Consider the following 57,671-nt stretch of genomic DNA (forward strand, 5'->3'; position numbering starts at 1 on the left):
TTGCCATCCGTTAGGTAATTGAATGAGATTCATCATATGGGTTTCTGTATTTAGGTTTGCCGCAAGTATATTTCGCCCCTAGCAATACATCAATGGTCGATTCTTGATCGCTTTCCAGATAGAATCCCCGCTCCAGAATAATGAGAGTACCCCTATGCGTGTTGTTTTAGGTCCAATGGAAGGTGTGTTAGACCATTTAATGCGAGAAATTTTGACTGAGATTAACGACTACGATCTCTGCGTCACAGAATTTGTACGTGTGGTTGACCAGCGCTTACCAGACCATGTTTTCCACCGCATTTGCCCCGAGCTTACGCAAGGTTCGCAAACTAAATCAGGGACTCCGATTCACATCCAATTGCTTGGCCAACATGCACAATGGATGGCAGAAAACGCCGTCATTGCTGCGGAGCTGGGCGCGAAAGGCGTTGATCTTAATTTTGGCTGTCCTGCAAAGCTGGTAAATAAGAGCAACGGCGGCGCCGCAATGCTTCAACACCCTGAACAAATTTACCAAGTCATTAAGTCATGTCGTGATGCAGTCGACCCCACTGTTCCTGTAACCGCCAAGATTCGCCTAGGCTGGGAAAACCCCGATGATTGCTTTGAAATTGTCGATGCTGTTGAGCAAGCGGGGGCGGCTGAACTTGCCGTTCATGCTCGCACCAAAGCGGGCGGATATAAAGCCAGTGAAATTAAGTGGGATTACATTAATGAAATACGCAAGCGCGTTTCGATTCCATTAATTGCCAATGGTGAAATCTGGAACTACGAGGATGGTCAACGCTGCATTGCCACCACTGGTGTCGATTCATTAATGGTGTGCCGAGGCGCGTTTAACGTACCGAACCTAGGCAATGTGGTCAAACATAACCAGGCACCTATGCCGTGGAGTGAAGTAGTGGAACTCTTGATCCAATACTCCACCTATGAAATGAAAGGCGACAAAGGGATGTACTACCCTAACCGCGTGAAGCAGTGGTTTGCTTACTTACGGAATCAGTACCCAGAAGCCATGGAATTATTCCGCGAGATTCGAATTCACAAAACCGCCGCGCCTATTGTGGCCGATATCAAACGCTATCGCGATGCACTTCACGTCAGTTAACCGCAATTTCCGTTAACTTTAATTTCAGTGAACAACAAGTAAAGTGCATGATGCGCGATAGCCTGTCGCTATATTTTCATCCGTTAAACAACAGTATAGATGCTTTACCCTTCACCTCTACGGTAAGGGTATCTGCGTCAATATCACATGGCGTTTTCGTCCACCAGCATCGCAAGCCTTTACAATTGGCCGCAATTTTCCAAAGTGGTAACGAAACGGTCATCGGCGTATCCGATAGGTTAAAACCACTGATTACAACGTTACCCTTAAATTCTCGCGCATAAATCAAACCGCCCGCTTCTACCCATAGCGTTACAAAACTGCCCTTTTGTAACGCCGGTAGCTGGCGTCTTGCGGCAATCAGCTTAGTAAAGTATTCAAGCCATTCATTGTTTTCCATTCTATCCCAAGGGAAACAGCGCCTGTTGTCAGGATCATGGCTCCCTTCTAACCCAACTTCTGTCCCGTAATATAGACAAGGTGCCCCCACATAAGTCATCAGTAGCTGTGCCGCGATTTTAAATCTATCCACATCGCCTTGTAATGTGGTCAACAAGCGCTCAGTATCGTGGCTGTCTAATTGGTTAAGCTGAGAAAGCTGATTCGCCCATGGTAGCTTGGCACTCGCTTCACGTAACCACGCCAAAAAATCGCGGCAATCAAGCTCAATCGGATCAAACTGAATATCTTTGCTCGCCAATAGCGCTCTAACTGGATGAGCAAAGCCATAATAGTTCATCGAGCCATCCTCTTGGTCACCTTGTAGCCAGCTCGTTGCCTCAAAAAAGTGTTCCCCAAGCATGTAAGAGTCCGGTGATACTGATTTCATCGCCTCACGAAAAGCCGTAACATAGTGCGCATTATTCGCCGCCCCTTCGCCTTCCCCTAGCATATGAATCACATCAAAGCGCCAACCATCAATCAAGTAAGGCGGCTTCAACCAATGTTTGATCACCGAATCTTCGCTCTGATAAATCGCGTCCCGAACCTGTTTATTATTGAAGTTCAGCACGGGTAAGGTATCAATACCCTTCCAACCGACGTAGCCTAAACTATCACTGCCCTCATCGTTTTGACCTTTAAAGAAATAATAATCCCGATATGGACTATTGACCGAACCATAGGCACCGTTCCTTGTTTGTGATTTATCAAACCAAGCATGCTCAGTGGAAGTATGATTAAGCACGGCATCGAGTACGATCTTCATCCCTCTTTGATGGATGTCCTCGGATAGTGTTGCAAACTGCTGGTTAGTCCCAAATTTCGGGTCAATAGAATAGTAGTCTACCGTGTCATATTTATGGTTTGAGTAAGAAGTGAAGATCGGGTTGAGGTACAGTGTTGTAATGCCTAGCGCTTGTAAATAATCTAACTTTTGTTGTACGCTTAGCTAAATCACCACCGTAAAACTCAACGGCACCAGTATTGCCATGTTGACCAACCGGTTCTCCCCACGATCGCTTCACTGATTGTCGATTTTTGCCTAAATACTGATATTCACCATCTTCAACACCAATAGACGGATCACCATTACAAAAACGTTCCGGGAATATCTGATAGAAGACCTGCTCAGACACCCATTCTGGTGGTCGGGCGACTCGATTGTATTTAAAGTGATACTCCCTACCGGGCATCCTTACTTGCACGCCACGACCATCTAACCAATACTGAGCCTGCCCTAAGATCGCTTTAAAGGTGTAATAAGTGACTGACTTATCCTGACTCAGAGGCAGTATTGCCTGCCACACTCGCAAACGCCCTTTTTTCTCTCCTGATACCATGTCAATGAGGTACTCTTCATTGTCGGGTTCATGCCTTAGCAGCACCCGCTCAAACGGTAAGTCTTCGGTGAGTAGTTCAATATGTAAACAATCAGCATGTGCAGTAACACCGTCAGTAGTCTGCGAATGATAGAGATAAGGAGTGCTCATAAGTCTCTTGTTACCAGTGATTTAGGATGACGCTATTCTAATCAACTCCGTAGACAAAAAAATCCCCCTTCAAATTGAAGAGGGATCACAGTTAGTAGGCGGAGAAGACTAGGCGTAGAGCTTAATCGCACTCACGCTCGGCTAGCTCAATAGCAGGCTATCATCCGCCAGTTCTTCGCCACGTACTTTAGAGAACATTTCCAGCAAATCTGGAACACCCATGTTAGCGCGTTGCTCACCCGACACATCAAGGACGATCTCCCCTTGATGCAGCATCACCGTTCTATCACCACACGCCAACGCATCTTTCATTGAGTGCGTTACCATCATGACCGTCAAATTAAACTCACTAATGACCTTCTTAGTGAGATCGATAATAAAAGCGGCCATACGTGGGTCCAATGCTGCGGTATGCTCATCAAGGAGTAGCAGCTTACTGTCTGATAATGTTGCCATCACAAGGCTGACCGCTTGACGCTGGCCTCCTGACAGCAAGCCGATATTATCACCAAGACGATCTTCTAAACCTAACCCTAAAATACTGATGCGCTCTTGAAACAACTTACGACGTTTCGAAGACAGGGACATACTCCAGCCACGCTTTTTACCGCGCATATACGCCAACGCCATATTCTCTTCAATAGTCAAATCAGCACAAGTCCCCGCTAAAGGATCTTGAAACACCCGGGCACATTGATTCGCCCGTTGATCCACCGTTTGTCGAGTTACGTCCATTTCATCAATCAATACTCGGCCACCTACCATGGGTGTTTCGCCTGTCACAGCGCCGAGTAACGTCGATTTACCCGCCCCGTTGGAACCGATCACAGTTAAAAACTGATGTTCAGGTACTTCTAAATTCACACTTCTTAACGCTCGGTTTTCCAAGATGGTCCCTGGGTTAAAAGTGACTTGAATATCTTCTAATCGAATCATGCTACTTTCCCCGTGTTGCCTGAATTTGAAACCACTTTATTCTCAACAGGCTTACTGACCTTTTTTGCTTTCAGGTTTCCTTTGATCTTCGGCGCTATCAGCGCAGCGGCAACTAATACCGCGGTGACCAAGTTAAGATCCGATGCTTGCAACCCGAACATGCCACTGCTTAAGGCGAACGCCACTGCGAGTCGATACAGCACTGAACCGACGATTACAGCAACAACCGCTACCCAAATTTTACGACCCGGAATAAGAGTTTGACCTAGAATCACGGCTGCCAATCCAACAACAATAGTACCGACACCCGATGTCACATCAGCAAAGCTATTGGTTTGGGCAAATAACGCCCCGGCAAAACCCACAAAGCCATTTGATAGAGCAAGACAAAAATACGTATAAAATGCCGTGCTTGCCCCCTGCGCTTTCACCATTCTAGCGTTGACGCCAGTCGCTCGCAGCCCTAAGCCAAAATCACTATTGAGTAAGCGAACAACAAACCACGCTGAAATAAGTACCAACACACCAACCACGAGCGGTCGAATGTACATCGAGTTACCCATCATCTCGAATGGGGTCAAAATGGTTTCTTCACCCAACAGCGCGATATTCGGACGGCCCATAATGCGGATATTGATAGAGAAAGCCGCTATCATCGTTAAGATAGACGCCAGTAAGTGCAAAATACCACAGCGAACAGCCAGGAATGCCGTCACCCAACCTGTTGCTGCACCTGCAAGTACCGCCATGCCTGTAGCGATCCAAGGGTTAACACCCGATACAATAGCGGTTGCTGCAACGGCCGCCCCCATAGGGAAACTGCCATCAACACTTAAATCAGGGAAATCAAGTACTCGGAATGTGAGGTAGACGCCTAAAGCGACGAGGCCATAAATCAGACCAATTTCTAGAGCACCAAAGAATGCGAAAGCAGACATAACAACTCCTTTTCTGCTTATTAAAAGGGCCAAGCATAAATGCTTGGCCCAGGTAGGAATAAAACTATTTAACGCTTGTTGCGCGATCCATTACGGTTTTAGGAATAGTAAGACCTAGTTTTTTCGCAGCTGTCGCATTGATCACCAAATCAGAACCTTTTGCGACCTTAACGTCTAACTCACCCGGCGCTTTACCATCCAGAATTTGCGCTACGTAATCAGCAGTTTGAACACCAATTTGGTAATAATCAAAGCCTAGGCTGGCAACGGCACCACGCTCAACATAAGAGGTTGCCGCACCAAATACAGGGGTCTTCGCTTGGTTTGCCGATACAATCATCCCTTCAATAGCACTCGCAACCGTGTTGTCAATAAGGGCATAGATAATGTCAGACTTTGATACGATCGCTTGAGTTGCCGTTTGTACGTCTGCACTCTTCAGCGCCGTCGCCTCAACTAACTCAATGCCATGTTTTTTGGTGCTTTCTTTTAATAATGTCATCAAGCTAACCGCATTCGCTTCGCCTGGGTTGTACACCACACCAATGGTTTTGACGTCGGGCATAATCTCTTTAATGAGCTCTACGTGTTGATCAACGGGCGATAAATCAGAAAGCCCCGTTACGTTCTTACCGGGCTGCTCAAGCTGCTTTACCAACTTTGCGCCAACCGGATCCGTTACTGCAGTAAAGACGACTGGAATATCACGAGTTGCAGAGACTAACGCCTGCGCTGTTGGCGTAGCGATTCCTACAAGTACATCTGGACGCTCACCCACAAATTGACGGGCAATTTGTACCGCTATCGCAGGATTACCTTGTGCTGTTTTATAATCAAACTCTAAGTTTTTACCTTCTTCGTAGCCGTTTGCTTTTAAGCCATCGACCAGTCCTTGTCTGGTTGCATCTAACGCTGGATGCTCAACAATCTGTGAAACAGCGACTTTCGCTGTTTTAGCCATAATGCTTGCTGAAGACAACAGCGCGACACCCGTTAAGAGCGCCGTAGTAATTAGTTTGCTTGCTTTCATCTTGACTCCTTGATTCAGCAACGTACTTCTGTGTTTGCTGTGACAACCCCTTACTCACAAGGGTGTAAAATTTGTTTTACATTCTGTTTTTAATGCAATTTAACCATTGCATTTAACTAGTATTACTACCAGTTACCTTACCAAATTGAAAGAACTTATTAACATTCAACCTCGCAAACGTGCTATGAAAACAAATTATTAAGAAATGTTTCTCTCATCCCGTACAAGCACACGTACAGCAAAGTGCGCACTCTTTATCCGTACAGCATAACCAGAGACATTTTACGCGACCCTTGCATTCGCAACCTTTCACGACTTGATAAGCCATTCCTGTGACTAATCAGTAATCACGGCTATATTTGAAACCATAAAGCTCGGAAAGGTGAGAAGCGTCATTTAAAAAAGGGGAAGACATGAAAACCAACATACTGATCATTATTGGCTTATTCGCCATGGCAGTAAGTAGCGTCTACAGTAAAGAATTTGAAAGTAGCCAATACAAAAAAGTCGCCCAGCTCTCCGGGGTGCCCTGGGGCATCGAAAGCATTTCTGCCGATCAGCTATTAATCACACTGCGTGATGGTCGTATAGTGACGCTGACTGCGAATACTGGCAAAGTTAAACCCGTGAGTGGACTTCCAACGGTATATAGCGGCGGCCAAGGCGGCTTAATGGATGTGGTTAAGAATCCACAAAAAAACAATGAGTACTTTTTTACTTACGCTAAACCTAATGCGCAAGGCGATGGCGGATCTCCTACTCTTGCCAAAGCTACCCTCGTTCAAAATTCGCTGAACGACTGGCAAGATATATTCACGAGTAATGTGGTGGTAACCACAGGTAGGCATTTCGGTAGTCGGTTAGCCATTCGAGATGACTTTGTCTTCATGACGATCGGTGACGCTGGCGTACGAAAAAACGGACAAGACACCACGACTCACGCTGCAGTACTATAATTCGTCTCAACCTCGACGGTAGCATTCCAAAGAGTAACCCCTTTATTGCTAATGATAACTTTCAACCTGAAATATACAGCTATGGGCATCGAAATCCACAAGGTATTGCCTATCATCCCAGAACCCAACAGCTTTGGGCAATTGAGCACGGCCCTCGCGGCGGAGACGAGCTCAACCTAATTGAAAAAGGTCAAAACTATGGCTGGCCAATCACCTCACACGGCAAAGAGTATTGGGGCCCTGTTAGTGTTGGAGAGGCAACAGAAAAAGAAGGCATATCAGCCCCTAAAAAAGTGTATATCCCTTCTATTGCGCCCAGCTCTTTGTATATTTATCCAAGCCAAACCTTCCCTCGCCTCGAAGGTAAATTATTGATTGGGGCACTAAAGCTCACTCACATCAACTTGTTAGATGTCAACCAAATTGGTCAAGTACTAGAAGAGCGTCGCTACTACGAAACGTTAAATGAAAGGATCCGAGACATCACGTCAGATACCCAAGGCGCTTTGTGGTTCACCACCGACTCAGGGGGCATCTATACGATCACTCGTTCTAATAATGTGAAGTAGCAGCCTACGTAGACTGAGAGGACTCATGCCAATCAATATTCAAGCAACATGTTGATTTACGCGGCAAACAAAAACAGCTTGCTACGCTAGCAAGCTGTTGGGATGGTGGCGGGCAATGACATTCATTGAACGTTAGCAGCGTTTGAGTACTACGGCGCTGGTTTTAGCGTCAATGGGTTCCCTAAAACCAACGGTCAAACGAACTGCGATCGAGTTGCCTAAACGCTTTATTCAATATAATCGCCAACTCTTTATAACGAGGCTTCGCTTTGACTGGCTCGAGTGCGTACCCGGTCTCAGTCACTTTTTGATGTAACTCTCGATACCACGAGGCCAGAGCAGGGGGAAGCTTGGTGTGTGAACGGTTTCCTAACCACCACATACCTTGTAAAGGCAGGCTAATCGCAAACAAGGCGATAACAATAGTTTGAGGCATCGCCTGAGCGTTATTAAAGACCATTTGAGTCAGCACGCTGATTGCAGCCACCGCAGGCATCACTTTTACAGCAAACTTTGTCGCCTTAATAATGCGCTGCTCTGGGAACAGAGGGGTTAACTCTTTTCTCATTGGCCAAGTATCCATGTACTTCTGACCATTTTTTAAACTCTGAGTTAAGCTTAGTCTCTCACTCATCAGCAACCTCACTAAAAAAAGTTTAACCATTCAAATAAAAACGCAAAATATTGACGAAAGTTAATATTCTTTCAAATTTATTTTGTTATCATTACGCAATATCGTTATTCTTTGCGCTACCTCAATCTCATTGTTGACTTTATTTTGGAATAAGGCAACTACGAGATGAACGTCGCAAGGACGCAAAAGTGATTTTCTTGGAAAATCGCTTATGATTATACGGCAATTGTAGAATTTTTGATCAAGGCTGAATCGTAACAATTTGTACCTTCTCAGCCTTGAGAATTTATACCCTTGATCTTGGATCAGACAAATTACAGGTAACCTTTAATGTCTAAGCTAGTTTTAGTTCTAAACTGCGGCAGTTCTTCTCTTAAGTTCGCTATCGTTGACGCAACCACTGGTGACGAGCACCTAACAGGTCTTGCTGAGTGTCTTCACCTTCCTGAAGCACGTATCAAGTGGAAACTTGATGGCAAGCACGAAGCACAACTAGGCAACGGTGCAGCTCACGAAGAAGCACTAGCGTTCATGGTAGACACTATTCTTGCTTCTAAGCCTGAGCTTAAAGCGAACCTTGGCGCGATCGGTCACCGTATCGTTCACGGCGGCGAACAGTTCACTAAATCTGCACTGATCACTGATGACGTTCTTAAAGGTATCGAAGACTCTGCAACATTTGCACCTCTTCATAACCCTGCTCACATCATCGGTATTGAAGCTGCGAAGCACAGCTTCCCTGAACTGAAAAACGTAGCGGTATTTGACACAGCATTCCACCAAACAATGCCTGAAGAAGCTTACCTATACGCACTTCCGTACAACCTATACAAAGAGCACGGTATCCGTCGTTACGGCATGCACGGTACTTCTCACCTGTTTATCGCTCGTGAAGCAGCAGAGCTACTTGGCAAGCCAACAAACGAACTAAACATCATCAACTGCCACCTTGGTAACGGCGCATCTGTATGTGCTATCAAAAATGGTGAGTCTGTAGATACTTCAATGGGTCTTACTCCACTTGAAGGTCTTGTGATGGGTACTCGTTGTGGTGACATCGATCCTGCAATCATCTTCCACCTACACGACGCACTAGGCTACTCTGTTGAGCAAATCAACAACATGCTAACTAAAGAGTCTGGTCTACAAGGTCTAACAGAAGTGACGTCTGACTGTCGTTTTGTTGAAGACAACTACGGTGAGAAAGCAGAAGCAACACGTGCAATGGACGTGTTCTGTCACCGCCTTGCAAAATACGTTGCAGGCTACACAGCGACACTAGAAGGTCGTCTAGACGCTATCGTATTTACTGGCGGCATCGGTGAAAACTCTGCACCAATCCGTGAAATGGTTCTTAACCGTCTAGGCGTATTTGGTATCGAAGTAGATGGCGACGCTAACCTGAAAGCGCGTTTCGGTGGTGAAGGTACTATCACTACTGCAAGCAGCCGCATCCCAGCTATGGTTATCTCTACTAATGAAGAGCTAGTTATTGCTGAAGATACTGCGCGCCTAGCAGGTCTTTAATTTTCAAACTGGCTAACCAATAGGTTAGCCAGTTTTCTATTGAACTCAGTCATTTCGCTGCCCATTCAACGTGCATTAATACGCTGAGCTTCATCCCCCTTCATATAGTTTGAGGTGCTCAAAGAATGTCCCGTACTATTATGCTTATCCCTACTAGCGCAGGCGTCGGCCTAACAAGCGTTAGCATGGGTCTCCTTCGCGCGATGGAGCGTAAAGGTGTTAAAGTTTCTTTTTACAAGCCTATCGCTCAACCTCGTAGCGGTGGCGATCAGCCAGATCTAACAACCACTATCGTAGCCGCCAATAGCGACATGCAAATTGGTACGCCGCTGCAAATGTCTGTCGCCGAGAACCTTATCGGTAACGACAATATGGATGAGCTACTCGAAACCGTTGTTGAACGTTATAACCAAATCAACAAAGATGCGGACGTAACGCTGATCGAAGGTCTAGTCCCAACTCGTAAGCACCCTTTTGCTAACCAAGTGAACGCGGAAATCGCGGCAACACTTGGCGCTGAAATCGTGATGGTTGCGACTCCAAGCACAGACAACCCAGTGCAGCTTAAAGAGCGTATTGAAGTAGCCTGTTCTAACTTTGGTGGCACTAAGAACAAAAACATCTCAGGCGTTATCATCAACAAGCTTAACGCACCAGTAGATGAAGCAGGTCGTACTCGCCCTGACCTATCTGAAATCTTCGATGATGCAGATACAGCGAAGCAAAACGAATTGAAAGTGATGGAAATCTTCAACACTAGTCCAATTCGTGTGCTAGGTTGCGTGCCTTGGAGCATCGATCTTATTGCGACCCGTGCTATCGACATGGCACAGCACTTAAATGCTGAAATCATCAATGAAGGTGACATTGCAACGCGTCGCGTTAAGAGCATTACGTTCTGTGCACGTTCACTACCAAACATGATTGAGCACTTTAAGCCAGGTTCACTACTTGTGACTTCCGCAGACCGTCCAGACGTTATCGTTGCAGCGGCACTGGCAGCAATGAACGGTGTTGAAATCGGCGCTATCCTACTGACTGGCGGCTATGATGTTCCAGCTGAAATCAGCGACCTAATCAAGCCTGCGCTTGATACTGGTCTACCGATCTTCAAAGCACAAGGCAACACATGGCAGACTTCTCTGAACCTTCAAAGCTTTAGCATTGAAGTACCAGCGGATGATAAAGAGCGTATCGAATTCATTAACGATCACGTTGCTTGGTCATGTAGATGGTAACTGGATTGAATCAATGACAGAAGGCACTCAAAAGTCTCGTCGTTTAAGCCCACCAGCATTCCGTTACCAACTTACTGAGTTCGCTCGTAAAGCGGGTAAGCGTATTGTACTTCCTGAAGGCGATGAGCCACGTACCGTTAAAGCTGCGGCTATCTGTGCAGAGCGTGGTATTGCACAATGTGTTCTTCTTGGTAACCCAGACGAAATACGCCGTGTTGCTGCGCAACAAGGTGTAGAGCTTGGTGCTGGCGTTGAAATTATCGATTCTGATGCGGTTCGTGAAAACTACGTCGCTCGTTTGGTTGAGCTTCGCGGCGCGAAAGGCATGACAGAAGTTGTGGCTCGTGAAAAACTTCAAGATTCTGTTTTCCTAGGCACAATGATGCTAGAAAACGACGAAGTTGACGGCCTTGTTTCTGGTGCGGTACACACGACAGCAAACACTATCGTGCCACCGTTCCAAATCATCAAAACTGCGCCTGATGCCTCTATCGTATCCTCTATCTTCTTCATGCTTCTGCCTGATCAAGTATTGGTTTACGGTGACTGTGCAATCAACCCAGATCCAACGGCTGAACAGCTTGCAGAGATTGCAATCCAGTCTGCAGATTCTGCAACGGCATTTGGTATCGAACCACGCGTTGCAATGATCTCATACTCTACTGGTGAATCTGGTAAAGGCGCAGATGTTGATAAAGTACGTGAAGCGACGAAACTTGCTCAAGCAAAACGTCCTGACCTTATCATTGACGGCCCGCTACAGTACGACGCTGCTATCATGGAAAATGTTGCCGCTTCTAAAGCGCCTAACTCTCCTGTTGCTGGTAAAGCGACGGTATTCGTATTCCCTGACCTAAATACAGGTAACACGACATACAAAGCGGTACAACGTTCTGCTGACCTTGTGTCAATTGGTCCAATGCTTCAAGGCATGCGTAAACCAGTTAATGACTTGTCACGTGGCGCGCTAGTAGACGATATCGTTTACACCATCGCTCTAACAGCAATTCAATCAAGCCAAGAGCAAGGTTAATCTTTGTTTAACGCCTGAATGACGAAAGCCTCCATATGGAGGCTTTTTTGTATCTAGTTTTATCGCTGCAGCCCATCGACTCGCCCAATCTTAACCTAACGGGTTTAGTGAATCACGATCGTGTGGCGTATCAAGATCTAAGTCAGGCCCCAACGGAACCACTTGCGTCGGGTTAATCCCCGCATGGCTGAAGTAATAGTGACGTTTAATATGATAAAAGTCCGTCGTTTCCTTAATACCTTTGACCTGATACAGCTCTTTTAAGTATCCCTGAATATTTTTATAGTCGGCAATACGCTTTTTGTTGCATTTAAAATGTCCAACGTAAACGGCATCAAAACGCACTAAGGTGGTAAACAATCGCCAATCGGCTTCCGTTATTTGTTCTCCTGCCAAGTAGCGGTGCGTCACGAGATGCTGCTCCACTTTATCTAATGCAGAAAACAACGCATGGTAAGCCTCTTCGTATGCTTCTTGTGTTGTCGCAAAGCCACAACGATAAACGCCGTTATTGATCGCGGGATACACAAACTCATTCCACTCATCAATCTGTTTTTGTAACTTCAACGGATAATAATCCTTGTCATCACCCGTGAGTTCATTGAACTCTGTGTTAAACATACGAATAATTTCAGATGATTCATTGCTAACAATGGTTTGCGTCTTTTTATCCCATAATACAGGCACGGTGACACGCCCACTGTAATCCGCTTTCGCTTGAGTATACATTTGATGTAGATGGCTATGCCCAAACAGAGGTTCTGGAAGCCCGAAAGACCAACCTTTATCTAACATATCTGGGCAAACCACGGTGACGTCGATGTGAGACTCTAGCCCTTTCAGTGCACGAAAGATTAACGTGCGGTGCGCCCAAGGGCATGCTAGAGACACATAAAGATGGTAGCGACCAGACTCTGGTTGAAAGTCTGCCTCGGGATTATTTGTGACCCAATGGCGGAAGCCTGCATCTTCACGAACGAATTTACCGCCACTGGTTTTCGTGTCATACCAAACATCATGCCATACACCATCAACTAATTTGCCCATAATCTGCTCTCTCCTTACTTTACGTTAAAGACAGTATAGAAAATGCCTTCACAAAGGTTCAGTGGGGTAAGTAAAAGAAGATGTTCAAATAAATTGAAGAAACAAAAAAAGCGCGACTCAATTTGATGTCGCGCTTAGGCCTGTCACAGGCTGAAAAGCGAGTTAGCTTGTATCATCGGTATACGATTATGCGGTATTTCTCTATACCGATAACGCTATATCACGACACTAAACAGAAACGTTCAAACACGACACGGCATGCACATCCGTTCCTTGAAGCCCCGGCTTTTGCTGTGCACATTGCTCTGTCGCTTGCGGGCAACGAGTTCTAAACACACAACCAGAAGGCGGATTGATAGGCGACGGCAAGTCCCCTTCAAGCATCTGGATCGTCTTGTTACGTTCAAGCTTAGGATCTGGAATCGGTACTGCCGACATCAGTGCTTTGGTATATGGGTGCTTAGGGTCAGCAAACAAAGCATCTGCCTCTCCTAGTTCTACTGCATTACCCAGATACATTACAAGCACGCGATCAGAGATATGCTTCACTACCGATAAATCATGCGCAATGAACACTAAGCTCAACCCTAACTCGGTCTGTAACTCCTTCAACAAGTTCACCACTTGTGCTTGTATAGATACATCAAGCGCAGAAACAGGCTCGTCACAGATGATCATTTTCGGTTTTAGAATCAGTGCTCGCGCAATACCAATACGTTGACACTGACCACCCGAAAATTCATGTGGATAACGGTTGATGACGTTAGGCAATAGCCCTACTTTCGTCATCATCTCCTTCACCTGATCTTTTACTTCTTGCTTAGATAATTCAGGGTAAAAGGTCTGCAAAGGCTCTGCGATGATGTCACCGACGGTCATTCTAGGGTTCAGTGATGCCAATGGATCTTGGAAAATCATCTGAATTTCTTTACGAGTCTCACGACGCTGGACCGCTTGCATTTTGGTGAGGTCTTGCCCTAACCACATGACTTCACCATCGGTGGCTTCGACCAATCCAATAATGGCACGAGCAAACGTAGACTTACCACAACCAGACTCGCCTACGACGCCCAAGGTTTCGCCTTCAAACAAATGAACATCAACGCCATCAACGGCTTTTAGATTCGCGCAGCTTTGACCATGGCCAAGCCGATTTTGATGCAATGCTAAAATGCACTTTCAGGTTTTTAACATCAAGAATTAACTGTTTATTATCTGTCATAGCGTTCATCGTATCCACGTCTCCCAATCAGAAAAACACGCGCGTTGGCGGTCTTGGCCAAAGCTCGTCAATATCGGTGCCTCTTTACGACAACGATCAGTGACTCGATGGCATCGCTCTTGGTAAGGACACCCAGTAGGCAAGCGTAGCAAGTTTGGTGGGTTGCCTGGAATCGTTGGTAGTACGTCACCTTCGGTATCTAAACGAGGAATAGCCTTGAGCAGACCTTCCGCGTATGGGTGAGTCGGCTGATAGAAAATCTCATCAACCGTACCGTACTCCATAGTACGTCCAGCGTACATAACCAACACTTTATCGCACGATCCTGCCACGACACCAAGATCGTGGGTGATCATAATAATGGCTGTGTTGAATTCACTTTTTAGCTCGTTCAATAGATCCATAATCTGTGCTTGTACCGTCACATCTAGCGCGGTAGTCGGTTCATCGGCAATCAACAGCTTTGGACGGCATAATAGCGCCATTGCGATCATCACACGTTGACGCATACCGCCAGAAAACTCATGGGGGTACATAGTAATACGTTTACGGGCTTCTGGGATTTTAACCGCTTCAAGCATCCGTACGGATTCTTCAAACGCTTCTGATCGTCCCATGCCTTTGTGAAGCATAAGGACTTCCATCAATTGGTCGCTTACCTTCATATAAGGGTTTAGCGACGTCATTGGGTCTTGGAAAATCATCGCGATTTGCTCTGCACGAACCTTGTTCAGTGCTTTTTCTGGCAAGTTAAGGATTTCATTACCTTCAAATTTCGCGCTGCCAGAAATAATACCGTTCTTTGCCAATAGTCCCATAATCGCAAATACCGTTTGCGATTTACCAGACCCTGACTCTCCCACAATACCTAAGGTTTCACCTTGGTTTAAAGAGAAATTCAAATCGTTTACTGCGGTCACTATCCCATCTTGGGTGGTAAATTCGACTCGCAGATCTTTGACATCTAATAAGCTCATAATACTTCCTTTCTCTAATTCTTATCGGTCTTTTGGATCAAGCGCGTCACGAAGACCATCGCCTACATAGTTGAAACAGAACAGAGTGACGACCATAAAGATGGCTGGGTAAATCAATTGCCAGATTGCCACTTCCATAGTTTGAGAGCCTTCTTGAAGAAGTGCGCCCCAACTTGTCATGGGTTCTTGTACACCTAAGCCAAGGAAAGAAAGGAAAGATTCCGTCAAAATCATGCTTGGTATAAGTAGTGTTGAGTAAACCGCAACAATACCAAGTACATTCGGAACGATGTGTTTTGTAATAATTTTCCAGTTACTTACACCGGAAACGTGTGCTGCTTCAATAAACTCTTTGCTGCGTAAGCTCAACGTTTGACCACGAACAATTCGCGCCATGTCCAGCCAAGCTATCGCACCAATCGCGACAAAGATTAAAACAATATTACGACCAAAGAAGGTCACCAGTACAATCACAAGGAACATGAAAGGTACCGCATATAAGATCTCTAGAATACGCATCATGACGCGGTCAACACGTCCGCCAATAAAGCCGGATGTCGCACCATATAGGGTACCGATAAGCACGGCTACAAATGCACCTAACACCCCTACCATCAGTGAAATACGCCCACCAATTAAGGTACGCACATAAAGATCACGGCCTAAACTGTCGGTACCAAACCAGTGCTCGGCACTTGGTGCGGCATGCATGGCATACCAATCGGTATCATCAAAGGCGTATTGAGCAAACATCGGCAAGAAAATAACCGCCAGCGTCATCAGTGTAAGAATAAACAGACTCACCATTGCCGCTTTGTTGCGCATAAAACGAATACGGGCGTCTTGCCACAAACTGCGGCCTTCAATTTCTAAATTCTCGGAAAAATTTTCAATCGCTTCCAAGTTTTCTTTTTTCGTTAACATCATTCCCGCACTCCCTTAGTAACGAATTTTCGGGTCAATCATCGCTAGCAAAATATCAACGACAGCGTTGAAAAGGATGAAGAGGAAACCAATCAAAATGGTCACGCCCATCACTAACGAGTAATCGCGGTTAAATGCGGCATTAACAAAGAGTTTGCCAATACCCGGTAAGCCGAAGATGGTTTCGACTACGACAGAACCGGTAATGATACCTACGAACGCAGGCCCCATATACGATACAACCGAGTAACAGCGCAGGTTTTAAGGCATGCTTAAGAACAATGTAACGGTAACTCAAACCCTTGGCACGGGCGGTGCGAATAAAGTTACTGTTCAGCGTTTCTATCATGCTGCCACGAGTAATACGGGCAAAGGTGGCGACATAAAGTAACGACATGGCGATAACTGGTAATACGATGTATTGCATTCCGCCATCATGCCAACCACCCGCAGGGAACAAATTCCAGTGCAATGAGAATAGATAAATCAAAGCCGGTTGCCAACACAAAGGATGGCATCACCACCCCGAGCATGGCGGTCGACATTATGGTGTAATCGAGCCAGGTATTATGCTTCAAGGCGGCGATAGTCCCGACGCTTACCCCCATAATCACAGTAAAGACAAAGGCAATAAGCCCCACTTTTGCTGACACTGGCAGCGCCACTGCAATCAGCTCATTTACGGTATAGTCTTGATATTTAAAAGAAGGGCCGAAGTCGCCTTGCAGAATATTCGTTAAGTACGTGGTGTACTGTTCGAACACTGGCTTATCAAGGCCATACTTCGCTTCAATGTTCGCCATTACTTCCGGTGGAAGTGGGCGCTCACTTGAAAAAGGGTTACCTGGCGCAAAGCGCATCAGGAAAAAAGAGACGGTAATTAATACCAACAAGGTTGGTATTGCTTCAAATATCCGTTTCATAATGAATTTAAGCATAAACTCATCCATCCAGTCTGTGACAATTTAAAATAAAAGAGACCCTGCGTGTGCTTTCGCACACACAGTGTCTTATATCGTTATATTTTTTATAGGGTGTTATTTAGCTTTGATGTAGAGATCTTTTGAGTAGATCTTATCTTCTGCGTTACCTTCAGGGTAACCACCAAGCTCAGGTGATACGAGACGAGTTGTCACGTACTGATAGATTGGTGCAATTGGCATGTCTTTCGCTAGGAGCTTCTCAGCTTCGATGTAAAGCTTCGTGCGCTCATCTTCTGAAGTTGAGCTAAGTGCTTTCTCAATCACTGCATCGTAGTCTTTGCTCTTATAGTGCTGACCTGCAGTTGTATTTGCACTTACCATTAGCGTTAAGAATGAAGAGGCTTCGTTGTAGTCACCACACCAGCCAGCACGTGCAACATCAAAGTTACCGAGTATCTTTGCTGTCTAGGTAAGATTTCCACTCTTGGTTCTCAAGTTTCGCGTTAATACCCAGCTCTTTTTTCCACATTGAAGCAATCGCTACAGCAATCTTCTTATGGTTTTCAGAGGTGTTGTACAACAGATCGAATTCTAGAGGGTTGCTCTTAGAGTAACCGGCTTCTTCTAGAAGGCGTTTTGCTTCAGCAATACGCTCTTTCTGACTCAGCTGACCGTATTCTGGAGTGACTGGATCAAAGCCCGCTGTAATTTCAGGCGTTAGGAAGTACGCTGGTTTTTGACCTTGACCTAGGATCGCTTTAGAAATGATATCGCGGTCCATGGCATAAGACATCGCTTTACGAACTCGCACATCATTAAACGGTGCTTTCTGGGCATTGAACTGGTAGTAATACGTACATAGGTTACCCTTGATGTTGACATCTTGTGGGTACTCTTTTTGTAGGCGACGGAAATGCTCGTTTGGCACTTCATAAGTGAAATCCAGTTCACCAGACAAGAAACGGTTCATTTCCGCTACTTGGTTTTCAATTGGTAGGAAGGTAACTTTCGTTAGAACCGTGTTTCCTTGGTCCCAGTATGAATCGCTCTTAACAAGCTCTAGACGCTCATTCACAACCCACTTGTTTGGTACAAATGCACCATTACCAACGAAGTTTTCAGGCTTCGTCCACTGGTCACCAAATTTTTCTACCGTTGCTTGATGGACAGGCTTCACTGTGGTGTGGCCCATCATCATTACGAAATATGGTACAGCCGTATCAAGCGTTACTTCCAATGTATGCTCGTCTAGTGCTTTAACACCCAGCTCACTCTTATCTTTTTTACCCGCTACGATATCTTTAGCATTCGCCATCTTGGTGTATTCCATATACCAAGCGTATGGTGAAGCCGTTTTAGGATCGACAGCGCGTTGAAAACTGAAGACAAAGTCATTCGCCGTTACAGGATCGCCATTTGACCATTTCGCGTCATCACGAAGATGGAATACAAACGTTTTGTTGTCTGCGGTTTCCCAAGACTTAGCAACACCAGGGATAGTTTTGCCGTTTGCATCTTGGTTAACTAGGCCTTCAAGGAGATCACGAATCACGTGAGACTCTGGAACACCCTGCGATTTATGCGGATCGAGTGTTGCAACCTCAGTACCATTACCACGTACAAGCTCTTGCTTATCGGCTAGTTTTGTACGCTAAGCAGGGAACTTCTGCGGCAAGCGAAGAAAAAGAGGTGGCAGCCACTGCCATGCTCGCGCCTAGAAGAAGGGCTTGCGTGATTTTGTTCTTATACATGCATCTAACTCCAAGTAATTTTTATTGCATCCATGACGTCTTTATACAGGGCTAGAACGGACAGCATTTTAGATTAATTTAGCTCAAAACTTGAGCACAAAAATCTAAACCCATACAAAGATTGCGGTTCACATTACCAACCTTCGAAGTAATTTGCCATTAATTTGTAACGAAAATGGCATAACACTCCTGTTTGCTCGAATAATCAGCAGATCGTTCCAGAATAAGGCGTAATTGCACAAACAATTTACTACAATGCGCTTCCTGGCCTTATGAACCTATTTATAATTCTAAAATTAGCGAAATTAATAGCGAAACATGCCAACTAATTACGATAAAATTTAACATTTCGTTTTCATTCTACCTTTTACACAGCATTATCAAATGTCAAAAAAAGCTAAATGTGACGCTTATCACAAGGTAATGGGTGTTACTTTGCGTTCCGTAGCAGTAATTCACAGTTCTGCATGAACAAGACGTTGCTATCACCCTATAACTCGTGACATAGGACGAAGAGCACACTCGTCTTTCTCAGTTAGCGTCTTGAAGATAAATTAAGCGGAATAAACGATATTGGTGATTATATTTAACAATGTAGCGCGCAGAATGCCATCATGTTTGACAAAAAAAAACCCAGCCTTTGACTACCAAAAAGACTGGGATAACTGGATTCATATGCACGGCTCAAGTGCAAATTCAGATAAGGAGATTGTTATCAAAGAAAACACATAGCTTTCTTTTTTAACAGCCTTAATGTTAAATATATTTAACATTAAGGCTAGTCCCCTTTCAGGTTACACGCAGAATGCTTAATGAACGTGCTGACCACCAAAGTAAACGGTTAAAGGATCAACATTGCTGTCCGAAGGCACCGTAGAGGCGGCTTCCAAAAATAAAGAGAATAACTCCGACTGTGAGGATATCTTTAGCTTGTTGTGTATTCGTTTACGATACACTTTAACGGTCTCCGTGCTAACTTCTAATAGTGGCGCAATCGCTTTGGTCGAGTAACCCTGCAATACAAGTTGGGTCACCTGACATTCCCTCTCACTCAAAAAGTCTTTGCCGAAGTTACTAAATATGTCATTGAGTTGGTGCCCTATCGTACGCTCTTCTACCTTACCAACTTGAAAGTGTTTACTGACCGCAGCTTGAATGAGCTCAAAGTAGTTCATCAAGCGGCATCGCTCATCGCACTCCACTGAGTCTCGCTTGCGAAGACCTAACGACAAGACAACGTTAAATTCCTCAGAGCATTTAATTAACAGCCCCACCTCTTTCTTGAGTCCTGTTTGCTTATAGACTTGCTGATAGTAGTCACTGGTATAAAACTCATCAGGGGCAATATCTTCAAGTCGATACACGCCATCTGTCGTTCCGGCGCGAATGAGCTGGTAAAATGGGTCAAGTACAAGCGTATTGAGCAGCTCTTTATTCTTCACTTCATCAATGAAATAGTCTGAGTCGTTGTAAATCATCACGGGCGATTTGCCCTGACTAAACCCCATCACCACCAAGCTTTCGTAATCAATTATATTCGTAGCAAGTTGTGATAACTCAGACAGAAACTGTGTCTCTCCAATGGCTTTTATTACGCCAGGGTACTTGTCACAGAACACTTGCCAACCTTCCATAGGTAAGGACATAGACACTCCTTTCGTCATTGCCGCATTTGTATTAAGGATGTATCACGAATAACCATTCACCTCAATTCACGCGCTTTCAATCTATTCGTAAACCCTACAACGTCGCGTATGAACTATTAGTTTGTCGGCCGATAACTCGTAAACTAACCGCTGATGTCACTCCGCTGCCTGCTGGATTACATATGAATGTAAGTAGATATTTCAACCATATTGGCAAATATAATTAACACCAAAAAGTAGCAATGCCCTTTTTTGACTGGACTCATCACAGTTTTGCATCACATTTTGTATGAACAACCGCCGTATAGCCCCGCCGAATAATACCAAAACGCTTCACCTCCAAATCCCGTACCCAATTTGGGGTACAGACTAAGCAATGCAACAATGTACATAATATTTAACAAATCAATAACAAAACAGGCGTACTATGCAGGGACAGATGATCAACAGCCAACTGACTATCACGGAAATCATGCGACATGCTGAAAGAGTGAATAGTGGTACCGAAGTCGTATCCATAACCCATGATAATCCCATCCATCGCTACACGTTAAAAGAGGCATTTAAGCGAGTGAGGCAACTCGCCAACGCTTTGCAAGACTTAGGCATTAAACAAGGGGATAGAGTTGCAACGCTCGCATGGAATGACTATCGACATCTTGAGCTTTATTACGCCGTATCATGTTCAGGGGCAGTGTTACATACCGTCAACCCTCGCCTGTTTCCGGAACAAATCGAGTACATCGTTAACCACGCAGAAGATTCCGTCGTTTTCTTTGACCCCTTCTTTCTGCCACTCATTGAACAGCTTAAAGAAAAACTACCGACCGTGACTCGGTTCATCGCACTTACCGACTCGCAACACCTGCCAACCAACAATATCGAAGACCTGATCGACTATGAGACGTTAATCCAAGATAAAAGCTCGCAGTTTACATGGCCTGACATCAAAGAAGACCAAGCAAGCTCACTGTGTTATACCTCAGGGACAACAGGCAATCCAAAAGGCGTATTATATAGCCACCGTTCTACCGTTTTACATTCAATGGGTAGTGCACTCCCGGATGCTTTTTCCCTCTCATTAGACGAAACCGTTATGCCTATCGTGCCCATGTTTCATGTAAACGGATGGGGGCTTGCTTATAGCGCGCCTATGACCAGGCACTAAACTTGTTCTCCCTGGACCTAAAATGGCAGACGGTGAAACGCTCACTCACCTCATTAATGAGGAAGGCGTGACCATGACCGCTGGCGTACCCGTGATTTGGCTGACACTACTAGAACATTTAAAAAAGACCGATACTCAAGTGCCTAGCTTAAACCGAATTGTTGTCGGAGGCTCCGCTTGTCCCGAGCTTCTCATTGCGGAATTTGATGAACTGTTTAATGTCTCTGTTCATCATGCCTGGGGAATGACAGAAATGAGCCCTCTTGGCACATTCAATCAACTGACCCCAAGTATCAAAGCACAAGGACAAGCACAGCAAATGGCCACTAAGCTAAAACAAGGTCGAATCGTCTTTGGTGTGGATATCCGTATTGAAGATTGGGAGGGCAATGAACTTGATTGGACAGGCAACCAATTCGGTTCGGTAAAAGTACGAGGCCCTTGGGTCGCCTCGGGATACTACAAGCAAGGTGAGCAACTAGACAGTAATGGCTACTTCGATACCGGAGATGTCGCCAGCATAGATAAAAATGGCTATATGATGATCACCGATCGTTCAAAAGACGTGATTAAATCGGGCGGGGAATGGATAAGTTCAATTGAACTAGAAAACATTGCCGTTGGTCATCCCGATGTGAAAGAAGCCGCGGTCATTGGTGTATCCGATCCTAAATGGGGCGAGCGTCCGCTGCTTATTGTCGTGACCCATCAAGTTGAAGTCACTCAGCAAGAGCTATTGGACTACTTTGACGGCAAAGTAGCCAAGCTTTGCATACCCGATGCTGTTGTGTTCGTCAAAGATCTGCCTCATACCGCAACGGGTAAACTCAGTAAAAAAGACTTAAGAACACAATTTGCCCATTACGCACTTAACTAATTTTTCGCTCTGTTACGTATCGTCCGGCAAATACGAAACCGTGCTGTAAATACGAAGCCACTTTGTAAGTGTGAAACCATATTGTAAATACTAAGCGAGACCGTTAGGTCTCACTTAGTATCCACTCGATAAAAAAACATCAAACAAACACAACCTTAACAACCTTGTAACCCAATTGGGTACTACTGTTAATCCTATTAGCAGCTCATTATTAACATAATGATAACAATCCTGATCTAGGATGGATAGGAGAACACTATGTTAAGTCACCTTTTGAGGCCCACCCGAACCATTGATTCTAAAGCGCTCATCATTGCCGCCACAATGCTGGTCATGTTTGCGCCCAATGCGTTTAACTTTTTACCCTTCATGCTCGGTGGTGTCGCTGAAGCAATGTCACTGAACGATGCTCAAATCGAGAGCATCGCCATGTATGAATTACTTGCAACCGCCCTTTCTTCTTTACTATTTTCGTTGCTTTTAATTCGTAGAACAAACTGGCGCTATGTTGGTTACCTTGCGGCCTTTGCCCTGATTATTGGTAACTACTTAAGTATGACCGCTCCAGATTTTGACAGTTTCATTACCAGCCGACTGATTGCAGGTACCGTAGGTCAAGGTATTGGCTACTCTCTAGGTTTAGTCGGTATGAGTGTCACCAAAAACCCAGGACGAAATTTTGGCTTTATGATTGCGGCGTTAAACGTTTGGCTAATCACGTGGTTCGTCTTAATACCTGAGTTAATGGCAACTTATGGCCTTAATGCGCTCTATCAGTTCTTTATGTTCGCTTCCGCCTTATGCCTAGTAGCATTTTGGTTCTTCCCGAACAATGGGCGAATTGATAAAGACAAAGAGATTACCGACAATAGCTCTGCGAACATTGATAAGAAGCATTTTGTCGTTCCCATGATTTGGGTTGGCGGTGCATTTCTTGTGTACAGCTTAAGCCTTGGCATTATCTATCCCTACATCGAGCTCATTGGCGCGGACATGCAAGCATCAACCGAAGATGTAGGCTTAGTTCTTGCCATCGGATCCGTTTTAGCCGTTGGTGGTGGTATTTTGACCGCTGTAATTGATAAAAAATTCAGCCACACAACCATTATTGTTACCTTGAGTATTATTAATGGTGCTGTTTGTTTTGGTATGGCTAGCACACAAGACACGATTTCATTCCTTGGCTTCTCAACTCTTTACATCATGCTATGGAACATGATGTATGCACGTTACTATACAGCACTCGCAACGACAGATAAGTCAGGTTACTTTAGCTCATACGGTCCAGAAATCGGTACCGTAGGCTTAGCGTTGGGACCAATCTTAGCCCAGGCCCTAACAGTGACAGGCGACTTCCAAGGTCAGGTCGGCGTTGGAGCAGTTTGCATCGTTGTCGCTACGGTAATGGTTGTCATTGGTTTCAACAAATCCAAGGCGGTCAACAAAGGGCTCGATTCCGTAGAGCATCGTAGCGGTAATCACCAAAAGCATAACGACAACCTCATAAGCTTCCACGCACTAAAGCATCGGTAATAAAAAAGAGAGCCAATAATCGGCTCTCTTTTCTTTATCAACGCCACTACTGTTCATTTCACTTCCCTTTGCGCCCTCGAGCCTCTCACCACTTCACCTCATACCCTATGATAAAACCATAGGATCCTTATTCACTGTGAATTTCATTTCCTGAGATAATCCTTATTGGTTCCTTGTCTGAATCTAAACCGTCACTTTCTCTCAACCGAAACGAGCTACAATGAAAAATAATCTAGCTATCACCCTTTTGTTCCTCACTGGCTGCAACTCAATCGCGCCTGAGCACCGTGGAACATATCAACTATGTACTTCGTTATCGCAATACAACAACGAAGCAATAGAACAAGAACTCATCAATAGAGGTGTGGACCCGAAAGGGATGGAGTGTGATAAAGCTCGGGTCGAATCGCAAAAAGAGAGAGAGCGAGAAATGAAATTAAATCGGGAGCTATGGCTATTAGAGCATAAGCTTCGTCATGAAAGCTATTAGTCGCTTTACTAGCCCTATGCTTGATATTAAGAATACGTTCAGAAAAACGAAAAGAGGCGCATGTCGGCGCCTCCTTCATTAATCACCTAGGTTATTTTAGCTGATTTACTGCAGCTTTAATCTCGGCAACTATAGATTCATTTCTAATTGAACCTTTTTCGAGATCAAAATTATCGTAGAAACTTGGTACTGATACGCTCGCTTTTACATTACCACCAAAATACGGTGCTGAGTTCGTTGCTGCTGCTAAAACATTCGCCGCTCCACCAGGTCCCGGCGATGTTGCCAAATACACGGCTGGTTTATCCGCAAAAACTTCACGCTCAATACGCGTTGCCCAATCAAACAAATTTTTATAAGCGGCAGGGTAATGGCCATTGTGCTCTGCAAACGAAATAACCAAAGCATCGGCTTGCGCGATATCATCCAAAAATTGCTTAGCACCTTGTGCTTGCCCAATCTCTTTCTCTTTATCTTCACTAAACAAAGGAACGTCGTATTGACTGATGTCTAAAACCTCAACATCCGCCCCTTCAATTTGATTGGCTGCGTACGTCGCTAACAATTTGTTAATCGACGTTCCACTGGTACTTGCACCAAATGCGATAACTTTCATAGGGAGTCCTTCTACTGGTTTCTTATTCGTTCGGTATGGATATAGATTAATCCATTACCGATAATCAACAAGCAAGAAAATCACACTATGTCATTCGAAATTTTCGAACAAGGCGACACCTGCACAAGATTAGCTCAACATAAGACTAAACCAGCGCTTGTAGCTCACCCCAAAGATCGTTCACTATGATTCGGTCTGCCGGACTTAGCTCCGCTTTCGCCTCATCCAAACTGGCTTGAATTCGTAGTTTTAGAGAAGCAACGTCGTTAATTCCCTCTTCTTCGCAAGCGGCGGTAGAAAGAGAAATATGCCCACGTAGATAACCACCCGCAAACAATTCGTCGTCCGACGCATTCTGAATTCGCTCATCAATAATAGCGATAAGCATGTCTTCGTATTCAATAATCATAAAACTGTTGTCCTAATAGGGGCTCAACGAACAATAAACTGTTCACTGCTTAATTCTGAAATTTGATAGTGGTCTCTCAGCGCATTAGATAACTGTGCCACTCTGACGGGTAAACCATCACGTAAGATTTGCTCAACCTCATCTTTTACTTTTTGCATAAAAACCAAGCGATCAGGTTCAAAGTTACCATTTAAATTGTCGCAACTCACTGTAAACGGAAAGCCAGCACTTGTCGCAAGTATCCACTCATAGGCTTGAGGACGAATCTCAACTTTTTCAAACTCGGCCTGTACTTGTTCAGTACGGCCATCCGGTTCATACCAATACCCGAAGTCTTCGAGTAAACGTCGTTTCGGACCAGCCACGCACCAATGAGCAATTTCATGTAATGCTGAAGCATAGAAACCACGAGCAAAAATGATGCGATGGTGGTCAATGTCGTCACTCGCGGGAAGATAAATAGGTTCATCCCCACCTAACTCTAAGCGCGTGTTGTAAGATTCAAAAAAGTCTGATTAAAAATCTGAATAAGATCTTGGTACTGATGGTGCATGGTTACTTTATACTGCAAATATTAAGGGGGGTATTGTCTCTGGAATTATCGATGAGGTAAAGCCTCTCTGTCGCTTTTGTTTTCTGTCACCACGTAGGCTTTATTCATTAGTTTTTTTTATCAGAAAATCCTCAAAACATCATTAAATTTCATTCGTCAACAGACCAGTTCACAATTACACTATCGCATGATTTTTTTGAGATTCGTGTCATGTTGCTGAGTGTTTTATACATTATAGGAATTACGGCCGAAGCGATGACAGGCGCACTCTCTGCAGGTCGTCGTAACATGGATTGGTTCGGTGTTATGCTAGTAGCAAGTGCTACGGCAATTGGTGGTGGTACCGTACGAGATATTTTGCTTGGGCATTACCCTTTAGGTTGGGTTAAGCACCCTGAATTTTTGGTCATTACCTGTGTCGCAGGTGTATTAACCACCGGGCTAGCGAAATGGATCATCAAATTTAAAGGCGTTTTTATCCGCCTCGATGCACTTGGTTTAGTGGTCTTTACGATTATTGGTACCAATGTCGGTATTAGTATGGGGTTGCATCCATTTATCTGTATCGTTTCAGGTTTAGTCACTGGTGTTTTTGGTGGTTTACTCAGAGATCTCATTTGTAGACAAACGCCGCTAGTGCTGCATGAAGAGCTGTATGCATCTATCTCCGTGATTGCTGCTTGTTTGTACTTAGGCTTATTGGAATATGGTATTGATACACTTCCAACCACCATCGCGACCATTGTTGTGGGTTATACCCTTCGTATGGCAGCGGTGAGATTTAAATGGCGCTTACCCAACTTCAAACTCGATAGTGAAGAAGCCGTCCATTAAATGAAAAGCCCTAGTATTCGTGACTAGGGCTTTTTCGTTGTAAGCTTTACGTATTAATGATGATCAACGTGTTACGTTTATCATTTCTATACTAATAGCTAGTCAGCCTGAGAGCACACCTCATTTTGAACCGCACTCGGCGCCGGTTCATAGTGGCTCAATGTCATGCTAAATCGTCCTTCCCCCCTCGTCAGTGCTTTCAAACGACGCGAGTAATCCTGAAGTTCATTAATAGGAGACTTTGCTTGTAGCCTTGTCGTGGTAAATCCTCCTTGTTCACTGCCTACGATGAGCCCTCGATTCCCAGAAAGATCCCCTGTCACATCCCCTACTGTAGACATCGGTATTTCAAGTGCTAAGTCAACAATCGGCTCTAAGACAATCGGCCCTGCCGCTCGCACCGCTTCCAAGAATGCTTTTTTTCCGGCAATAACAAAGGCTATTTCTTTTGAATCCACCGAATGGTGCTTACCTTCAAGTACGGTCACTTCAATATCTTTGATCGGATTACCAGAAATCGCGCCTTCCTCTAAAGCTTGGCGAACGCCTTTTTCAACAGCCGGAATTAACGAAGTCGGTATTGAGCCACCCACCACTTTATTCACAAATGAGAACCCTGTGCCTCTCTCGAGTGGTCTCACCGATAAGTGCACTTCACCAAACTGCCCTGCGCCACCACTTTGTTTTTTATGTCGATATTGCGCCTGCGCCTCACGGGTAATGGTTTCAAAATACTCGACACTTGGTTGATGCGTATCGACTTTTAGCTTATAAACCGTCGCCATTTTTTCAAGGGCGATTGTCAAATGAAACTCACCTTGACCACTGAGTACTGTTTCGTTGGTTGCCGCTCGGTGCTCGAGCTTCAAAGATGGGTCTTCTGCCAAAATTTTGGTCAGTACGTCCGACAGTTTTTGTTCATCACCACGCTTTTTCGGAGTCAACGCTAAGCTATACATGGATTCTGGAAACTGTAGCGTTTTAAATGTGATGCCATCTTCGTCATGAGAGTCATGGATGAGTGAATCAAAAGCCAGCTCATCCACCTTCACCAACACACAAAGGTCCCCGGCTTTACAAGAAGCAATTTCATGGCGCTTTTTGCCTTGTAAATTATACAGGTGCCCGACTTTAAACGCTTTGCTGCTTTCCCCAACATACAATTGACTACCCGTGGTTATTTCACCTTGGAATACCCGGACGTAAGCAATTTTACCGAGGTAAGGGTCAACACTAATTTTATAAACATGCGCAACGGTATGATCGCGTTGGTCACAGTTAATGGCGACCTGCTTACCGTGTTTTTCAAGTAACGGAGGATTGCCTTCATCAGGCATAGGCATAATTTCTGCTAAAGTTTTTAACAATAATTCACAGCCAGCCCCCGTGTCGGATGACACAAAACACACCGGAATCACGTGCCCGGTTCGCAGCGCCTCTTCAAACGCATCATGTAATTGTTCAGCGCTTAATTCTGAGCCTTGCTCAAGGTACAGCTCCATCAATGACTCATCGACTTCAACTACCTGATCCACTAAAAGCTCATGGGATTCATCCACACTGCTAAACAAGGTTTTCTGCTCAATATTGGCGGCAAAGTAGCAGTCAACGACCTCGGCAGGCTTTTGTGAAGGAAGGTTTATCGGCAAGCATTGAGCACCAAAGCGTTGCTCTATTTCTTCGAGAAATGGCAACAAACGCTCTGGATGTGCGTCAATTTTATTAATCACTATCATTTGGCATTTCTTTTGCGCCTTGGCAAAAGCAAACAACTGTTCTGATACCTGATTAATAGAAGTACTGGCATCGAGCACCAATGCGGTCGCTTCTACTGCTGGAAAAACACTCAGTGTACGTCCCAAGAGCTCGACTTGCCCCGGAGTATCGATAAGGTTGATGTGGTGACCATCCCAGTTTAATGAGATAGGAGTGGCTTCAACACTATGCTGATAGTGAATTGACTGATCGTCAAAATCGGTGATGGTATCACCGTCCTCAACATGGCCAAGGTGATTGCTAGAGTGTGACTCAAAAAGTAAGCGTTCAATTAAGCTGGTTTTACCCGTTCCTGTTTGTCCAACAACGGCGATATTTCTGACTTCGTATTTTGACATTAGTGACTCCTTAAATGATTGAAAGCGTGGTCAAGCTCTGAGTCGGCGGTTTCCCGCCTGCTCGTCTTCCAAGTCATTTTTTGGATTCCTCTATTCAAAAAGTACCTCCTTGTCACCGGAGTAAACAGTGTGAACCTATAGCCTTACTTTTTATGTGACTAATTTCATGTCGACAGACATTGAGCCATTTTATTCACCGTTTCGTGATTAGGCACAAAAAAAACGCCCTTAGATCATCTCCAAGGGCGTTCTGTACACAATTAAACGAATTTAAATTGAGATAACGTTAAATAATCGGTGTTTCCGTCGTCACTCCGTGGTTTTGTCCACGATGGCGCAATAGGTGATCCATTAACACAATAGCCAACATTGCTTCGGCGATAGGCACCGCTCGGATTCCCACACACGGATCATGGCGGCCTTTGGTAATCAACTGCGTCGCTTCGCCACTACGAGTAATCGTGTCGCCCGGCACAGTAATGCTCGACGTCGGTTTCAAGGCAATACTAGCAACAATATCTTGACCCGTTGAAATACCACCTAAAATACCACCAGCATGATTACTGCTAAAGCCTTGCGGAGTGAGTGGGTCACGGTGTTCACTGCCTTTTTGGCCGACAACATCAAAACCATCGCCAATCTCAACGCCTTTCACCGCATTAATACTCATGAGAGCGTGAGCAATATCGGCATCTAATCGGTCGAAAATAGGCTCACCTAAACCAACAGGAATGTTGGTTGCTACGACTTGCAGCTTCGCACCAATTGAGTCACCTTGCTTTAACAGCGCACGGATCAGTTGGTCAAAATCATCCACCTTATCGGCGTCTGGACAAAAGAACGCATTGTTCTCAATTTCGTTCCAGTCCACTTTATCAATGCTGATGTCGCCCATTTGTGACAAATACGCACGCACTTCAACACCAAATTCTTTCTTTAGATATTGCTTGGCAATCGCACCTGCGGCAACACGCATCGCCGTTTCACGTGCAGAAGAACGACCGCCACCACGATAATCACGTACGCCGTATTTCTGATGGTAAGTATAATCGGCATGACCTGGACGAAATTTATCTTTAATTTCTGAGTAATCTTTAGAGCGTTGGTCGGTATTTTCAATCAGTAACCCAATTGACGTCCCTGTAGTTTGGCCTTCAAACACACCAGACAGAATCTTAACTTCATCCGCTTCACGTCGTTGAGTGGTATAACGTGATGTGCCTGGACGACGGCGATCTAAGTCAACCTGAAGGTCAGCTTCTGAAATTTCCAACCCTGGAGGGCATCCATCAACGATACAACCTAGCGCGATACCATGGCTCTCTCCGAATGTTGTCACTCGAAAGTGTTGTCCGATACTATTTCCTGCCATTACTTCCTCTGTTTTCTAGAACAAGCCCGCCTCAATACAATAGCTTGTTCTTCTGCCTGTCTGTTCTTCGTGATTTCATAGTGACGACAAAGCCAGACGTTGTAAACCCCCAAACAAAAAAACGCCGCAATATTCATCGCGGCGTTTTCTAATAAGGCTTGGTTACCATTCAGACTCGTTTAGTCTTTGTAAATAGCAAACTCATCAGCACAAGCAACTAATTGCTCACGAGTTATCATGAACACGCCATGACCACCGTTGGCAAACTCAATCCACGTAAACGGAATTTCAGGATACTGCTCCATCATGTGGACCATTGAGTTGCCCACTTCACACACCAAAATACCGTCATCTGTCAGATAATCTGGTGCATTACACAAGATGCGTCGCACAAGTTTTAGACCATCGCTGCCTGCCGCAAGCCCTAACTCAGGCTCATGCGTAAACTCTTCTGGTAAGGAGTTCATGTCTTCTTCGTCCACGTAAGGTGGATTGGTCACGATAAGGTTGTACTTATCTTTAGGCAAATCACGGAACAAATCCGAACGAATAGGGAAGACTTGTTGCTCAAGACCGTGGTCTTGAACGTTCTGCTCAGCCACTTCAAGTGCGTCAGATGAAATATCAATCGCATCCACTTCGGCATTTGGGAACGCATGCGCACAAGCAATAGCAATGCAGCCACTTCCCGTACACATATCCATAATACGCGCTGGCTCTTCTGTTAACCAAGGCTGGAACTGAGATTCAATTAACTCACCAATCGGTGAGCGTGGCACGAGTACGCGCTCATCCACAAAGAACTCGAGCCCACAGAACCAAGCTTTGTTAGTCAGGTAAGCCGTTGGCGTTCTATCGTTGATGCGTCGAATTACTCTTTCAACCACACGCAAGCGCTCGCTACTAGTGAGCCTAGAGTTCAACACATGCGGCGGGACATCAATCGGCAAATAAAGCGTTGGTAAGATAAGCTGAACGGCTTCATCCCAAGCATTGTCTGTGCCGTGTCCGTAAAAAAGACCCGCGGCATTAAAACGGCTAACGGTCCAGCGTATCAAGTCTTGAAGTGAGTGAAGCTCAGAAACGGCTTCTTCCACAAAAATCTTATCCAAAATTGCCTCCAAAAAGCGCTACAATACTTCCCAATAACGAAGTTCAATGAGTGTTTCTAAAAAATGAGCCAAAAAGACACCGACGCGGATGACGATTTCGCCCTTTTTAGGGGTGAAGTACAGGGCGTAAAAAAGTTGCAACAGGATACCATAGTCCAGCAACCAAACCGAAATAAGAAACAGAAAGAAGCGAAAAGAACCATCAGAGAAGCTTCTGACGCTGAATTTTATTTCTCAGACGAGTTTGTTCCCCACCTAAGTGAAGAGGGACCAACACGTTACGCTCGGGATGATGTATCGACCTATGAAGTGAAGCGATTACGCCGCGGTGTGTACGTGCCTGATGTGTTTTTAGATATGCACGGTATGACGCAGCAAGAAGCTAAGCGTGAACTCGGTGCTATGATCGCACATTGCGTCAAAGAAAGCATACATTGTGCCTGTGTCATGCACGGCATTGGCAAACATATACTCAAGAAAAAAGCGCCACTTTGGCTCGCACAACACCCTGATGTCATGGCATTTCACCAAGCGCCACTTGAATTTGGTGGCGATGGTGCGTTGCTCGTGCTGCTTTCTATCCCTGAAAAGTAGGCACTGTTCTTAAGGGTGAAGGTGCCACAGCAACTCGCCCTGTCTTCTTTCTACATCATACTCGACGCACACCAATCCTGATGTTGGAAACATAGGCGCGTTCATGTCACCCACTAACTCCGCGGTTAAGTATCCCACTAAAGGCAAATGTGACACCAGCAAGATTGACTCCAGGGATTCAACATTGCTCAACGCACCAATGTATTCCGCCACATCCTCAGCTTGACCATAAGGTGTGATGTCGTCACACACTGTCACCTTTTTAGCAGTAAACACCTCACTGATCCTATTCCAAGTCTGCTGAGCCCTTAGATAAGGGCTCACCAACACATGATCAAAAGATGAAAAACCTTGCTGCTTACATGCTCGTGCAACAGAAAGAGAACACAGTTCGCCATGAGGCGTTAAGGCTCTCTCTTCATCGGTAGCAGCATAATGAACTGCTTCTCCGTGACGCATTATAAAAACTTTCATACGTATACCTGTTCAAATCAGTAAGCCCCTGTGGGTATTCAGGACTCTACAAGACGGTTACTCTAAAATAAAAAAATTAATTATATCAATTGGCTTGCTAAAGGCGTCGACTTTCTTAACAATTTAATAAGTAAAATAAAAATATTTGTAACTTTATTTTTGCTTGTCTCAAATTAGACGTCATAATTATTTTACTTACTCATTATATTACCAGCTCGATAATTAATATAGTGAGTAACAAAAATGAGCCGGGTCATAACTTAGTCACTAAAAGATAAAAATCACGTAATTCAGGCTATTATGATCAATGAGACAACGCTTTCGTTGCCAGCACTTGGTAAGGTCGTCCAAGTGAAACGCGTATATCTGGAGAAGATAAGTGCACCTAAGTCCAAACGATAACCGATCCTATCGCACCCTCACCTTGGGTAATGCGATGCAAGTTCTGCTTATTGAAGATAAGCAGGCTCAAAAGTCGGCGGTAGCGCTTGCCGTGAATGTGGGTCACTTCGATGATCCTAATGATCGCGAGGGTCTCGCCCATTATTTGGAGCATATGTTATTTCTAGGAACAGAAAAATACCCAAAGGTTGGTGAGTTTCAATCCTTTGTTAACCAGCATGGGGGCACGAACAATGCGTGGACAGGCACTGAGCACTCCTGTTTTTTCTTCGATATCTATCCCAATGCCTTCGAGCGTGGGCTTGACCGTTTTAGTCAATTTTTTTCTGCTCCGCTGTTCAATGAAGAGGCACTAGATAAAGAACGCCAAGCCGTTGATTCCGAATATAAACTGAAATTACATGATGATGGGCGACGCCTGTATCAAGTCCAAAAAGAAACCATTAATCCTGCGCATCCATTTGCGAAGTTTTCCGTGGGTAATCTCGATACCCTGAGCGACCGCAACGGACAGTCAATACGCGATGAAATTCTGCATTTCCACCAGCAGCAATACTCCGCCGATCTCATGACATTAGCCCTTATTGGTCCCCACCCGCTGGATGAATTACAGCAATGGGTCGAAAGTAAATTCAACACGATAAAAAACCAACACCGTCAAGATAAGCGAGTAGATATCCCGTTTATGACGGCGGAAGAAACGCAAAAGATCATTCGTGTTGAACCGATAAAAGAAATCCGTCGACTCATATTGGCATTCCCAATGCCAGCAACCAACCAATATTATCACAACAAACCCCTCTCCTACTTTGCCAACTTGCTTGGCCATGAAGGGGAAGGCAGCTTAATGTTGTATCTAAAAAACAAAGGCTGGATCACGTCCCTATCTGCGGGAGGGGGCGCTTCAGGGAGTAACTTTCGAGAGTTTTCTGTCAGCATGACCTTAACGCCGCAAGGCCTTAAGCATTCCGATGACATCATAGCGTCCGTCTTCCAGTTTATTGCGCTAATTAAGACGCAAGGCATGCAGGAGTGGCGTCACCTTGAAAAGCGCGCCGTGATGGAGTCTGCGTTCCAGTTTCAAGAACCCGCTAGGCCATTAGATCTTGTCAGTCACCTCGTCATGAACATGCAAAACTATCAGGTCGATGACATCATGTATGGTGACTACAAAATGGCGGATTATGATGAGTCCCTTCTTCGTGAGTGTGGCGACTACCTGACGGCTAGTAACCTCAAAGTCACCGTCGTTGCGAAAGAGCAGACCTTTGATAAGTCGGCAAAGTGGTACTTTACGCCCTACTCAGTGGCACCTTTTACCGATAAGCAGCAAGTCATGTTTGCAGGCGCTGAACGCGCAACGCCTGCCGAAGACTTACCCAACCTGCCGTTTTCTTTACCAAAGAAAAACCCTTTTATTATTTATGATCTAACCAGTTACCCAGCGGAATCTAATCACGAATTTCCGGTGTTACTCGAAGATCTCGATGGCTTTAGGTTATGGCACCTACAAGATCATGAGTTCAACGTACCAAAGGGCGTAGTATTTATTGCCATAGATAGTCCGCATTCTGTCAGCACGCCTAGAAACATTGTTAAGACTCGCTTATGTGTGGAAATGTTCTTAGATTCGCTGTCTGAAGAAACCTATGAAGCGGAAGTCGCAGGTTTGAATTACGATATGTACGCACACCAAGGGGGCGTCACATTATCCATTTCTGGCTTCAGTAAGAAACAGCCACAGCTGTTGAATATGATTTTGCAGCGCTTTGCCAGCCGTGAATTTAACCAAGCCCGCTATGAAAGCATTAAAGCTCAGTTATTGCGCAGCTGGAACAACGCATCCAAAGATCGCCCTATCTCGCAACTGTTCAATCAAATGAGTGGCATACTGCAACCGAATAATCCACCCTACCCAGTGTTAATAGAAGCACTAGAAACCATTGATGTCGATGAACTTCCCGCCTTCGTGCAATCTATTTTGTCAGAGCTTCACATCGATATGTTTGTTTACGGCGATTGGCAGCGACAAGGTGCCATTGATATCGCCACGACACTCAAAGATGCGCTTCGTCTTGCTAACCAAAAATACGAAGAAAGTCTGCGTCCATTGGTCATGCTTGGCAAAAATGGCAGCTTCCAACGTGAAATGTTCTGTGATCAAGAAGACTCTGCGATTGTGGTTTATCACCAATGTGATGATGTTTCCCCTCGCAGCATCGCCTTGTACACGCTGGCGAATCACTTGATGTCTGCGACGTTTTTCCACGAGATCAGAACCAAGCAGCAACTTGGCTATATGGTGGGCACTGGTAACATGCCGCTCAATCGTCATCCAGGTATTGTGTTGTATGTGCAATCACCCAAAGCCGCGCCGAGCGAGCTTATTCGCTCTATTGATGAATTTCTAAATGCCTTTTACATGGTGTTATTCGAACTCGATGACTACCAATGGCACAGCAGTAAGAAAGGGCTTTGGAATCAAATTTCCACGCCAGACACGACGCTTCGCGGGCGGGCTCAACGTCTTTGGGTCGCCATAGGCAATAAAGATACCGAATTTAATCAACGAGAAAAGGTATTGGAGGAGTTAAAGACGCTGACCCGAGCCGACATGATTCGCTTTGTTGTCAATGAACTCAAACCGAGAACCGCCAATCGCTTAATCATGCACAGCTTAGGCAAAGCCCACATGGATGCACCACGCCTCAATGTCGGCTTAGAAATTGGTTCTATTGATGAATTCCAACTCAGACCAAAAGATACCGATTTAGGATAACTGCCCAAGCACTAAATAACCCAAGCTCTAAAATAACAAGCTACACGTTAACAATAACAAAGCCATCATTATTGATGGCTTTGTTTGTTTAGTGGCAACAACAGATGCTCTTAATAGAAAGTTTCGTTCAAACCCGCACGAGTTAACAAGCCATCACAAGGCGCAAATCGATCGCCATGCTTCTGAGCATGGTCATTCATCATCTCAACCACCTTAGTGATACCCAGTGCATCCATATAGCGGAACGGACCACCAAGGAAAGGTGGGAAACCGATACCGAAAATCGCACCAATGTCACCGTCTCTCGGGCTTTCAATAATGCCTTCATCCAAGCACCGCACCGCTTCATTCAGCATCGGTAGCACACAGCGCATGGCAATTTCATTCTCTGACAATTTCGCCTCTGGTTTTAATCCTAAGACACGGTAAACCGACGTATCCACTGACTTTTTCTTGCCCTTGTAAGTATAAAAACCTTTACCTGATTTTCTGCCTTTACGACCATCGTTTAAGAGTTGGTCAAACACATCTGGACCTTGGAATCTTTGACCCAGTTCTGCCACCAAGATCGGCATAATCTTAGCGCCGATATCGACCCCCACCTCATCCAGTAACGTAATCGGCCCGACCGGGAAACCAAAGTTAAGTAGGGCTTTATCTAAAGCTTCAATCGGTTCGTTCGCAAGCAAGACATTGGCAGACTCATTCATATAAGGTGCCAAGATACGGTTCACATAGAAGCCCGCTTGGTCTTTCACCACAATCGGTGTTTTACCTTGCTTCTTAGCGAAGCTCACTGCGGTGGCTACCGCCTCATCAGAGGTCGTCTCATGAGGGATCACTTCCACTAGTGGCATTTTGTCAGCTGGACTAAAATAATGTAAGCCCACCACATTTTCTGGTCTAGCCGCTTGTTCTGCGATTTGTCTGATAGGTAACGAAGAGGTATTGGTGGCGAAAATGGTGTCTGGTCGTGCATGCGTTTCAACATCTTTGACCATCTGCTGTTTCAGCGCTAAATCTTCAAATACCGCTTCCACCACAATGTCGGCTTTATCAAAACCAGTGAAGTCCGTTCCGCCTGCCATTTGTAGCATTTGCGACTGTAATTCAGCCTTAGAAATAATGCGGCGCTTACGTTTTTTCTCCAACAACTTGTAGTTGTAATTCAGGGCATTGAGTATCCCTTCATTGGCCACATCCTTAATTCGTACGGACGCTTTTGCCTTACTAACCGAAACATGGGTAATGCCCGCGCCCATCAAACCACCACCAAGTACCACCGCTCGCGTTACCAATTTTGGTGTTGCATCACGACCACGTTCTTTTTTCATTTCTGTTGTAGCAAAGAAAATAGACCGTAACGCATTCGATTCTGAGGTCATGACAAGTTCACCAAAGCGTTTCGCTTCGTACTCTAGCCCTTTCTCCATGCCTTTTTCTAAGCCAAATTTAATCACGTCTAAAATGGCGTCGGCGGCAGGGTAATTGCCGCGTGTTTTGGCGTGCGTTTTCTTTGTGGCTTGATCAAAGATGACCTTGCGACCAAGTCCGGTACCCGCCATTACCACTTCTTTGTTCGACAGCTTTTTCGCTTTACGCTTTTTGCCTTTCTCTAATAACTGTTTTGCCACGTCCAATAAAATGGTTTCTGGCACCATGGCGTCGACGACGCCCAGTTTTTTGGCTTTTTTGGCTCGTAACTGCTTTCCGGTCAAAATAAGGTCGAGCGAAGGAAGTAATCCAATTAACCTTGGTAAGCGTTGCGTACCACCCGAGCCGGGCAATAAGCCTAACTGCACTTCTGGTAAACCAAGCTTAGTGATTGGCGCATCCGTACACACGCGATAGTCACACGCTAATGCCAGCTCCAATCCTCCGCCTAAACAAGGCCCGTGAATCGCCGCAACCACAGGAAATGGCATTGCCGCTAATTGCCCAAACATCTCTTGCCCTTTCGCAGCCAAGCTCTGAGCTTCTTCCGCTGAAGTGCAGGCGGCCAGCATACGAACATCCGCGCCAAGCGACAAAATTATCCGGCTTTAATGAATGCAGAATGAGTCCTTTTAGCGTGGGTTTTTTCTCTTCTAACTGCACAAACACGTCGGCCATCTCATCAGCAAATGCCGCTTGCAGTGTGTTCATTTTTTCGTTAGGAACATCAATGCTCAGCCAGGCTACATTTTGTTCGTCTATCGTTAGTTGAAATGCTTTTTGATCACTCATTATTCCACCTCCAAAATCATCGCTGCACCAAGACCACCCGCTGCACATGCCGTATTCAACGCCAATCCGCCGCCTCTTCGCTGTAGCTCATTTAAGGTCTGAGTAATCATTCTTGCCCCCGTTGCTGCAAACGGGTGGCCATAGGCGATCGAACCGCCTAATACATTAAACTTATCCATGTCAATGTCACCAATCGCTTGACCACGGCCTAACTTTTCCTTGGCAAACTTCTCACTGGCAAACATCTTCACATTTGATAGCGCTTGCGCAGCAAACGCCTCATGCATGTCTATTAGTGTTAAGTCAGACAACTTGATTCCGGCTCTATCTAGCGCCATCGGTGTGGCATAAGACGGCCCCATCAACATGTCTTGTTGCACTCCTATCGCAGAAAACGCGTAAGAGCGAATGTAACCTTTAATTTCGAGGCCGAGCTCTTTGGCACGCCCTTCGCGCATCATCATGATCGCCGCTGCACCATCCGTTAACGGAGTGCTGTTTGCCGCCGTCACCGTGCCGTATTGTCGGTCAAAAGCCGGACGCAGTTTGGCGTAGCCCTCAAGCGTCGAATCATGGCGAATGTTATTGTCTTCATCTAAATATTTTCTATACGGCTCAGGAAACGCCGTCATGACTTCGTCACGCACCTTGCCTTCTTTCCATGCTTGAGACGCTAAAGAGTGCGAGCGATGCGCTAATTCATCTTGCTCTAGGCGAGAGATACCATGAGATTTCGCCATTTGTTCAGCGGTTTGCCCCATCGAGATCCCGGTTGAATACTCGGCGACCGCTGGCGGAACTGGCATTAGATCCTTGAAAGACAACTTTTTGAGAATACTGAGCTTTTGCCCCACCGTCTTGGTTTTACTAAGTGCAAGTAAGTTTGCCGCCAGGGTTTTCGACACTCCAATAGGCAAAACGGAAGATGAGTCTGCACCTCCAGCAATCCCCACATCGATGGTGCCAGACATAATGCTTTCACATACATTGGCCGCTGCTTGGAAGCTGGTCGCACAAGCGCGAGTGACACTATAAGCGTCGGTGTGGATATCCATCCCGGTACCTAATACGATCTCACGAGCGATATTCGGCGCTTCTGGCATCTGCACCACTTGACCAAACACCACTTGCTGCACCAATTTGGGGTCGATATCCGTTCTCGCCATCATTTCAGCGACCACCATCTTGCCGAGATCGACAGCTGGAACCTGACCAAATTCTGTGCTTTGTTTTGCGAAGGGAGTACGAAGCCCTGCAACAATCGCGATTCTTTCGCCATTGCGAGTCGTAAGGTCGAGCTTCCTCACATCCTGATTGCTCATAGTTTATCCTTTCAATAAGAGGTCTGACCACACCATTGTAACGAAGATGTTAAGAATTTAAAACATTCGTTTAATAAAACTTCAAGTCTTTATTGTATTACGTGATATGGTCGACCAAAATTGAATATGAAAATTCAAACACTTGAGTAAAAATAACGGCGTGTTCGAGCAACAAGACATAGGATGACAAAAGTAACGGTTGAAAACGGTTAAAGAAGTGGATCACAGTAAGTAAACATGGCGTGGTAAAAAACAAGCAAAAAAAACCACACAATAGTTGTGTGGTCGGAATGTATAAAGCAATTAACTTACGCCAATTGAAAATAATCAGTTTCCTGATTAGGAGAAAGTAAAGTCAGCCTTCAAAAGGAAGTGTCATCTTGCTCAACATGTCGGTTTCGAAAACCAACGAGATGACAAGAGCTAATATAACGGCTTCACCATTCGAAAGTTTGCAGTAGATCAATTTTGAGTGGATTTACTGGCTTTATGTAACAAAAATTCCAATCACAGAGCAAAAACGGGGGCTCCTGTGTCAGTGATAAAAAAAATTCGAAATAAATTTTCGAATAGTCCGGTCAACTTGAATATGGACAAACAAAGAAAATACGAAGCACTTGTACGTGCCTATCATCGTGATCTATTCCGCTATGCTTATTGGCTTTGCAAAGACAAAAGCATTGCTGAAGATTTGGTTCAAGAAACCTGTCTTCGAGCTTGGAAGTCATTAGATAGTCTTCAGGACGAAAAAGCCGCTAAATCGTGGCTTATCACCATATTGAGACGAGAAAACGCCAGGCGCTTTGAGCGTAAGCAATTTGATTTAGTTGATATTGATGATTTCGGTAATGAAGCAAAGGTCAGCGACGATCCGCATCACCAGCAAGAATGGCTTCAGGCACAGATTATGAAACTCGATGTTGAGTACCGAGAGCCTCTCTTTCTGCAGGTCGTTGGTGGCTTTAGTGGCGAAGAGATTGGCGATATACTCGACCTAAACAAAAATACCGTCATGACCCGACTGTTTAGAGCCCGCAATCAGCTCAAAGATATGATGGAGTCTAGCGCATCACCAAGGGGGCAACAAAATGGATGAATTAGAATTCCGTCGTCGCATTATGTCCGAACCGAAGGCAAGAGATCCTGAGTTGTTAAAAGCGATGCAGGACAATGACGCCAACGCCAAGTTTATGGACGATATTTTTTCGATGGATGCGCGTATTGAACAGGCGATGAAAGTCGATGTCCCCGATGACCTAGCAGACAAGATATTGTTCAATCAGTCCAGCAGCAACGTTGTGAAGGTGAACTTTGGTAAGCGAGCACTATCTCTAGCGGCATCCATTGCCTTTGCGTTTGGGTTATTGGTGGGTCAAGTTAATTGGGGAAGCGTCGCGGTGTCCACAGCGCATGCGTCACTCTCTGAAACCGCTGTTCAGCATGTGCATGATGAAATGGGCTTTATCGACCCTTTGGATGAAAAAGTGTCAGAAGCGCAGATCAATGCAAAATTGCTGCCTTTTGCCTACCAAATTGGCCAACAATTCCCTTATCACGTCTACTACCTAAACCACTGTGGCTTTGGTGATGCCAATGCGATGCACATGGTGTTTCAGGGCGAGAAAGGCAAAGTGACGCTTTTCGTTACTAAGATCCCCACAGAACAGGCAAAGCTCTTCCAAAAAGATGGCATGTCGGGGCTGGTCGAGCCAATGGGTGACGCGAGCTTCATTTTAGTCGGCGAAAAAGGGGAAGACTTCACTAAAATCGGTGAAAACCTGAAAAATATACTGAACCCTGCAGCATAATTCAGAAAATAAACCCCTACCCTCACATAACAAGCCTTATTTAACAGTAAGGCTTGTTTTGCGAGTGAATTCCCACGAAATTATGTAATTTTCTAGAGTACAAACTCTAAATATAAGCATTTTCGATGCATTTCATGTCAGATACACATCATTTATATACTTTTTAGCCATTTTTCCTTACTGGTCTGATTTCTATTACCTATACTAGCGATTAGGATCAGCCCCAAAATTGAGTATTAACTCAATTCAATAACGCCCATAGAGGCGATTACATAAAGGATGTATATAAATGACAACTTCGCGTCTGTATAAAAAAACGCTCTTAGCAGTGGCCGTGTCATCGCTCACGCTTGCTTCACACCAAGTGGCAGCTGCTGGCTTCCAACTAAACGCTCAATCTGCAACCTATGGCCTAGGCCGTGCTTTTGCTGGTGATGCGGTTATCGCCGATAACGCATCAGTTATGTCACGTAACGCGGCGGCTATGGCATTGTTTGATTCACATCAGTTTTCTGGCGGTGTGAACTATATAAAAACAAGTATTGATATTAAAGATATTGGCGGTGCTGGTGCCGGAGAACCTGATGCTAACAACTCAAGTGGCACACCTGTACCTAATATCTATTATGTTCATCGCTTGAATGAGCAATGGGCACTCGGTGCTGGTATCTATTCAAACTTTGGTACTAACAACAACTTTGATGATTCTTTTGGTGACGCTAACTTTGCAAAAGTATTTGGTGGTACAACTGAAATTCAAAGCATCAACTATGCTCTCGCGGCTTCATACCGCATTAACGAACAATGGAGCGTTGGCGCTGGTCTAGATATTATTAGCGGCTCAGGTAAATTGAAGCGTGAAATGTCACCAGCTGCTGGTGGCTATACTGCGATGAATGTTGATGCTAGCGGTGTTGGCTTTGGTTGGAATCTAGGTACTACATTTGAACTAAATGAAAATAATCGATTTGGATTGTCGTATCATCGCAGTCCAGAAATTGAAGCATCCGGTACAGTAGAATACTCTCCGCTTGGTACCAATATAACACCAGGACAAAACATCCTTTTTGCTCTTCCTGATATGGCTGAGTTTTCCGGTTACCACAAAATTAACGATACTAAATTCGCTGTACACTATAGCTTACAATGGATTGGCTGGAGTGTATTCGACACCCTAGAAACAAGTGGTGGCGTTCCTCTAAAAGAGTATAACTGGAAAGATGGATATCATGCCGCGCTCGGTGGTACATACTACCTAAACGACGCATGGACACTGCGCGCTGGTTACATGTATGACACAGCAGCGCAAGACAAAGACACATCGATATCAGTTCCTGATTCAGATCGCCAATGGCTCTCTGCTTAGGTTTCGGATATAGCTTTAAGAAGCACCATACCGTTGATTTTGGTATCACCTATCTAATGGGTAAAGATGTAAAAGTAACTGAGACATCAGGTCCGTTAACTTTAACCGCAACGACTCATGCTAACGCTATCCTAGCCGAGTATCCAATACAGCTACAGCTTCTAATTGGCTACCTAAGTTAACCATTCAACGTTAACAAGCTAGCAACAGAGAGGGTCGGTCATTCCGACCCTTTTTTATACCTATATACTGCGTCCTCGCCAGTATTAACAACCCTTCCAGCCCTAATTCTCATCACAACTGGTCCTACCTTAGGTTCACATTATCTTACAAGTGTACGCTGAGATTTTGAAACAAGCCCTTAACAACCAGAATATTCACCATGGCTATGTGATATTTGCGATATATAACTTCAAAAAGCGTATTTTTACGATAAATGTGTTTTAAAGCATTTACTCTAAAAATACAATCGCCGCTCAAAATAGAAAACATTGAGCGAACAATAATGACAATATCAGCACGTACTCCCCTTTCCATGGCAGTGGTTCTAGGTTTACTTTCTTCAACTCAAGTTTCCGCTGCTGGTTTCCAGCTTGCAGAATACTCGGGCACAGGCTTAGGTCGCGCTTACGCAGGCGAAGCGGCTATGGCCGACAACGCCAGTGCACAATGGCGTAACCCAGCCATGTTGACGTACCTTGAAGGCACTCAGATTTCAGGTGGCGTGTTGTATGTTGAGCCGAATATTGACGTGAAAGGAACGGCGGCTACTGGATATACTGAAGCAAAAGATATTGCTCATAGTGCACCAGTGCCTAACTTGTATCTCTCTCACCAACTCAATGATCGTTACTTTGTCGGTTTGGCGTTGAGCTCAAACTACGGTATGGAAACAGAGCTCGATAGTAATTTTGGCGCAACTCAATACGGTAACGAAGCTAAGGTCATGACCGTAGAAGCCGTGACTAGTCTGGGTTACAAAGTGACTGATGCAGTAAGCATTGGTGGCGGTATCAGATTCGTAACCGGAGAAGGTAAAATTGGCGCTACAGCGCCAGCTGATCACCCAATCGGTATTTCTAAAGGTGAGTACCTTAAATACGTTGAAGGTACTGATTCTTCTTGGGGTTACCAATTGGGTGCAGCTTGGCAGATTAATGAATCTAACCGTATTGGCTTTGCCTACAAATCTGAAGTCACGATGGACTTTGATGGCTATGGCGAAGGCGCTGGCTTTAGCTTTAGTGGCAAACAAGATGGAAAACTCAGCATTGCCCTGCCTGCAACAGCAGAATTGTCTTCATTCCACCAATTAACGCCTCAATGGGCGATTCACTCTAGTATTAACTGGACACAATGGAGTAGCTTTGACAAGCTAACCGCCGAATTTGCCGACGGCTCAAGCTCTGAGATTAAAGATGAGAACTGGAAAGACAGTTATCGTTTCGCGGTTGGTACTACATATAATCTGAACAAAAAAATCACGCTTCGTGGTGGTGTCGCTTATGACATGTCAGCAGTTGATGACAAGTACCGCACTACCACCATTCCAGAAACCGACCGTACCTGGCTTAGTGCGGGTGCAAGCTACGCATTCAGTAAGCAGTTTACTATCGATGGTGGTTTAACGTATATCATGGCGCGAACAGCGACTATCGATGAGCCGCGAGTTCCCTCTGATGGCCTAGCCGATATGCTATATGGTGGGTTTACTGGCGAAATCTCTGGTGATGTGTGGATTGCTGGTATCCAAGCAAACTACCGCTTCTAGTATCCATCTCAATCATAAAACGCCACTCTACGAGTGGCGTTTTTTAATGCATCAACCGATAGATCGATGTTGAGGATCGTGCGCTGCGCTACTCGAAATCATCTAAGTAATCATCGATATACGCTTCTTGCTCTTCATCAACCTCTTCGTCGGCCACTTCAGCATTATAGTCCTGACGCTGAATATAAACATCACGCGTCAAAGCATAAGGATCTGGCGATTGCTCCAGCGTGGCTTCTTGTGATACCAACAGCGCACGCTTCTCCATCCCTTCCAATGCCCACTTACCAAAGCTCGCCCAGAAATTTAGATACGAGATAGGCGGATAAAAACCATCAACCGTATCAGCAAACGAACGTACTGTCGTTGGTCCATAACCTGGCACCATAATGTAAGGACCATGGCCTACACCATAGTGACCAATGGCATCGCCAAACTCTTTTTTGTTGCGCTTTTCAATTCCAGCCGCGGACGCGATATCAATAAAGCCCAGTAAACCTAAGGTACTGTTAATCCAAAAACGATTAAAGTGATCAAGCGCTTTGCCCCCATTCCCCATTACCGCGTTGTTAACGGCGCTGAAAGGTTCATCTAAATTGGCGAGAAAATTTCGTACGCCAAGACGAACGGGATCGGGGGTGTAGTTCACATAGGCTAGCGATACGGGGCGTACAAAGTAAGGGTCGAGATAATCGTAGTTGATATCCCACATAACACGGTTAAACCCTTCTATAGGGTCATAGACGTCGGAATCCGCCTCGGGTTCACTGAGTACTTCACCGGAGTCCGAATCTTGGTCGGCTACCGCTATTACTTCAGGCGAGTCAATAGTTTCAGGCGAATCAATAGTTTCAGGCGAGTCGATAGTTTCAGGCTGAGCAGTAACACTGCTCTCTGATGGTGGGGTGTTCTGTATTGACGTTTCTTCAGCGTTGACGGATTGCTCCGCTTCACTGGGTGCTGAACTGCACCCCGCTAGAAATACGCTAGAAACAAAAACGGCAAAAAGTGTCACCTTTTTGCTTAGTTAATGCTGATTGCATAACCTCTTCCATAAGACGTTGCAACCTGAGCTATTTTGTTTTTTTATTCTATAACCATATGATTTATAGAAGAACTGCTCTAGATTGCCACTGTTACCACTTTGAATGAGTATACATCCTAGTATACGAGCATTCTAGGTTTAGTGACAACCAAGATGCAATTTCATAACAATCACGGCACAAATTTCGACGCTTATTCAGTCGTAATGAAACAAGACCGCCATTGTTTATTGCTGCTGCAACTTATCAGTACTGCTGATTAATATTCACTTCAATCGTGTCACCCAGCTTACCGGGTTGGCTTTCACCGTACCAGTCGCCTTCACGGGTCGAGACATTACCGTCACTATCAATACGAGCGCGTATCATCAAGCCATCAAGGTCAGATAACTTACGCCCTTCCATCATGCTGTCTTTATCATCTAATACAACGGTTCGAGGGAAGGTGCCAACAGGGTATCTCGCCGCAGCCACTGGCATTGGTGCGCCGTCAGCCGTATGAGCAGAAACAATCAAAAATGAGGTCGGATTTGCCGCCATTTCTGGTGAAACCGTAATACTCACGGCAACAGCATTATCACTAATCTGACCCATTTTTTTGCTCGTTTCACCGAGGCGAGCTTCTGCACTCTCGATGCTTCGCGTTAACATTTCGTAGCGACTGTCATCTGGGCCAATTAGGCGCTGCATAATGCCCCAGTATCTCGCTGCGCCAGCAAAGTCTTCACGTTCAAACGCATCAAACGCTAACAAAGAAAACACGCGCAAATCAACATAATCTTCTTTAATCAGGTCGGTAAGTAAACCGCGAGCTCGGTTTTGATCCATCTCGTCTGGAGACATCATCAATGCTTGCGCAAAACCAAGTTGTACGTCGGTGTTGCTTGGCTCTAATCGATAGGCATTTTCCATCGCATCAGTCGCCGTCGTGACATCACGATTGGCCAATGCGATACGACCGAGTAACAACCAACCTGTCGAATCGTCCGGCTGATAATGAAGACGAGTACGAAGGGCAAGAGTCAGATCCTGCATTTCGTCTTCTGTCATTGGTTCAGCCGAACCCGCCATGAGCTTTTTCGATAGTTCAGGCAAATTAGCAGAGACTTCCTGCCAATTTTTCACTTTGTCCGTCGCACCAAAAGTAACGTACATACCATAGCTCAAACCCACAATCAAAATTGCTGACGGAATGAACACGGCCATTGGAGAAACATGACTTTGCGCTTGTTTGTCCTGCTTTGGAATGTCATCAAGCAACGACTGCTTTAGGTCAGAAACCAAATCTTGTTGGTTCTCAACCAAGCCTTCATCATCCTCGATGGCCAATTCGGACAAACGGTCTTTATATAAGGCTTTGTTCAAGTCGTCACGCAACTGCGCGTCAATATTGGCCTTCTTGCTTCGCAAGGGAATTGCCAACATTAAGCAAGCAACAACGACCAATGCGACAGTCGATATCCAAAATAATGTCATTATTGCTTATCCTCAGTCTTTTTTTCGTCCAGCAAAGCGTTGAGTTCCGCTTCCTTTTCTTCGCTCCACTGCGCTGCAGGTTGCTCAACCTTCGCTTTGGTTTTTCTACTTCTTAGAAAAATCATACCAAAACCAATTAACACCACAGACAAAGGTCCTGCCCATAAAATAGCCGTACCTAGTGTAAATGGCGGGTTGTAAGTAACGAAATTACCGTAACGAGCAATCATGTAATCCACTATCTCTGACTTTGACTTGCCTTCTTTTGTCATCTCATACACTTTTTGGCGCAAGTCCTGCGCCAATTCGGCGTTGGAGTCGCCAATCGTGTTGTTCTGACACTTTGGACAACGCAGCGTATTGCTCAGCTCTTTGAACTGTAGCTCTTGCTCCATTGAATCAAATTCATGAATTTCAATCGTTGCGTGAACCGAAAAAGCTAAGATCAACGCAGACATGCCAGCGATTAACCACTTTTTCATTGTTTCGCCTCCTCAAGCATCTCTTGATACATCGGTTGAAGTTTTTCACTCCAGTTACGCGCGTTCACATCACCGACATGACGATAACGAATCACGCCATCAGCATCAATAAGGAAGGTTTCCGGAGCGCCGTAAACCCCTAGGTCTAAACCGAGCATTCCGTCTCCATCAAACAAGCTAATTAAGTATGGGTTACCCAGCTCGTCTAGCCATTGCACCGCTTTATTGCGCTGATCTTTATAGTTCAGACCAATAATCTTAACGCCATCAGCCGCAAGTTCATTGAGATATTGATGCTCTGCATAACAAGTTGGACACCATGTCGCCCACACGTTAAGAAGCAGTGGCTCGCCTTTAAAGATGGACTGATCGTAGAGTTTGCCTGGCTCAACTAGGTCTTCCAAACGAAACTCTGGTACTTGTTTACCTAGTAATACCGACTCAAGCTTCGTTGGATCATCACCTGCCGAGTTGCGGCCCAATTGAACCGCAAAAACCGTCACTAGAATCAAGAAGAACACTAAAGGAATAAACAGAATCTTCTTATTCATTACGCCGCCTCCTCTTGCGAACCTGGCTTACGGAAGCGGTAACGCTTGTCACTGATGGCTAAGATGCCACCAATCGACATGAATATCGCACCCAGCCAAATCCAACGAACAAACGGTTTATGGTAGATACGGATCGCCCAAGAACGACCATCATCTAGCTGCTCACCCATGGCAATATAGAGGTCACGAGTAACGCCGCGATCAATGGCGGCTTCCGTCATCATCGATTTAGCCGTACGATAGAAGCGCTTTTCAGCATGCAGTGTATTGACGTAGTTACCATCTTTGGTAATTTCAAAATCAGCAATATAGCCATCGTAGTTAGGGCCGTCGTGGTCACGTAAGCCTTTGAAGTAGAAATCGTAATCATTGATTTGGTAATGCTCACCCGGCGCCAGACGTACATCACGCTCAACACTGTAGTTTTGCACCATAGCAATACCGATCACCGTCACCGCAAGACCTAAGTGACCCATGATCATCGCCCAGTGGCTGCGAGGCAGTTTCTTCACCCCTTCAACAAAGCTGTGACGGTGCGTCGCACGCTGGTGAAGCTCAAAGCCATGCATGGTAATGATCCACATCGCCATTACCCAACCTAAGAACGCAAGACCTGGTGAAGAACTCAGCCAGTAATACCACCATCAAGGCCGAGAACGCCAAGGAGATCACACCCGAGATGATCATAGGTTTAACCAGCTTAGACAAGTTGTCACGCTTCCAGCGAACCAAAGGGCCAATACCGAGCAAGAACGCAAACGGTACCATCAACCAAGTGAACAACATGTTGAAGAATGGCGCGCCAATCGACACGGAACCCAAACCGATTTGTTTATGAACCAGTGGTAGCAGTGTACCAATAAGAACGACCACTAACGCAGCAATCAATAAGATATTATTACCGAGTAAAGCGTTTTCACGAGAGACAAGATCAAAGTTACCACGAACACGCACCGATGCGCCTTTCAACGCGAACAGCAATAAGGAGCCGCCGATAACAAAGACTAGGAAGCCTAAAATGAACATGCCTCGTGATGGATCGGAAGCAAAGGCATGCACCGAAACCAAAATACCTGAGCGCACTAAGAAGGTTCCGAGCAGACTCAATGAGAATGCTGAAATCGCGAGTAATACTGTCCAAGCTTTAAATGTGCCGCGTTTTTCTGTTACCGCTAATGAGTGCATTAACGCGGTACCCGCCAACCAAGGCATGAATGACGCATTCTCTACTGGATCCCAGAACCACCAGCCACCCCAGCCAAGTTCATAGTAAGCCCACCATGAACCTAGAGCGATACCCAATGTTAGAAATACCCACGCGGCGGTTGTCCAAGGGCGAGACCATCTTGCCCATGCCGTATCCAAACGACCAGTCATTAAGGATGCAATCGCGAATGAAAACGCAACCGAGAAACCCACATAACCCATATAGAGCATTGGCGGATGGATAATCAAACCGGGATCTTGCAGTAATGGGTTTAAGTCACGACCATCCACTGGGAAGAAAGGTAAAGTACGCAAGAAAGGATTCGAGGTAACGATAATAAACAGCAAGAAACCGACAGTAATCATACCCATCACGGCTAACACGCGAGCAACCGACTCTTGCGGCATACCACGGCTAAACGTCGCAACCGCCACTGTCCAACCAGCTTGGATTAATACCCAAAGCAGTAGTGAGCCCTCATGAGCACCCCATACCGCCGTTAACCGGTAATACCAAGGCAACATGGTATTAGAGTTACTGGCCACATAGGTGAGCGTAAAGTCGTTACTGTAAAACGCCCATAATAAAATGGCGAAAGACATGAGTAGCATTAAGAACATCCCCCAAGACAGCGGTCTTGCGGTGTTCATCAGCATAGTGCTGTTTCTTGAGGCGCCGATTAGCGGCAAGATACTGAGCAGAACCGAAAGGCTCAGCGACAGTATCAGGGCAAAATGCCCAATTTCAGCAATCATTGACCGCTTCCTTGTTTTTGTTCAGAAGAGTATTCCAGTGGCGCGTGGGTCTTTTTCATCGCTTCTGCAACTTCAGGTGGCATGTATTCTTCATCATGCTTTGCCAGTACCTCAAACGCTTCGATGGTCGTCGCATCCACAAGAACACCTTGCGCGACAATGCCCTGACCCTCTCGGAACAGATCAGGCAAAATACCATCATAGACGACCGTCACTTTCGGACCCACATCAGCAAGATCAAAACTCACGCGGAGTGATTCATTATCACGCCTAACCGATCCTTCCACGACCATTCCACCAATGCGTAGTCGCTGACCCACTTCCGGCTTGGAGCCGTCTGGTTTGCCATTAACAAGCTCTGTTGGGGTATAGAACAGATCCATATTCTGGTTTAACGCATAAAGAATGAGTCCCACGGTAGCACTGATACCAATAAAAATAGCCAAGATGATGCCAAGCCTTTTCTTGCGCCTAGGGGTCATAGTGTATTCTCCATATTCTTCGCCGCGTCAATACGCGATTGTCGATCTACTTTGGCTTGCACCTCTTTAAGAAGCGTCTTGCCACGAGACAAACTGGTTAAAAGCAAAATAATAAGTGATAGAAAAGTAATGCCGAATGCGCTCCAAACGTAGCCTGCATATCCGCCCATCGCGAAAAAGTCGCCGATTGAATCAAAATGCATGGTGTTAACCTCTAGATTTAAGCTGATGGTTGGCAAGTGCGATCACCCACGGGCGGTGACCTTCTTTGCTGATAATTTCATTTCGAAGTCGAATTAGCGTCAAGGTGCCAAAAAAGAACGCAAAGCCCAAAATGTTCAATAATAATGGCCATAGCATGTCACTTGAAATCGACGGTTTGGCAAATTTAGTAATGGACGCCCCTTGATGAAGGGTGTTCCACCATTCAACAGAGAAGTGAATAATTGGCAAGTTCACCACGCCAACAATCGCTAAGATACCCGCCGCTTTCGCCGCTGTTTTCTGATCATCGAAAGCGTGATAAAGCGCGATAACACCAAGGTAAAGGAAAAGTAGAATAAGCTCTGACGTAAGACGCGCATCCCATACCCACCATGCACCCCACATGGGTTTACCCCATACGGCTCCGGTCAGAAGTGCAATAAAGGTAAATACCGCACCAATCGGCGCCATCGCGAGTGCTGCCATGCTGGACAGTTTCACTTGCCAAACCAAGCCAATAAAGGCGGCAATTGCCATTGACATGTAGACACCCATCGACCAAATTGCCGACGGCACATGGATATAGATAATCCTAAAACTGTCGCCTTGTTGGTAGTCCGAAGGTGCAAACGCGAGCCCCCAAACCGTACCAACTGATAAGCACACCAACGCGAGTGTGGCAAACCACGGTAATAAACGACCACATAATTGATAGGTGGTTTCAGATTTGGCATAAGGATGAAGCCATTTCCACATATTGTTTCTCACTCTTTAAAACGACATTACCGACATCACTTCTACGTGGCGACGCCTGTGTGATAGTTATTATATTCCAGTGGTGCTCTAGTTAACGCTCACTCTCAATGCCGCGCTTATGGCGAATGGTGTTAACGTCATCGCTCCCGCTAGCATCGCAGCAAGTAGCGCAAGTTGACCATTATACGCAACACCTAGTGATGCCGCATCAATCGCCGAGGTAGCAAATATTAGAATAGGGATATAAAGTGGTAACACGAGTAAACTTAACAGTACACCACCTTTTTGCAGTCCAACGGTGAGAGCAACACCAATGGCGCCAATAAAGCTCAATGTGGGCGTACCCACTAACAAGGTCAATACCACCGCTAACCACGTGTCAAAGTCCAACGACAATAAAATAGACAACAGCGGACTTATTAATATAAGCGGCAAGCCCGTAAGTAACCAGTGCGCAACTATTTTTGCCATCACCACCAAAGGTAATGGGATGGGCATCAGCATCATCTGCTCTAATGCCCCATCTTGAAAGTCGTCTTTAAACAGGCGCTCTAATGATAGTAACGCGGCAAGTAATGCGGCCACCCACACAATCCCTGCGGCAATGCGCGCTAAGAGATTCGGTTCAGGTCCAATACTCAGCGGAAACAAGGTAATAACGATAATAAAAAACCATAACGGGTTGAAAATATCGGCCTGACGTCGGAAAGCAATCAGCAGCTCTCGACGGACAATTTTCATCGTAGAAGCCAGCATACTACTCTCCAAGCTTAATTTTCTTAAGTTTAGGGTTGTCATTAAACATGTCTTGGTGAGTCGTTAGCATGACAATTCCGCCCTTATTCGCATGCGCTAAAAACAAATCTTCCAATACCTTAACACCTTGCTTATCAATCGCGGTTAATGGCTCATCCAAGATCCATAGTGGTTGTTCACTCAACCACAAACGCGCTAGCGCCACTCGACGCTGTTGTCCAGCAGAGAGCTGCGCAACAGGGACATCTTCCCTACCAGCAAGCCCCACCTGCATTAACGCATGGAATATTTGATCCGGTGTCGTAGTAGGAGCGTGAATTGACTGATAAAACTTCAGGTTTTCAAAGGCGGTTAACTCTCGTTTAACACCGGCTTGATGCCCAAGAAACAATAGATCTTGGTGATACTCTTCTCGGTTTGATTCGATGGTTTCACCATTCCAGCGAATTTCACCGTCTTCTCGATCACCTAATCCCGCCACTATACGCATTAAGGTCGTTTTTCCGGTTCCATTTCGACCTTCAATTTGCACTAGGTCTCCGGTTTGTAACGAAAATGATAAATTTTCGAACAATACGCGTTCATCTCGAATCGCGGTTAAATTTATGACTTCTAACATTCGTTTTTAGGCTGGGACGACAAGGCGTTCATCTTACCATAGCTGTATTATGACAATAGGATAATGATCAAACTCGCTTCACGAAACTTAAGCTCAAACACTAAACCTCTGTTATTTCTACCCTTAACTACCACCAAAGTAGTATTGGAATCCAGTCCTTACATTAAACTGACGAATAGAATAGCAGACCGCATCTTAACTACGAATGTGAAAACGTAAGAATTTATTAAGAATATAAAAAGAAATGAACAAGTGTATCTCTTTAATATCAATACACTTGTTAACAATTAGCGTGAGCGTTTAGCAGGTTGGTAACCCATCATTTGAGATCGAGTCGGCTGGGCTCTAGACTTGTTAAGTGGCGGCACTTTTTCTTTTCCTGCAATCTTATTTTGCAGTGACATCATCAACTCAGCTTCCGCTTTTGGAAGTTCGCACTCTTCAATCAACTCGTTAATATCAGCGCCAAGCTTGACCATTTTATTGGCGCGCGTATACAAGCGCCCGTCGCTATCAATGTTTTCTAACTCAACAACGCGTTCGGTCAAATGACGAATAATATCTTCTTGCTCGGAAATCTTTTGTCCCAAACCTACCAGCACAGAACGAACTTCTAACAGTTGCTTATTGCATTTATCCAGCTCTTTGTCAGCATGACGGATCTGCTGACGACTGGTATTCTTATGCACACTCAACTGACGATGAAGTTTCACTAGCCAGATAAGGATTACAACAAAAGCCACCACCCCTACCCAAAGTAGAGGTGATTGAAATGGGAAAGACTCAAGCATTATAGGTAAGCCATGTCATCCCACTCATCTTCAGAGAGCAGCTTATTCAAGTCAACTAGGATCAACAGTTTACCCTCACGATTACTGACACCTTGGATAAACTTAGCACTTTCATCGGTGCCAACACTTGGTGTGGTATCAATTTCTGAAGAACGCAAGTACACCACTTCCGCTACGCTGTCGACAAGAATACCAATAACTTGGCGCTCAGATTCGATCACAATAATACGAGTATTGTCAGTGATTTCACCTTGCATTAGACCAAATCTTGCACGCGTATCAATGACGGTGACAACGTTGCCACGCAGGTTAATAATACCCAATACGTAATCTGGCGCACCCGGAACCGCGCGCAATCTCAGTATAACGAAGTACTTCACGTACTTGCATTACATTGATGCCATACGTTTCTTCTTCTAACTGGAAGGTTACCCACTGCAACACTTCATCATTAGCTTGGTCTTTTCTTAGTTCTACATCCATCGTCTGAGACATAATTTTCCTCTCAATATGTAAACTGCGGCATTAACCGCAATTGCATCAATTCTTGTTATTGTACTGAATTAACATCTAATCCAGCATTTAGCATTCCAATTAGCTCCGACACATGAACTAGCGCACACATTTGCTCTTTCACCATGCCCGCTAACCAAGGGCGCTTGCCTGATTGTTCTCGCCACCTTACGGCTTCTGGCCGCAGTTGTTCGGTGCCTTTAAGCTCTGTCGATGCCAAGCCCCAATTACTTTCGCCTAACATGACAATGTACTCATATTGCGATTTGTACTCATCGTCGGTTAAGACATCGGGCATCACCCACTTCGCGGTATCCACCACATCGAGCTTACTATCTCTACTCGACTGTAAGCCGAGATACCAAGCTGGACGACCAATTAAGTGGCTTAACTCGCCCATTTTATGAATACCACCTAGCTCATCTAGCGGCACCGCAAACGTCATGCCATTAACGGCAAAGTACAATACTTGGAAATTTTCACTGCGCTCGGTGCTTTGCCACACCGTGGCATCTCCGCCACCAAAACTGGCTTGGTGAGGATCAATCACATTCTCTGTTGTGATAGTTTGCTCTGGTTCAGAAACCACGAGATCGCTATCGGTTTCACTAGTGACATCATAAACATCACTTGTCGCCTCAGGCACATGATCTGTTTCTGGTAATACCCAGTGTTGGATTTCTGACTCTGGCTGTATTAACTCAGGTTGCACAAGTTCAGACTGCTCTAGCTGCGGTTGCTCTAGATCCGACTGCTCTAGCTCTGACTGCAATAAAGGCTGAAGCACTTCAGGTGTATCAACTTCTGCCTGTGAACGCATACCATCAAACAACTTTTCAAGCTGTTGCAAATTAGGCGGTTCATCATAATCAACATCACGTCCATAATGCACGGAAGGTTCAATATGCATGCTAGGTTGAGCCTGAAACTCCATTTTGTCTATTGCTGCTGCTTCAACACAGGTTTCTTCTTTGGCACTATCATAATGTACGGTATCAAGCACTGGTGCCTGACACTCAGCTGAATTTGTATCAGCATGGCACTCCGTCAAATCGGCACTCGGCTCTGCATCGGCCGCGTTGTCAGTACACGCTATTTCAACGGAAGCGTTCTCGCTTGAACTCGTGCCACTTTGGGTGTGGCATTCACTCTCGTCTTCAGAAAAGTCACCCATGCCAAGTAACGAGTTAAAGTAATCATCAAGCGCTTGTTCGCTGGATAGCGGTGCTTCATCCATTGCCATCAATCGCTAGCCTCTCTAAATAGATGAGTAGTTGTTTATACGCAAACACACCGCGACTACCAGCAGCAAAATGCGATGCTGGTAAATGCTTAAGGCTGGCATCTCGAAATTTGGTATCAATAGGGACCGCCGAGCTCCAAACTTGGTCCGGGTAGTCTTGCTTTAATTGTGTCAACGTCTGCAGTGAGGCGCGTGTTCGCTTATCGTACATGGTTGGCACAATGGTCACTTTAAACGGGCGCTGGCGAGACTTTTGCATAATGGCCAAGGTTCTGACCATCCTTTCTAACCCTTTCATGGCTAAAAATTCCGTTTGAACTGGGATCAATATTCTATCGCTCGCCGCCAACGCATTCACCATCATGACACCAAGTATTGGTGGACAATCGATTAATACGTAGTCGTAGTGATCGCGCAGCGTCAACAGGGCTCGCTTAAGAATTAACCCCATGCCACTGCGATTTCCCATGACTCTGTCAAGGGTTGCGAGCGACATGTGCGCAGGAATCACATCAATATTGTCGATATTCGTTTCATGAACCAGAGCTTTTACTCGCGTCTCGGTAAACTCTTTCAACTGGAACAAGTCGAATAGACTCCGCGGTAGCGTATCGGAGTCCATCCCTAAGTACGTGGTAAGCGAAGCATGTGGATCGGTATCAATCAACAGCACTCGGTGACCTTTTTGCGCGAGTAAACCCGCCAACGTCACCGTGCTGGTTGTTTTTCCAACGCCACCTTTTTGGTTAGCAACACTCCATACAATCATGTTACTGCCTCTTTAACTCAACAAGAATACGCTCAGCTACTCGCTCTAACGGCAGGTTTTCTGTCGAAATCCCCGCTTTAGCAACGGCTTGAGGCATACCATAAACCACGCAACTTTCTTCATCTTGTGCCCACACCGTAGAGCTCAAGCACTTTTTAACATACGCGCTCCCTCACGACCATCAGCGCCCATGCCGGTTAAAATGACCGACAGCACTTTATCGTGATAAATCTTAGCGGCAGAACCGAATGTCACGTCTACACACGGCTTATAGTTCATCCGTTCTCCACCATCAATGATGCGTAATTTGGCACTTGACGGACGTCCTTCTAGCATCATTTGCATGCCACCAGGCGCAAGGTATGCAACACCCGGTTGCAATACATCACCATCGGCTGCTTCTTTTACCGTGATTTGGCACAGCGAATTGAGCCGCGCTGCGAATGCTGCGGTAAACGTTGCAGGCATATGTTGAACCAACAAAATAGGATGCGGATAGTTTCTAGGAAACTGCGTTAAAATCCGTTGCAATGCAACAGGCCCGCCAGTGGAAGTACCAATAGCCGTCAACTGATACGTCTTACCCGACGCGCGAAAGCGTGCTTGCAATGGCGTTTGAGCAGCAGCGCTGCTTGTTTTAGCCATTGCAGAGTCAGCAGGCTTATTTGATGCCATACGAGCGGAAGTATTCAGCGATGACGCACCTAACGTGCTAGAAGCCGCAGATGTAGATGTAGATGTAGATATAGATGCAGAGCTTGGTAACATTCTTGGTGAACGCGAAACCAGTGGTGTGCGGCGCATCATAGTCCGGCGGCTAGCAATCTGCTGCACGCGTTGTTGCAACAACGCGACCGCCTCATCTTTATTTCGTGCGATGTCTTCGAATTTCTTAGGGAGAAAGTCTAACGCTCCCGCCTCTAATGCATCTAACGTCGCTTTCGCACCATCATGCGTCAGCGATGAAAACATTAGTATGGGCGTCGGCTGTTTCGCCATGATTTCACGCACTGCTGAAATGCCATCCATCACCGAGCATTTCAATGTCCATAGTAATAACGTCTGGCTTGAGAGAAAGCGCTTTTTCAAGCGCTTCTTTGCCATTGACCGCCACATCGATTACTTCTAATCGGGGGGCGGCATTAATGATATCACTGACTCGACGACGAAAAAAACTTGAATCGTCTACTACTAACACTTTGATCGACATAGATTTCCTTATCAGATACGCGATGCTGCGGCGTACTGTTTAAGTAAATCAGGCACGTCCAAAATTAAAGCAATATGGCCATCACTGGTAATCGTTGCGCCCGCCATACCAGGCGTACCCTGCAATAACTTATCAAGCGGTTTAATCACCACTTCTTCTTGGCCAATGAGGGTATCAACAACAAAACCGACACGTTGACTACCGATTTGAACAATCACCACATGACCATGGCCTGTGCGTTGTTCCGCACGACCCGCATGGGAAGCTAGCCAGTTTTGTAAATAGAATAGCGGAATCGATTTGTCGCGAACGATAATCGTCAATTGCCCATCAACGACGTTAGTGCGACTTAAATCAAGGTGGAAGATCTCATTAACGCTCGCAAGCGGCAATGCAAATGGATTGCCGCCAACGCCTACCATCAAGGTGGGTAGAATCGCTAAAGTCAGCGGAACTTTGATGGTGATTTTAGTCCCCGTACCGAGCTCTGAATCAATATCAATAGAGCCGTTTAGGGTATTAATCGCGGTTTTTACCACATCCATCCCTACGCCGCGTCCAGAAATATCGGAGATTTTTTCCTTACTGGAAAAGCCCGGCATGA

Annotated in this window: 44 protein-coding genes and 11 pseudogenes (2 of these 55 cut by a window edge); 16 read left to right on the forward strand and 39 right to left on the reverse strand. The window is 45.4% G+C overall.

Translation table 11 applies throughout. The features are described from left to right. Nucleotides 1-36, reverse strand: partial view of an SEC-C metal-binding domain-containing protein gene (locus tag AC0L66_RS12930; RefSeq protein ID WP_265675291.1) — the 5' end (the start) only. 570 nt of this gene lie to the left of the window's left edge; 36 of the gene's 606 nt are visible here — the first part of the coding sequence; it begins with the start codon at nt 34-36; the stop codon falls past the left edge of the window. A 118-nt stretch (nt 37-154) separates the two neighbouring features. Here AC0L66_RS12930 and dusC point away from each other — a divergent pair, with 118 nt between their 5' ends. Further along, nucleotides 155-1,108 (forward strand): tRNA dihydrouridine(16) synthase DusC, encoded by a 954-nt coding sequence (gene dusC / locus AC0L66_RS12935; RefSeq protein ID WP_265675292.1) that lies wholly within the window; start codon nt 155-157, stop codon nt 1,106-1,108. Between the two features lie 76 nt (nt 1,109-1,184). Here the strand turns inward: dusC and malZ are convergent, their stop codons facing one another. The 5 genes from malZ to AC0L66_RS12960 form a co-directional block, all read right to left on the reverse strand. Next, nucleotides 1,185-2,456, reverse strand: a complete 1,272-nt coding sequence (gene malZ / locus AC0L66_RS12940; RefSeq protein ID WP_473569257.1) for a maltodextrin glucosidase — start codon at nt 2,454-2,456, stop codon at nt 1,185-1,187. Continuing rightward, nucleotides 2,407-3,039, reverse strand: a complete 633-nt coding sequence (locus AC0L66_RS12945) for a hypothetical protein (RefSeq protein ID WP_473567589.1) — start codon at nt 3,037-3,039, stop codon at nt 2,407-2,409. Before AC0L66_RS12945 ends, malZ begins: the two co-directional genes overlap by 50 nt. A gap of 141 nt (nt 3,040-3,180) precedes the next feature. Continuing rightward, nucleotides 3,181-3,975, reverse strand: a complete 795-nt coding sequence (locus AC0L66_RS12950; protein ID WP_265675294.1) for an ABC transporter ATP-binding protein — start codon at nt 3,973-3,975, stop codon at nt 3,181-3,183. Next, nucleotides 3,972-4,913, reverse strand: a complete 942-nt coding sequence (locus AC0L66_RS12955) for an ABC transporter permease (RefSeq protein WP_265675295.1) — start codon at nt 4,911-4,913, stop codon at nt 3,972-3,974. The genes AC0L66_RS12950 and AC0L66_RS12955 overlap by 4 nt, the downstream gene beginning before the upstream one ends. Nucleotides 4,914-4,977: 64 nt before the next feature. Beyond that, nucleotides 4,978-5,943 carry an ABC transporter substrate-binding protein gene (locus AC0L66_RS12960; RefSeq protein WP_473567591.1) on the reverse strand — a complete coding sequence of 322 codons (966 nt, stop codon included), beginning with the start codon at nt 5,941-5,943 and terminating at the stop codon, nt 4,978-4,980. Between the two features lie 413 nt (nt 5,944-6,356). On the opposite strand from AC0L66_RS12960, the gene AC0L66_RS12965 reads away from it, so the two are divergent. Both AC0L66_RS12965 and AC0L66_RS12970 read left to right on the forward strand, forming a co-directional pair. Beyond that, nucleotides 6,357-6,899, forward strand: a complete 543-nt coding sequence (locus AC0L66_RS12965) for a PQQ-dependent sugar dehydrogenase (protein WP_473567593.1) — start codon at nt 6,357-6,359, stop codon at nt 6,897-6,899. Beyond that, nucleotides 6,899-7,468 carry a PQQ-dependent sugar dehydrogenase gene (locus AC0L66_RS12970; protein WP_473569259.1) on the forward strand — a complete coding sequence of 190 codons (570 nt, stop codon included), beginning with the start codon at nt 6,899-6,901 and terminating at the stop codon, nt 7,466-7,468. The genes AC0L66_RS12965 and AC0L66_RS12970 overlap by 1 nt, the downstream gene beginning before the upstream one ends. Nucleotides 7,469-7,649: 181 nt before the next feature. Here the strand turns inward: AC0L66_RS12970 and yfbV are convergent, their stop codons facing one another. After that, the gene (gene yfbV / locus AC0L66_RS12975) at nt 7,650-8,102 is read right to left on the reverse strand and encodes a terminus macrodomain insulation protein YfbV (RefSeq protein ID WP_265675298.1); all 453 of its coding nucleotides are present in this window, start codon (nt 8,100-8,102) and stop codon (nt 7,650-7,652) included. Nucleotides 8,103-8,432: 330 nt separating this feature from the next. On the opposite strand from yfbV, the gene AC0L66_RS12980 reads away from it, so the two are divergent. Then, nucleotides 8,433-9,629: an acetate kinase gene (locus AC0L66_RS12980; RefSeq protein ID WP_265675299.1), complete on the forward strand. Its 1,197-nt coding sequence runs from the start codon at nt 8,433-8,435 to the stop codon at nt 9,627-9,629. Between the two features lie 125 nt (nt 9,630-9,754). After that, nucleotides 9,755-11,900 (forward strand): annotated as a pseudogene (gene pta, locus AC0L66_RS12985) (phosphate acetyltransferase). 90 nt (nt 11,901-11,990) lie between these two features. Here the strand turns inward: pta and AC0L66_RS12990 are convergent. The 7 genes and pseudogenes from AC0L66_RS12990 to AC0L66_RS13020 form a co-directional block, all read right to left on the reverse strand. Then, nucleotides 11,991-12,947, reverse strand: a complete 957-nt coding sequence (locus AC0L66_RS12990) for a glutathione S-transferase family protein (protein WP_473567596.1) — start codon at nt 12,945-12,947, stop codon at nt 11,991-11,993. Nucleotides 12,948-13,175: 228 nt separating this feature from the next. Continuing rightward, nucleotides 13,176-14,169 (reverse strand): annotated as a pseudogene (gene oppF, locus AC0L66_RS12995) (murein tripeptide/oligopeptide ABC transporter ATP binding protein OppF). Nucleotides 14,170-14,174: 5 nt separating this feature from the next. Continuing rightward, nucleotides 14,175-15,146, reverse strand: a complete 972-nt coding sequence (oppD, locus tag AC0L66_RS13000; protein WP_473567597.1) for an oligopeptide ABC transporter ATP-binding protein OppD — start codon at nt 15,144-15,146, stop codon at nt 14,175-14,177. Nucleotides 15,147-15,167: 21 nt separating this feature from the next. Continuing rightward, a complete protein-coding gene (oppC, locus tag AC0L66_RS13005) occupies nt 15,168-16,070 on the reverse strand; it encodes an oligopeptide ABC transporter permease OppC (RefSeq protein ID WP_265675317.1) in 903 nt (300 codons plus the stop codon). Nucleotides 16,071-16,085: 15 nt separating this feature from the next. Beyond that, nucleotides 16,086-17,008 (reverse strand): annotated as a pseudogene (oppB, locus tag AC0L66_RS13010) (oligopeptide ABC transporter permease OppB). A gap of 99 nt (nt 17,009-17,107) precedes the next feature. After that, nucleotides 17,108-18,744, reverse strand: a pseudogene (locus AC0L66_RS13015) (ABC transporter substrate-binding protein). Nucleotides 18,745-19,553: 809 nt separating this feature from the next. Then, nucleotides 19,554-20,390 carry a helix-turn-helix transcriptional regulator gene (locus AC0L66_RS13020; protein ID WP_265675306.1) on the reverse strand — a complete coding sequence of 279 codons (837 nt, stop codon included), beginning with the start codon at nt 20,388-20,390 and terminating at the stop codon, nt 19,554-19,556. A gap of 439 nt (nt 20,391-20,829) precedes the next feature. On the opposite strand from AC0L66_RS13020, the gene AC0L66_RS13025 reads away from it, so the two are divergent. From AC0L66_RS13025 to AC0L66_RS13040, 4 genes are all read left to right on the forward strand, one after another. Then, a complete protein-coding gene (locus tag AC0L66_RS13025; RefSeq protein ID WP_473567599.1) occupies nt 20,830-21,558 on the forward strand; it encodes an AMP-binding protein in 729 nt (242 codons plus the stop codon). 22 nt (nt 21,559-21,580) lie between these two features. After that, entirely contained in the window at nt 21,581-22,435 is an 855-nt protein-coding gene (locus AC0L66_RS13030) for an AMP-binding protein (protein ID WP_473567601.1), read from the forward strand. Nucleotides 22,436-22,693: 258 nt separating this feature from the next. Beyond that, the gene (locus tag AC0L66_RS13035; protein ID WP_473567602.1) at nt 22,694-23,968 is read left to right on the forward strand and encodes an MFS transporter; all 1,275 of its coding nucleotides are present in this window, start codon (nt 22,694-22,696) and stop codon (nt 23,966-23,968) included. Nucleotides 23,969-24,188: 220 nt separating this feature from the next. After that, nucleotides 24,189-24,458, forward strand: a complete 270-nt coding sequence (locus tag AC0L66_RS13040; protein WP_473567604.1) for a hypothetical protein — start codon at nt 24,189-24,191, stop codon at nt 24,456-24,458. Between the two features lie 91 nt (nt 24,459-24,549). Here the strand turns inward: AC0L66_RS13040 and AC0L66_RS13045 are convergent, their stop codons facing one another. The 3 genes and pseudogenes from AC0L66_RS13045 to AC0L66_RS13055 all read right to left on the reverse strand — a co-directional run bounded on the left by AC0L66_RS13045 (nt 24,550) and on the right by AC0L66_RS13055 (nt 26,036). Further along, nucleotides 24,550-25,074, reverse strand: coding sequence for an NADPH-dependent FMN reductase (locus AC0L66_RS13045; protein ID WP_473567605.1), 525 nt, complete (start codon nt 25,072-25,074; stop codon nt 24,550-24,552). Between the two features lie 145 nt (nt 25,075-25,219). Continuing rightward, nucleotides 25,220-25,483: a YfcL family protein gene (locus AC0L66_RS13050; RefSeq protein ID WP_265675310.1), complete on the reverse strand. Its 264-nt coding sequence runs from the start codon at nt 25,481-25,483 to the stop codon at nt 25,220-25,222. A gap of 23 nt (nt 25,484-25,506) precedes the next feature. Continuing rightward, nucleotides 25,507-26,036 (reverse strand): annotated as a pseudogene (locus AC0L66_RS13055) (elongation factor P hydroxylase). 210 nt (nt 26,037-26,246) lie between these two features. Between AC0L66_RS13055 and AC0L66_RS13060 the strand changes: the two are divergent. Further along, nucleotides 26,247-26,870, forward strand: a complete 624-nt coding sequence (locus tag AC0L66_RS13060) for a trimeric intracellular cation channel family protein (protein ID WP_265675312.1) — start codon at nt 26,247-26,249, stop codon at nt 26,868-26,870. A gap of 98 nt (nt 26,871-26,968) precedes the next feature. On the opposite strand, the gene fusA is transcribed toward AC0L66_RS13060, so the two are convergent. From fusA to prmB, 3 genes are all read right to left on the reverse strand, one after another. Then, on the reverse strand, nt 26,969-28,984 hold the full coding sequence (gene fusA / locus AC0L66_RS13065) for an elongation factor G (RefSeq protein WP_473567607.1): 2,016 nt from the start codon (nt 28,982-28,984) through the stop codon (nt 26,969-26,971). A gap of 286 nt (nt 28,985-29,270) precedes the next feature. Continuing rightward, the gene (gene aroC, locus AC0L66_RS13070; protein WP_265676136.1) at nt 29,271-30,356 is read right to left on the reverse strand and encodes a chorismate synthase; all 1,086 of its coding nucleotides are present in this window, start codon (nt 30,354-30,356) and stop codon (nt 29,271-29,273) included. Between the two features lie 179 nt (nt 30,357-30,535). Beyond that, on the reverse strand, nt 30,536-31,468 hold the full coding sequence (gene prmB / locus AC0L66_RS13075) for a 50S ribosomal protein L3 N(5)-glutamine methyltransferase (protein ID WP_265676137.1): 933 nt from the start codon (nt 31,466-31,468) through the stop codon (nt 30,536-30,538). Between the two features lie 63 nt (nt 31,469-31,531). Between prmB and smrB the strand changes: the two genes are divergently transcribed. Further along, on the forward strand, nt 31,532-32,062 hold the full coding sequence (smrB, locus tag AC0L66_RS13080) for an endonuclease SmrB (protein WP_265676138.1): 531 nt from the start codon (nt 31,532-31,534) through the stop codon (nt 32,060-32,062). Between the two features lie 9 nt (nt 32,063-32,071). Here smrB and sixA read toward each other — a convergent pair whose 3' ends face one another. Then, entirely contained in the window at nt 32,072-32,536 is a 465-nt protein-coding gene (sixA, locus tag AC0L66_RS13085; protein ID WP_265676139.1) for a phosphohistidine phosphatase SixA, read from the reverse strand. Nucleotides 32,537-32,915: 379 nt separating this feature from the next. On the opposite strand from sixA, the gene AC0L66_RS13090 reads away from it, so the two are divergent. After that, the gene (locus AC0L66_RS13090; RefSeq protein WP_473567610.1) at nt 32,916-35,717 is read left to right on the forward strand and encodes an insulinase family protein; all 2,802 of its coding nucleotides are present in this window, start codon (nt 32,916-32,918) and stop codon (nt 35,715-35,717) included. A 110-nt stretch (nt 35,718-35,827) separates the two neighbouring features. Here the strand turns inward: AC0L66_RS13090 and fadJ are convergent. Both fadJ and fadI read right to left on the reverse strand, forming a co-directional pair. Then, a pseudogene (fadJ, locus tag AC0L66_RS13095) lies at nt 35,828-37,943 on the reverse strand (fatty acid oxidation complex subunit alpha FadJ). After that, nucleotides 37,943-39,265, reverse strand: coding sequence for an acetyl-CoA C-acyltransferase FadI (fadI, locus tag AC0L66_RS13100; protein ID WP_265676142.1), 1,323 nt, complete (start codon nt 39,263-39,265; stop codon nt 37,943-37,945). Before fadI ends, fadJ begins: the two are co-directional and overlap by 1 nt. Before the next feature lie 589 nt (nt 39,266-39,854). Between fadI and AC0L66_RS13105 the strand changes: the two genes are divergently transcribed. The 4 genes and pseudogenes from AC0L66_RS13105 to AC0L66_RS13120 all read left to right on the forward strand — a co-directional run bounded on the left by AC0L66_RS13105 (nt 39,855) and on the right by AC0L66_RS13120 (nt 44,210). Then, on the forward strand, nt 39,855-40,361 hold the full coding sequence (locus AC0L66_RS13105; protein ID WP_265676143.1) for a sigma-70 family RNA polymerase sigma factor: 507 nt from the start codon (nt 39,855-39,857) through the stop codon (nt 40,359-40,361). Continuing rightward, entirely contained in the window at nt 40,354-41,073 is a 720-nt protein-coding gene (locus tag AC0L66_RS13110) for a DUF3379 domain-containing protein (RefSeq protein WP_265676144.1), read from the forward strand. Before AC0L66_RS13105 ends, AC0L66_RS13110 begins: the two co-directional genes overlap by 8 nt. Nucleotides 41,074-41,362: 289 nt before the next feature. Beyond that, a pseudogene (locus AC0L66_RS13115) lies at nt 41,363-42,604 on the forward strand (OmpP1/FadL family transporter). Between the two features lie 340 nt (nt 42,605-42,944). Continuing rightward, nucleotides 42,945-44,210 carry an outer membrane protein transport protein gene (locus tag AC0L66_RS13120; protein WP_473567612.1) on the forward strand — a complete coding sequence of 422 codons (1,266 nt, stop codon included), beginning with the start codon at nt 42,945-42,947 and terminating at the stop codon, nt 44,208-44,210. 88 nt (nt 44,211-44,298) lie between these two features. On the opposite strand, the gene AC0L66_RS13125 is transcribed toward AC0L66_RS13120, so the two are convergent. The 16 genes and pseudogenes from AC0L66_RS13125 to AC0L66_RS13200 form a co-directional block, all read right to left on the reverse strand. Continuing rightward, entirely contained in the window at nt 44,299-45,021 is a 723-nt protein-coding gene (locus AC0L66_RS13125; protein WP_473569261.1) for an MlaA family lipoprotein, read from the reverse strand. A 478-nt stretch (nt 45,022-45,499) separates the two neighbouring features. Then, nucleotides 45,500-46,729 (reverse strand): c-type cytochrome biogenesis protein CcmI, encoded by a 1,230-nt coding sequence (gene ccmI, locus AC0L66_RS13130; RefSeq protein ID WP_473567614.1) that lies wholly within the window; start codon nt 46,727-46,729, stop codon nt 45,500-45,502. Further along, nucleotides 46,729-47,211, reverse strand: coding sequence for a cytochrome c-type biogenesis protein (locus AC0L66_RS13135; RefSeq protein ID WP_265676149.1), 483 nt, complete (start codon nt 47,209-47,211; stop codon nt 46,729-46,731). The genes ccmI and AC0L66_RS13135 overlap by 1 nt, the downstream gene beginning before the upstream one ends. Continuing rightward, complete coding sequence (locus tag AC0L66_RS13140) at nt 47,208-47,762, reverse strand: DsbE family thiol:disulfide interchange protein (RefSeq protein ID WP_265676150.1); 555 nt, start codon at nt 47,760-47,762, stop codon at nt 47,208-47,210. The genes AC0L66_RS13135 and AC0L66_RS13140 overlap by 4 nt, the downstream gene beginning before the upstream one ends. Further along, a pseudogene (locus tag AC0L66_RS13145) lies at nt 47,762-49,724 on the reverse strand (heme lyase CcmF/NrfE family subunit). The gene AC0L66_RS13140 and the pseudogene AC0L66_RS13145 overlap by 1 nt, the downstream one beginning before the upstream one ends. Next, nucleotides 49,721-50,206 carry a cytochrome c maturation protein CcmE gene (ccmE, locus tag AC0L66_RS13150; protein ID WP_265676152.1) on the reverse strand — a complete coding sequence of 162 codons (486 nt, stop codon included), beginning with the start codon at nt 50,204-50,206 and terminating at the stop codon, nt 49,721-49,723. Before ccmE ends, AC0L66_RS13145 begins: the two are co-directional and overlap by 4 nt. Further along, complete coding sequence (gene ccmD / locus AC0L66_RS13155) at nt 50,203-50,409, reverse strand: heme exporter protein CcmD (protein ID WP_250616872.1); 207 nt, start codon at nt 50,407-50,409, stop codon at nt 50,203-50,205. Before ccmD ends, ccmE begins: the two co-directional genes overlap by 4 nt. Before the next feature lie 4 nt (nt 50,410-50,413). Beyond that, complete coding sequence (locus AC0L66_RS13160) at nt 50,414-51,166, reverse strand: heme ABC transporter permease (protein WP_265676153.1); 753 nt, start codon at nt 51,164-51,166, stop codon at nt 50,414-50,416. 87 nt (nt 51,167-51,253) lie between these two features. Beyond that, nucleotides 51,254-51,922 carry a heme exporter protein CcmB gene (gene ccmB, locus AC0L66_RS13165; RefSeq protein WP_265676154.1) on the reverse strand — a complete coding sequence of 223 codons (669 nt, stop codon included), beginning with the start codon at nt 51,920-51,922 and terminating at the stop codon, nt 51,254-51,256. 1 nt (nt 51,923) lies between these two features. Beyond that, entirely contained in the window at nt 51,924-52,541 is a 618-nt protein-coding gene (ccmA, locus tag AC0L66_RS13170) for a cytochrome c biogenesis heme-transporting ATPase CcmA (protein WP_473567616.1), read from the reverse strand. 287 nt (nt 52,542-52,828) lie between these two features. Next, entirely contained in the window at nt 52,829-53,332 is a 504-nt protein-coding gene (locus AC0L66_RS13175) for a DUF2802 domain-containing protein (RefSeq protein WP_473567617.1), read from the reverse strand. Beyond that, a pseudogene (locus AC0L66_RS13180) lies at nt 53,332-53,827 on the reverse strand (chemotaxis protein CheW). The gene AC0L66_RS13175 and the pseudogene AC0L66_RS13180 overlap by 1 nt, the downstream one beginning before the upstream one ends. Before the next feature lie 55 nt (nt 53,828-53,882). Continuing rightward, the gene (locus AC0L66_RS13185; protein WP_473567618.1) at nt 53,883-55,088 is read right to left on the reverse strand and encodes a chemotaxis protein CheW; all 1,206 of its coding nucleotides are present in this window, start codon (nt 55,086-55,088) and stop codon (nt 53,883-53,885) included. Further along, nucleotides 55,075-55,857: a ParA family protein gene (locus AC0L66_RS13190; protein WP_265676158.1), complete on the reverse strand. Its 783-nt coding sequence runs from the start codon at nt 55,855-55,857 to the stop codon at nt 55,075-55,077. The genes AC0L66_RS13185 and AC0L66_RS13190 overlap by 14 nt, the downstream gene beginning before the upstream one ends. Before the next feature lies 1 nt (nt 55,858). Continuing rightward, nucleotides 55,859-57,067 (reverse strand): annotated as a pseudogene (locus tag AC0L66_RS13195) (protein-glutamate methylesterase/protein-glutamine glutaminase). An 11-nt stretch (nt 57,068-57,078) separates the two neighbouring features. Continuing rightward, a pseudogene (locus tag AC0L66_RS13200) lies at nt 57,079-57,671 on the reverse strand (chemotaxis protein CheA) (it continues 1,683 nt past the right edge of the window).

It is taken from the genome of Vibrio sp. GJ43-1, assembly GCF_055808835.1.

Coding starts and splice junctions, on each gene's coding strand:
- dusC (WP_265675292.1), top strand. CDS start 155: ATGCGTGTTGTTTTAGGTCCAATGGAAGGTGTGTTAGACCATTTAATG.
- AC0L66_RS12945 (WP_473567589.1), bottom strand. CDS start 3,039: ATGAGCACTCCTTATCTCTATCATTCGCAGACTACTGACGGTGTTACT.
- AC0L66_RS12950 (WP_265675294.1), bottom strand. CDS start 3,975: ATGATTCGATTAGAAGATATTCAAGTCACTTTTAACCCAGGGACCATC.
- AC0L66_RS12955 (WP_265675295.1), bottom strand. CDS start 4,913: ATGTCTGCTTTCGCATTCTTTGGTGCTCTAGAAATTGGTCTGATTTAT.
- AC0L66_RS12960 (WP_473567591.1), bottom strand. CDS start 5,943: ATGAAAGCAAGCAAACTAATTACTACGGCGCTCTTAACGGGTGTCGCG.
- AC0L66_RS12965 (WP_473567593.1), top strand. CDS start 6,357: ATGAAAACCAACATACTGATCATTATTGGCTTATTCGCCATGGCAGTA.
- yfbV (WP_265675298.1), bottom strand. CDS start 8,102: ATGAGTGAGAGACTAAGCTTAACTCAGAGTTTAAAAAATGGTCAGAAG.
- AC0L66_RS12980 (WP_265675299.1), top strand. CDS start 8,433: ATGTCTAAGCTAGTTTTAGTTCTAAACTGCGGCAGTTCTTCTCTTAAG.
- AC0L66_RS12990 (WP_473567596.1), bottom strand. CDS start 12,947: ATGGGCAAATTAGTTGATGGTGTATGGCATGATGTTTGGTATGACACG.
- oppD (WP_473567597.1), bottom strand. CDS start 15,146: ATGAGCTTATTAGATGTCAAAGATCTGCGAGTCGAATTTACCACCCAA.
- oppC (WP_265675317.1), bottom strand. CDS start 16,070: ATGTTAACGAAAAAAGAAAACTTGGAAGCGATTGAAAATTTTTCCGAG.
- AC0L66_RS13020 (WP_265675306.1), bottom strand. CDS start 20,390: ATGTCCTTACCTATGGAAGGTTGGCAAGTGTTCTGTGACAAGTACCCT.
- AC0L66_RS13025 (WP_473567599.1), top strand. CDS start 20,830: ATGATCAACAGCCAACTGACTATCACGGAAATCATGCGACATGCTGAA.
- AC0L66_RS13030 (WP_473567601.1), top strand. CDS start 21,581: ATGGCAGACGGTGAAACGCTCACTCACCTCATTAATGAGGAAGGCGTG.
- AC0L66_RS13035 (WP_473567602.1), top strand. CDS start 22,694: ATGTTAAGTCACCTTTTGAGGCCCACCCGAACCATTGATTCTAAAGCG.
- AC0L66_RS13040 (WP_473567604.1), top strand. CDS start 24,189: ATGAAAAATAATCTAGCTATCACCCTTTTGTTCCTCACTGGCTGCAAC.
- AC0L66_RS13045 (WP_473567605.1), bottom strand. CDS start 25,074: ATGAAAGTTATCGCATTTGGTGCAAGTACCAGTGGAACGTCGATTAAC.
- AC0L66_RS13050 (WP_265675310.1), bottom strand. CDS start 25,483: ATGATTATTGAATACGAAGACATGCTTATCGCTATTATTGATGAGCGA.
- AC0L66_RS13060 (WP_265675312.1), top strand. CDS start 26,247: ATGTTGCTGAGTGTTTTATACATTATAGGAATTACGGCCGAAGCGATG.
- fusA (WP_473567607.1), bottom strand. CDS start 28,984: ATGTCAAAATACGAAGTCAGAAATATCGCCGTTGTTGGACAAACAGGA.
- aroC (WP_265676136.1), bottom strand. CDS start 30,356: ATGGCAGGAAATAGTATCGGACAACACTTTCGAGTGACAACATTCGGA.
- smrB (WP_265676138.1), top strand. CDS start 31,532: ATGAGCCAAAAAGACACCGACGCGGATGACGATTTCGCCCTTTTTAGG.
- sixA (WP_265676139.1), bottom strand. CDS start 32,536: ATGAAAGTTTTTATAATGCGTCACGGAGAAGCAGTTCATTATGCTGCT.
- fadI (WP_265676142.1), bottom strand. CDS start 39,265: ATGAGCAATCAGGATGTGAGGAAGCTCGACCTTACGACTCGCAATGGC.
- AC0L66_RS13105 (WP_265676143.1), top strand. CDS start 39,855: ATGGACAAACAAAGAAAATACGAAGCACTTGTACGTGCCTATCATCGT.
- AC0L66_RS13110 (WP_265676144.1), top strand. CDS start 40,354: ATGGATGAATTAGAATTCCGTCGTCGCATTATGTCCGAACCGAAGGCA.
- AC0L66_RS13120 (WP_473567612.1), top strand. CDS start 42,945: ATGACAATATCAGCACGTACTCCCCTTTCCATGGCAGTGGTTCTAGGT.
- ccmI (WP_473567614.1), bottom strand. CDS start 46,729: ATGACATTATTTTGGATATCGACTGTCGCATTGGTCGTTGTTGCTTGC.
- AC0L66_RS13135 (WP_265676149.1), bottom strand. CDS start 47,211: ATGAAAAAGTGGTTAATCGCTGGCATGTCTGCGTTGATCTTAGCTTTT.
- AC0L66_RS13140 (WP_265676150.1), bottom strand. CDS start 47,762: ATGAATAAGAAGATTCTGTTTATTCCTTTAGTGTTCTTCTTGATTCTA.
- ccmE (WP_265676152.1), bottom strand. CDS start 50,206: ATGACCCCTAGGCGCAAGAAAAGGCTTGGCATCATCTTGGCTATTTTT.
- ccmD (WP_250616872.1), bottom strand. CDS start 50,409: ATGCATTTTGATTCAATCGGCGACTTTTTCGCGATGGGCGGATATGCA.
- AC0L66_RS13160 (WP_265676153.1), bottom strand. CDS start 51,166: ATGTGGAAATGGCTTCATCCTTATGCCAAATCTGAAACCACCTATCAA.
- ccmB (WP_265676154.1), bottom strand. CDS start 51,922: ATGCTGGCTTCTACGATGAAAATTGTCCGTCGAGAGCTGCTGATTGCT.
- ccmA (WP_473567616.1), bottom strand. CDS start 52,541: ATGTTAGAAGTCATAAATTTAACCGCGATTCGAGATGAACGCGTATTG.
- AC0L66_RS13175 (WP_473567617.1), bottom strand. CDS start 53,332: ATGCTTGAGTCTTTCCCATTTCAATCACCTCTACTTTGGGTAGGGGTG.
- AC0L66_RS13185 (WP_473567618.1), bottom strand. CDS start 55,088: ATGGCAATGGATGAAGCACCGCTATCCAGCGAACAAGCGCTTGATGAT.
- AC0L66_RS13190 (WP_265676158.1), bottom strand. CDS start 55,857: ATGATTGTATGGAGTGTTGCTAACCAAAAAGGTGGCGTTGGAAAAACA.